The 57,671-nt window shown below is 33.5% G+C and carries 54 protein-coding genes (2 of these 54 cut by a window edge); 20 read left to right on the forward strand and 34 right to left on the reverse strand.

All coding sequences use genetic code 11. The features are described from left to right. Positions 1–1,101: the 5' end (the start) of a TonB-dependent receptor gene (locus tag BM024_RS09790; protein ID WP_090679717.1), read on the reverse strand. The gene continues 1,731 nt to the left of window position 1, outside the view; 1,101 of the gene's 2,832 nt are visible here — the first part of the coding sequence; the start codon lies at positions 1,099–1,101; its stop codon lies beyond the left edge, outside the window. Positions 1,102–1,468: 367 nt separating this feature from the next. Between BM024_RS09790 and BM024_RS09795 the strand changes: the two genes are divergently transcribed. Both BM024_RS09795 and BM024_RS09800 read left to right on the forward strand, forming a co-directional pair. Next, on the forward strand, positions 1,469–3,580 hold the full coding sequence (locus BM024_RS09795) for a M3 family metallopeptidase (RefSeq protein WP_090679719.1): 2,112 nt from the start codon (positions 1,469–1,471) through the stop codon (positions 3,578–3,580). A 251-nt stretch (positions 3,581–3,831) separates the two neighbouring features. Next, positions 3,832–4,374 carry a DUF1697 domain-containing protein gene (locus BM024_RS09800; protein WP_090679720.1) on the forward strand — a complete coding sequence of 181 codons (543 nt, stop codon included), beginning with the start codon at positions 3,832–3,834 and terminating at the stop codon, positions 4,372–4,374. A 78-nt stretch (positions 4,375–4,452) separates the two neighbouring features. Here the strand turns inward: BM024_RS09800 and BM024_RS09805 are convergent, their stop codons facing one another. After that, positions 4,453–4,683: a hypothetical protein gene (locus tag BM024_RS09805; protein ID WP_090679722.1), complete on the reverse strand. Its 231-nt coding sequence runs from the start codon at positions 4,681–4,683 to the stop codon at positions 4,453–4,455. Between the two features lie 284 nt (positions 4,684–4,967). Here BM024_RS09805 and rlmH point away from each other — a divergent pair, with 284 nt between their 5' ends. Beyond that, on the forward strand, positions 4,968–5,441 hold the full coding sequence (rlmH, locus tag BM024_RS09810; RefSeq protein ID WP_090679724.1) for a 23S rRNA (pseudouridine(1915)-N(3))-methyltransferase RlmH: 474 nt from the start codon (positions 4,968–4,970) through the stop codon (positions 5,439–5,441). A 60-nt stretch (positions 5,442–5,501) separates the two neighbouring features. Here the strand turns inward: rlmH and BM024_RS09815 are convergent, their stop codons facing one another. Next, on the reverse strand, positions 5,502–6,197 hold the full coding sequence (locus BM024_RS09815) for a DsbA family oxidoreductase (RefSeq protein ID WP_090679726.1): 696 nt from the start codon (positions 6,195–6,197) through the stop codon (positions 5,502–5,504). A gap of 157 nt (positions 6,198–6,354) precedes the next feature. Here BM024_RS09815 and punC point away from each other — a divergent pair, with 157 nt between their 5' ends. Then, positions 6,355–7,518 (forward strand): purine nucleoside transporter PunC, encoded by a 1,164-nt coding sequence (punC, locus tag BM024_RS09820; protein WP_090679728.1) that lies wholly within the window; start codon positions 6,355–6,357, stop codon positions 7,516–7,518. 48 nt (positions 7,519–7,566) lie between these two features. On the opposite strand, the gene BM024_RS09825 is transcribed toward punC, so the two are convergent. Continuing rightward, the gene (locus tag BM024_RS09825; RefSeq protein WP_090679730.1) at positions 7,567–8,049 is read right to left on the reverse strand and encodes a hypothetical protein; all 483 of its coding nucleotides are present in this window, start codon (positions 8,047–8,049) and stop codon (positions 7,567–7,569) included. Between the two features lie 129 nt (positions 8,050–8,178). Then, positions 8,179–9,396: a CynX/NimT family MFS transporter gene (locus BM024_RS09830; RefSeq protein ID WP_090679733.1), complete on the reverse strand. Its 1,218-nt coding sequence runs from the start codon at positions 9,394–9,396 to the stop codon at positions 8,179–8,181. Positions 9,397–9,479: 83 nt separating this feature from the next. Between BM024_RS09830 and BM024_RS09835 the strand changes: the two genes are divergently transcribed. The 3 genes from BM024_RS09835 to BM024_RS09845 all read left to right on the forward strand — a co-directional run bounded on the left by BM024_RS09835 (position 9,480) and on the right by BM024_RS09845 (position 12,324). Then, complete coding sequence (locus BM024_RS09835) at positions 9,480–10,253, forward strand: AraC family transcriptional regulator (protein WP_090679734.1); 774 nt, start codon at positions 9,480–9,482, stop codon at positions 10,251–10,253. 118 nt (positions 10,254–10,371) lie between these two features. Then, positions 10,372–11,337, forward strand: coding sequence for a Na/Pi cotransporter family protein (locus tag BM024_RS09840; protein WP_090679736.1), 966 nt, complete (start codon positions 10,372–10,374; stop codon positions 11,335–11,337). 48 nt (positions 11,338–11,385) lie between these two features. Continuing rightward, a complete protein-coding gene (locus BM024_RS09845; protein ID WP_090679738.1) occupies positions 11,386–12,324 on the forward strand; it encodes an MBL fold metallo-hydrolase in 939 nt (312 codons plus the stop codon). A 12-nt stretch (positions 12,325–12,336) separates the two neighbouring features. On the opposite strand, the gene brnQ is transcribed toward BM024_RS09845, so the two are convergent. Continuing rightward, entirely contained in the window at positions 12,337–13,683 is a 1,347-nt protein-coding gene (brnQ, locus tag BM024_RS09850; RefSeq protein ID WP_090679739.1) for a branched-chain amino acid transport system II carrier protein, read from the reverse strand. Positions 13,684–14,001: 318 nt separating this feature from the next. After that, positions 14,002–15,237 carry an ABC transporter permease gene (locus BM024_RS09855; protein ID WP_090679741.1) on the reverse strand — a complete coding sequence of 412 codons (1,236 nt, stop codon included), beginning with the start codon at positions 15,235–15,237 and terminating at the stop codon, positions 14,002–14,004. Positions 15,238–15,243: 6 nt separating this feature from the next. On the opposite strand from BM024_RS09855, the gene BM024_RS09860 reads away from it, so the two are divergent. The 7 genes from BM024_RS09860 to BM024_RS09890 all read left to right on the forward strand — a co-directional run bounded on the left by BM024_RS09860 (position 15,244) and on the right by BM024_RS09890 (position 26,549). Further along, positions 15,244–16,461, forward strand: a complete 1,218-nt coding sequence (locus tag BM024_RS09860) for an exo-beta-N-acetylmuramidase NamZ family protein (RefSeq protein ID WP_090679743.1) — start codon at positions 15,244–15,246, stop codon at positions 16,459–16,461. Positions 16,462–16,546: 85 nt separating this feature from the next. Next, positions 16,547–18,040 carry a histidine kinase gene (locus BM024_RS09865; protein ID WP_143077756.1) on the forward strand — a complete coding sequence of 498 codons (1,494 nt, stop codon included), beginning with the start codon at positions 16,547–16,549 and terminating at the stop codon, positions 18,038–18,040. A 102-nt stretch (positions 18,041–18,142) separates the two neighbouring features. Beyond that, a complete protein-coding gene (locus BM024_RS09870; protein ID WP_090679746.1) occupies positions 18,143–20,731 on the forward strand; it encodes a zinc-dependent metalloprotease in 2,589 nt (862 codons plus the stop codon). An 11-nt stretch (positions 20,732–20,742) separates the two neighbouring features. Beyond that, the gene (locus BM024_RS09875; protein WP_090679747.1) at positions 20,743–24,081 is read left to right on the forward strand and encodes a SusC/RagA family TonB-linked outer membrane protein; all 3,339 of its coding nucleotides are present in this window, start codon (positions 20,743–20,745) and stop codon (positions 24,079–24,081) included. Between the two features lie 17 nt (positions 24,082–24,098). Continuing rightward, complete coding sequence (locus tag BM024_RS09880; protein WP_090679750.1) at positions 24,099–25,418, forward strand: RagB/SusD family nutrient uptake outer membrane protein; 1,320 nt, start codon at positions 24,099–24,101, stop codon at positions 25,416–25,418. Positions 25,419–25,480: 62 nt separating this feature from the next. Then, positions 25,481–26,245 carry a LytR/AlgR family response regulator transcription factor gene (locus BM024_RS09885; RefSeq protein ID WP_090679752.1) on the forward strand — a complete coding sequence of 255 codons (765 nt, stop codon included), beginning with the start codon at positions 25,481–25,483 and terminating at the stop codon, positions 26,243–26,245. 97 nt (positions 26,246–26,342) lie between these two features. Then, complete coding sequence (locus tag BM024_RS09890; RefSeq protein ID WP_090679754.1) at positions 26,343–26,549, forward strand: hypothetical protein; 207 nt, start codon at positions 26,343–26,345, stop codon at positions 26,547–26,549. A gap of 5 nt (positions 26,550–26,554) precedes the next feature. Here the strand turns inward: BM024_RS09890 and BM024_RS09895 are convergent, their stop codons facing one another. Next, positions 26,555–27,049: a YkgJ family cysteine cluster protein gene (locus tag BM024_RS09895; protein ID WP_090679756.1), complete on the reverse strand. Its 495-nt coding sequence runs from the start codon at positions 27,047–27,049 to the stop codon at positions 26,555–26,557. 68 nt (positions 27,050–27,117) lie between these two features. Between BM024_RS09895 and BM024_RS09900 the strand changes: the two genes are divergently transcribed. Beyond that, positions 27,118–27,822: a class I SAM-dependent methyltransferase gene (locus BM024_RS09900; RefSeq protein ID WP_090679758.1), complete on the forward strand. Its 705-nt coding sequence runs from the start codon at positions 27,118–27,120 to the stop codon at positions 27,820–27,822. 54 nt (positions 27,823–27,876) lie between these two features. On the opposite strand, the gene BM024_RS09905 is transcribed toward BM024_RS09900, so the two are convergent. From BM024_RS09905 to BM024_RS09945, 8 genes are all read right to left on the reverse strand, one after another. After that, the gene (locus BM024_RS09905) at positions 27,877–28,278 is read right to left on the reverse strand and encodes a DUF2059 domain-containing protein (RefSeq protein ID WP_090679760.1); all 402 of its coding nucleotides are present in this window, start codon (positions 28,276–28,278) and stop codon (positions 27,877–27,879) included. 38 nt (positions 28,279–28,316) lie between these two features. Beyond that, the gene (locus BM024_RS09910) at positions 28,317–28,952 is read right to left on the reverse strand and encodes a 7-carboxy-7-deazaguanine synthase QueE (RefSeq protein WP_090679762.1); all 636 of its coding nucleotides are present in this window, start codon (positions 28,950–28,952) and stop codon (positions 28,317–28,319) included. Between the two features lie 166 nt (positions 28,953–29,118). Continuing rightward, complete coding sequence (locus tag BM024_RS09915) at positions 29,119–30,807, reverse strand: tetratricopeptide repeat protein (protein ID WP_090679764.1); 1,689 nt, start codon at positions 30,805–30,807, stop codon at positions 29,119–29,121. 41 nt (positions 30,808–30,848) lie between these two features. Further along, positions 30,849–31,778, reverse strand: coding sequence for a PstS family phosphate ABC transporter substrate-binding protein (locus BM024_RS09920; RefSeq protein ID WP_090679767.1), 930 nt, complete (start codon positions 31,776–31,778; stop codon positions 30,849–30,851). Positions 31,779–31,996: 218 nt separating this feature from the next. Next, on the reverse strand, positions 31,997–32,857 hold the full coding sequence (locus tag BM024_RS09930; RefSeq protein ID WP_090679772.1) for an energy transducer TonB: 861 nt from the start codon (positions 32,855–32,857) through the stop codon (positions 31,997–31,999). A 29-nt stretch (positions 32,858–32,886) separates the two neighbouring features. Then, positions 32,887–33,429: an ExbD/TolR family protein gene (locus tag BM024_RS09935; protein ID WP_090679773.1), complete on the reverse strand. Its 543-nt coding sequence runs from the start codon at positions 33,427–33,429 to the stop codon at positions 32,887–32,889. 20 nt (positions 33,430–33,449) lie between these two features. Next, complete coding sequence (locus tag BM024_RS09940) at positions 33,450–34,061, reverse strand: ExbD/TolR family protein (RefSeq protein ID WP_090679775.1); 612 nt, start codon at positions 34,059–34,061, stop codon at positions 33,450–33,452. 74 nt (positions 34,062–34,135) lie between these two features. Then, a complete protein-coding gene (locus tag BM024_RS09945) occupies positions 34,136–34,975 on the reverse strand; it encodes a MotA/TolQ/ExbB proton channel family protein (protein ID WP_090679776.1) in 840 nt (279 codons plus the stop codon). A gap of 341 nt (positions 34,976–35,316) precedes the next feature. Between BM024_RS09945 and BM024_RS09950 the strand changes: the two genes are divergently transcribed. Further along, the gene (locus tag BM024_RS09950; RefSeq protein ID WP_090679778.1) at positions 35,317–36,831 is read left to right on the forward strand and encodes a helicase HerA-like domain-containing protein; all 1,515 of its coding nucleotides are present in this window, start codon (positions 35,317–35,319) and stop codon (positions 36,829–36,831) included. Positions 36,832–36,889: 58 nt separating this feature from the next. Here the strand turns inward: BM024_RS09950 and BM024_RS09955 are convergent, their stop codons facing one another. Further along, positions 36,890–38,227, reverse strand: a complete 1,338-nt coding sequence (locus BM024_RS09955; protein ID WP_090679780.1) for an FAD-dependent oxidoreductase — start codon at positions 38,225–38,227, stop codon at positions 36,890–36,892. 110 nt (positions 38,228–38,337) lie between these two features. Between BM024_RS09955 and BM024_RS13645 the strand changes: the two genes are divergently transcribed. Next, positions 38,338–38,496 (forward strand): lmo0937 family membrane protein, encoded by a 159-nt coding sequence (locus BM024_RS13645; protein ID WP_143077757.1) that lies wholly within the window; start codon positions 38,338–38,340, stop codon positions 38,494–38,496. Between the two features lie 27 nt (positions 38,497–38,523). Here BM024_RS13645 and BM024_RS09960 read toward each other — a convergent pair whose 3' ends face one another. From BM024_RS09960 to BM024_RS10005, 9 genes are all read right to left on the reverse strand, one after another. Further along, positions 38,524–39,609, reverse strand: coding sequence for an agmatinase family protein (locus BM024_RS09960; protein ID WP_090679782.1), 1,086 nt, complete (start codon positions 39,607–39,609; stop codon positions 38,524–38,526). An 81-nt stretch (positions 39,610–39,690) separates the two neighbouring features. Next, positions 39,691–40,965 carry a kynureninase gene (gene kynU / locus BM024_RS09965; RefSeq protein ID WP_090679784.1) on the reverse strand — a complete coding sequence of 425 codons (1,275 nt, stop codon included), beginning with the start codon at positions 40,963–40,965 and terminating at the stop codon, positions 39,691–39,693. A gap of 74 nt (positions 40,966–41,039) precedes the next feature. After that, positions 41,040–42,002, reverse strand: coding sequence for an urea transporter (locus BM024_RS09970; RefSeq protein WP_090679786.1), 963 nt, complete (start codon positions 42,000–42,002; stop codon positions 41,040–41,042). Between the two features lie 363 nt (positions 42,003–42,365). Next, entirely contained in the window at positions 42,366–43,415 is a 1,050-nt protein-coding gene (queA, locus tag BM024_RS09975; RefSeq protein WP_090679787.1) for a tRNA preQ1(34) S-adenosylmethionine ribosyltransferase-isomerase QueA, read from the reverse strand. 125 nt (positions 43,416–43,540) lie between these two features. Beyond that, positions 43,541–44,761, reverse strand: a complete 1,221-nt coding sequence (locus tag BM024_RS09980) for a 3-phosphoshikimate 1-carboxyvinyltransferase (RefSeq protein WP_090679789.1) — start codon at positions 44,759–44,761, stop codon at positions 43,541–43,543. Between the two features lie 6 nt (positions 44,762–44,767). Continuing rightward, positions 44,768–45,094, reverse strand: coding sequence for a nucleotide pyrophosphohydrolase (locus tag BM024_RS09985; protein ID WP_090679791.1), 327 nt, complete (start codon positions 45,092–45,094; stop codon positions 44,768–44,770). Between the two features lie 208 nt (positions 45,095–45,302). Continuing rightward, the gene (gene dtd / locus BM024_RS09995; protein WP_090679795.1) at positions 45,303–45,755 is read right to left on the reverse strand and encodes a D-aminoacyl-tRNA deacylase; all 453 of its coding nucleotides are present in this window, start codon (positions 45,753–45,755) and stop codon (positions 45,303–45,305) included. Next, positions 45,755–46,720, reverse strand: coding sequence for a ribosome small subunit-dependent GTPase A (gene rsgA, locus BM024_RS10000; protein WP_090679797.1), 966 nt, complete (start codon positions 46,718–46,720; stop codon positions 45,755–45,757). The genes dtd and rsgA overlap by 1 nt, the downstream gene beginning before the upstream one ends. Before the next feature lie 11 nt (positions 46,721–46,731). Then, positions 46,732–47,817, reverse strand: coding sequence for a chorismate mutase (locus tag BM024_RS10005; RefSeq protein ID WP_090679799.1), 1,086 nt, complete (start codon positions 47,815–47,817; stop codon positions 46,732–46,734). 249 nt (positions 47,818–48,066) lie between these two features. On the opposite strand from BM024_RS10005, the gene gldA reads away from it, so the two are divergent. Next, entirely contained in the window at positions 48,067–48,963 is an 897-nt protein-coding gene (gene gldA, locus BM024_RS10010) for a gliding motility-associated ABC transporter ATP-binding subunit GldA (RefSeq protein WP_090679801.1), read from the forward strand. 40 nt (positions 48,964–49,003) lie between these two features. Here the strand turns inward: gldA and BM024_RS10015 are convergent, their stop codons facing one another. The 8 genes from BM024_RS10015 to BM024_RS10050 all read right to left on the reverse strand — a co-directional run bounded on the left by BM024_RS10015 (position 49,004) and on the right by BM024_RS10050 (position 54,645). Next, positions 49,004–49,618, reverse strand: coding sequence for a deoxynucleoside kinase (locus BM024_RS10015; protein ID WP_090679803.1), 615 nt, complete (start codon positions 49,616–49,618; stop codon positions 49,004–49,006). Next, positions 49,618–50,457, reverse strand: coding sequence for a hypothetical protein (locus tag BM024_RS10020; RefSeq protein ID WP_177190202.1), 840 nt, complete (start codon positions 50,455–50,457; stop codon positions 49,618–49,620). Before BM024_RS10020 ends, BM024_RS10015 begins: the two co-directional genes overlap by 1 nt. Further along, on the reverse strand, positions 50,408–50,893 hold the full coding sequence (locus tag BM024_RS10025) for a dihydrofolate reductase (protein WP_090679807.1): 486 nt from the start codon (positions 50,891–50,893) through the stop codon (positions 50,408–50,410). Before BM024_RS10025 ends, BM024_RS10020 begins: the two co-directional genes overlap by 50 nt. Positions 50,894–50,895: 2 nt before the next feature. Then, the gene (locus BM024_RS10030; RefSeq protein ID WP_090679809.1) at positions 50,896–51,300 is read right to left on the reverse strand and encodes a 2TM domain-containing protein; all 405 of its coding nucleotides are present in this window, start codon (positions 51,298–51,300) and stop codon (positions 50,896–50,898) included. 28 nt (positions 51,301–51,328) lie between these two features. Next, positions 51,329–52,153, reverse strand: coding sequence for a thymidylate synthase (locus tag BM024_RS10035; RefSeq protein ID WP_090679811.1), 825 nt, complete (start codon positions 52,151–52,153; stop codon positions 51,329–51,331). Between the two features lie 14 nt (positions 52,154–52,167). Then, positions 52,168–52,788, reverse strand: coding sequence for a bifunctional nuclease family protein (locus BM024_RS10040; RefSeq protein WP_090679813.1), 621 nt, complete (start codon positions 52,786–52,788; stop codon positions 52,168–52,170). Positions 52,789–52,879: 91 nt separating this feature from the next. Next, positions 52,880–53,848, reverse strand: coding sequence for an electron transfer flavoprotein subunit alpha/FixB family protein (locus BM024_RS10045; protein WP_090679815.1), 969 nt, complete (start codon positions 53,846–53,848; stop codon positions 52,880–52,882). 50 nt (positions 53,849–53,898) lie between these two features. After that, the gene (locus BM024_RS10050; protein WP_090679816.1) at positions 53,899–54,645 is read right to left on the reverse strand and encodes an electron transfer flavoprotein subunit beta/FixA family protein; all 747 of its coding nucleotides are present in this window, start codon (positions 54,643–54,645) and stop codon (positions 53,899–53,901) included. A gap of 407 nt (positions 54,646–55,052) precedes the next feature. Between BM024_RS10050 and BM024_RS10055 the strand changes: the two genes are divergently transcribed. Beyond that, the gene (locus BM024_RS10055; protein WP_090679818.1) at positions 55,053–56,030 is read left to right on the forward strand and encodes a pyruvate dehydrogenase complex E1 component subunit beta; all 978 of its coding nucleotides are present in this window, start codon (positions 55,053–55,055) and stop codon (positions 56,028–56,030) included. A gap of 67 nt (positions 56,031–56,097) precedes the next feature. Continuing rightward, positions 56,098–57,671, forward strand: the 5' portion of a protein-coding gene (locus BM024_RS10060; RefSeq protein ID WP_090679820.1) for a DUF5686 and carboxypeptidase-like regulatory domain-containing protein. Its footprint extends 910 nt past the window's final position; only the first 1,574 of its 2,484 coding nucleotides appear in the window; the start codon lies at positions 56,098–56,100; its stop codon lies beyond the right edge, outside the window.

Raw genomic sequence — 57,671 nt, forward strand, 5'->3', positions numbered from 1 at the left:
TCTATAGGTAACTCTATAACGATTTTCTCTATCGTCTCTCCAATTGTAAATCGCATTGGCATAAATACTGTGATTTTGATTGAACTTATAATCAAATGCTGCTGCAAAGCTTCTGCGTACTCGTTGCACATCATATTTTCTAACTTGATACTGACTCATATAAGCATTTCCTGCATCGTCTTTATCCCATACTGCTTCTACATTATCTGATCCAAGGTTATTATTGTTGTAAGAAGCGCTCAATACCATTCCCAATTTTGATTCGGCAAAACGGTTTCCGTAAACAAAACCTCCTGTGTAATTTCCTTTTTCTCTTATTGGATTGTAACCACCTGCAACGGTAGCCGAGATACGTTCTCCGTTTGGAGAGGCTCTTGTTATAAGGTTTACAGATCCTCCAATTGCATCTGCATCCATATCTGGTGTTAGAGTTTTATTGACTTCTATTGTTGAAATCATATCTGACGGAATTAAATCCATCTGCACATTTCTATTATCCCCTTCTGCTGAAGGAATTCTATCGCCATTTAAGGTTACAGAGTTTAAATTTGGTGCTAGGCCTCGAATGATGATATTTCTCGCTTCTCCTTGGTCATTTTGCATTGTTATTCCCGGTACTCGTTTTAAAGCATCTCCTACATTAGCATCTGGGAAACGCCCTACTTGGTCGGAAGAAATGATATTAGAGATGTTGGTTTTGTTTTTTTGTTGATTCAGTGCTTTTGCTTGCCCTTTTAGTCGCTCTCCTACTATGAGTATTGCTTCTAAGTCTTCTGAATCACTCGACAAATGGAAAGGAATTTCTAAAAATGCTCCCGAGGCTAATGTTATCTCTTTCTCTTGAGTAGCATATCCCATATAACTTACACTTATTTTGTAGGTACCTTCGGGAACATTTAGAAATTCATAATCTCCATTTTGTCCACTTATTGTGTATTTGCTTCCTCCATCCAATAGAACTGCTGCTCCTGGCAAAGAGGTGTTTTCTTCTTTATCAATGATTTTTCCTGATATGACTCCGGTTTTAGTATTGTGTTTTTGTGCTAATGCATTGGTGGAAAGAACCAACGACAACAGTATTAATAGTAAGTTTTGTTTCATAATAGTGTTTCTGATTGTTGGCACAAACTTCGGTTTTATAGGTTACCTCAACATCTTCTAAGTTTTACTATATGTTTATCATTTTTTAATTATTAAATCACAACTTTACAAATCTTAACTTTCTCATAACTTCTCTATTGAAAAAGTATAACTTGTATTTATCTCACTTACAATAATTTCTTTTATTTTTGAGTGGGTTTGCTTTGTTTTTTTGGTTAAAATATATGCTTAATAGTCTTCAAATATGCAATGATAGTTTTGCTAATCCTTAATTAAAGTATAATCGGATAGCCTAAGTCAAGAAGGCTTTTCAAACCATCTTTAAATAAATGTCTATATTTGAATTTCATTAATTAAATATTTTTCTATGTACATTAAAAAAACCTTAATGGGGGTTGTTGCAGGTGCTTCACTTTTTAGCATTTCTTGTAATGACACTTCAAAAGATTCTGGTTGGAATGAATCAAATGCTTTTTATCAAGAGAGCACATTACCTTATAAAACAGCTGACTTTTCAAAAATTCAAAATAAGGATTTCAAACCCGCATTAGAGGAAGGTATGCGTCAACAAATGGAGGCAGTGAATGCAATTGCGGCAAACACAGAAAAACCTACTTTTGAAAACACTTTGGTTGCCTTAGAAAAATCGAGTGCTCTTTTAGATCGTGCTAATCGCGCATTTAATGTTTTAACTGGTGCTCACACTAATAAAGAACTTCAAGCTATTAGCGCTGAACTTGCTCCTAAGTTTGCGGCTCACAGTGATGCTATCTATTTGAATGATGCTTTGTTTCAACGAATCAAAACCATTAATGATAATAGAGCTTCTTTAGGTTTAGATAATGAAGACAAACGACTAGTTGCTGTGTATTTTGAAAAATTCGTTGCCGCTGGTGCGAATTTAAATGAGTCTGATAAGGCTAAACTGAAAGAAATCAATCAAGAATTGGCTTCTTTAAGCAATGCTTTTGGTGAAAAGCTTTTAGCTGCTACTAAATCTGGTGGTGTTACTTTCACTGCTGAGGAATTAGACGGAGTTGGTTCTGACGAGTTAAACAGTATGAAACAGGGAGATAACCAATACTTAGTTCCTTTAAATAATACTACACAGCAACCTATTTTTCCTGAAATGAATAATAGAGATGCTAGGGCTAAACTTTACAAAGAATCTTGGATTCGCGCAGAAAAAAAAGATGATAATGATACGCGCAGTACTTTGTTAGCTCTTGCTCACAAAAGGGCTGAAAAAGCGAAACTTTTAGGTTTTGATAACTATGCTGCTTGGAATCTTCAAAGTAGTATGGCCCAAACTCCTGAAAATGCTGAAAATCTTTTGAGACAGTTGAGTGAATTTGCTGTTGCAAATGCTAAAGAAGAGGAAGCTGCTATTCAACAATTAATCGATGAAAGTGAAAATCCTTTTCAATTAAGTGCTGCTGATTGGGATTATTATGCTGAAAAAATTAGAAGTGAAAAGTATGCTTTAAATCAAAATGAGCTTAAACCTTATTTTGAAATGAACTCTGTTTTAGAAAATGGTGTTTTCTTTATGGCTACTAAAATGTATGGTATTACATTTAAAGAAAGAAAAGATATTCCTGTTTGGCATGAAGATGTAAAGGTGTATGAAATCTTTAATGAAGATGGTTCTCCTGTTGGATTGTTTTATGCTGATTTATATCAAAGAGATTCTAAACGCGGAGGTGCATGGATGAGCAATATTGTTGGACAATCTAAATTGTTAGACCAATTGCCTGTAATCTACAATGTATCTAATTTCAACAAACCAGCTGCTGGTCAACCTACTTTGTTAACTCAAGATAACGTTGTTACAATGTTTCACGAATTTGGTCATGCTATTCACGGATTCTTTGCTGAACAAAAATATCCTACTTTATCGGGTACAAATGTTTCGAGAGATTTTGTTGAATTTCCTTCACAATTCCATGAGCATTTTGCTATGATGCCAGAAGTTTTAAATAACTATGCTAAGCATTATAAAACTGGTGAGGTTATTCCTGGGGCTTTGATTGAAAAATTAAAACTTTCTCAAAACTTCAACAAAGGTTACGCTTTGACAGAATTAATGGGTGCTTCTACTATAGATATGGCATGGCATACTATTAGTGCAGAGGCTAAGATTGATGATGTAGATGCTTTTGAATTAGAGGCACTTTCAAGAAATGGATTGAACTTAGCTACGGTTCCTCCTAGATATCGTTCTTCTTATTTCAGTCACATCTTTTCTGGTGGATATGCTGCGGGCTACTACTCGTATCAATGGGCAGAAATGTTAGACTGGGATGCTTTTGCTTGGTTAGAAGAGAATGGTGGAATGAATAGAGCGAATGGTCAATTTTTAAGAGAGCGTATTCTTTCTAAAGGTAATTCTGTTCCTCTTGATGAATTGTATAGAAATTTCAGGGGTAAAAACCCTTCTATTGATGCTTTCCTTTTTTATAAAGGTTTTGCGAAATAGATTTTTAATAAAAAACAGACTCTTCGGAGTCTGTTTTTTTTTTGCCTTTTTGCTAATGTGTTAATTTGTTAATGCGTTAATTCGCCAATTTGTGGATTTGTGGGTTAGTGAATGATTATAAGAAATTAAACTTTGGGAGATTTCGTATCAAGTCCGCAATGACGAAATGGTGAGGTTTGTTGAATTGTTTTTTCAGTATTTTCGTATCCTATTCTCAAATCAATTATTTCGATTTTATTAAATACTACATTATGAAAACATATATAGCTTTATTGAAAGGAATTAATGTTGGTGGAAAAAACATCTTGAAAATGCAAAGTCTTGTAAAGAGTCTTGAGTCATTGGAGTTTCAAAATATTAGTACTTATATTCAAAGTGGTAATATTGTTTTCCAATCTGATAAAGAATCCATTGAAATAATACAGAGGCTGATTCACGATATCATTAAAACCGAATATAATTTAAATATTCCTGTATTGGTGTTTACTTTTTCTGAATGGGATTATATGGTTCATCAAGAGTTTTTTGAAGACAAGGAAGACCGCTTAAACGCTTCTTATTTGACTTTTTGGTCTACTAAATCTACTCATGTTGATTTGTCTTTGTTAGATGCTAAAAAGCAGACTGAAGAAGTTTACGTTCTTTCAGCTAATTGTTTTTATCTCTTTTCTTCTAATGGTTATAGCAAAACCAAACTGAATCAACAATTTCTCGAAAAAATCCTAGATACTCCTACTAGTACTAGGAATTTAAAGACTTGTTTAAAAATTTACGAGTTGGCAGCTAGATTGTAACTAGTAGCGGATAGGTCACAGTGATTAGGGATTTCGATTACTTATGTTTGAGCAAGATACATCTTTTATTTATTGGCTTTACATTGTTGCCACGATTTGCCATGAATTGCCATGAATTGCCATGAATTGCCATAGATTGCCGGAATATGCCGGAACTAGATATAGAAATTGGTAAAAAAAAAACATTTTGTATATCCATCCTATATCCATCCTATATCCTTTGTATATCCTTTGTATATCCTTTGTATATCCTTTGTATATCCATTCTATATCCATTCTATATCCTAGGTTCGTTCTGGGTATATCCATTGTATATCCAGCGTTCGATAAAAAAATGCTTTTTTGAGGGTAAAGTGCAATTTCTTAAGTCCTAAAAAAATCACTTTTATTTTTCATTTTCTACTCTTAATTTCATAATGTTTGTTTTCAATTGAGGAATTGATTTTTATTGTGAAGAAATGAAGATAGATTTGTGGAGCGGATCTGGTCCGTAATGAGGGAGTGTTATGTGATTCTGGGAGTTGTTTTAAAAATAGAAAAACTACTTTTTTAATTGAAATGCATTATTTTTGCGTTGTTTTAAATTTCTACAAATGAACATCAAACTAATTGCAATAGGTAAAACCGACAATAAACATCTGAATTCACTTATTGAAGAATATACCAAACGCTTGTCTTTCTATATTAAGTTTGATTTAGAAATTATTCCTGATATTAAAAATGCTAAGAATCTTTCTGAAGCTCAACAAAAAGAAAAAGAGGGGGCTTTAATTCTCTCTAAAATTGCTCCTACTGATTTACTAATCTTATTAGACGATAAAGGAAAAAGTTTTAGCAGCATGAAGTTCGCTGAGGAGCTTCAAAAAAGAATGAATGCGGGTGTGAAAACCTTAGTATATGTTATTGGAGGTCCTTATGGTTTTTCGGAGGAGGTTTATAAGGCTTCTCAGGGAAAAGTATCTTTATCTCAAATGACTTTTTCTCATCAAATGATTCGGTTGTTCTTTATCGAACAGCTTTATCGAGGGTTTACTATTTTGCGAAATGAACCTTATCATCACGAATAGTTTAGTTTTATAAACCATAAACCTACAAGGTTTTAAAAACCTTGTAGGTTTATGGTTTTATTAATTACATCCATCGATTCCACAGCTGTTTGCTGTATCGTCTGTTTTCAATTGTTCTATTTTCTCATTGTAGGCCTGAGTTAGAGCTTCAACAAATACTTCTACGGGTTGAGCTCCTGAAACTCCATATTTTTGATCTAATACAAAAAAGGGAACTCCTGATATTCCAAGGTTTTTTGCTACTTCTATATCGGCTTGTATAGCTTCTAATTCTCGGTTTGATGCTAAAAATGTTTCGACCTCTGCTTTTTCAAGTCCTATAGAAGTTGCCAAGCGTGTAAGTACTTCTTTAACTCCTACGTTTTCTGCTGCTGTAAAGTGTGCATAGAACAAGACTTCTTCCATTTCATTACCCTTTCCTCTTTCTTGTGCAAAATGTGTTAACCTGTGAGCTTGCAACGTATTCACAGGTACTAAATCATCATGATTGAAATCAATTCCTATTTCTTTTCCTGTTGCTTCTAAGTGCTTCATCATCCCTTCTACTTGTTCTAATGAATATCCTTTGTCTTCTACTAGATATGCTTTTTTTGTTTTGTTAAGTCCTTCTACTGGAAGGTTTGGATCAAGCATATAACTTCTCCAAATGACTTCTACTTCATTTTTGAAGGGCAATTGTTCTAGTGCTAATTCTAAATGTTTTTTACCTACATAGCAAAACGGACATACAATATCCGACCATATTTCTACTTTCATATTCCTATTGTTAGAGTTGTCAATTTACAAATTATTAGTTTTTATCTAAGTGTATTAAGTATATTTTAGCTTTTTGTTCTTGTTACTTCATGTGATGCTATTGGGCGTTCTAAGTTTTAACGAGTACTTTTGTGGCTTCTTTTAAATTTATTGAAGTATGCAACAAAAATCCAATTTTATCTTTATGACTTATTTAGCGGGATTGAGTATGATTGGCTTTCTGGCTACTGACATGTACCTGCCTGCTTTTGAAGCTATTCGAGTGGATTTAAATACTACTGAGAATAAAGTTAGTGCTAGTCTTAGTTTATTTCTTGGTGGGTACGCATTGGCTCAATTGATTTGGGGTCCTATTTCGGATCATTTTGGAAAACGAACGGCTATTCTTTCTGGCTTATTGCTTTTTGTTTTGTCTTCTATTGCGATTTTTGTTAGTGATTCTGTAATGTTAATCCTAGCTTTTAGACTTACTCAGGCAATGGGGGTTTGTGCAGCTGCTGTGAGTTGGCAGGCTCTTGCTATTGATTATTATCCTATTGAAAAAACTAAGCGAGTTTTTGCTACTATCATGCCATTGGTTGCCTTATCTCCTGCTTTGGCTCCGTTGCTTGGAACTGTTTTACAGGAACATTTTGGATGGAGATCTATTTTCATAGTGCTTGCTCTGATTGCCTTGCTTTTAATGGCTTATACTTTCACTCTTTCAAAAAAGACAAGGTCTAGTGACAGCGAATCTAAGATAGAGTCTAAGAGTTATTTATCATTTTTGAAGTCAAAGGTGTTTACTGGTAATGTAATTATTTATGCTTCTTGTACTGCTTCTTTCTTTGCTTGGCTTACGGGTTCTCCTTTTATTTTACACAATCTAGGTTATAGTGCTTCTGTTATTGGTTGGAGCTATGTTCCACAAACCATCGCTTTTCTAATTGGCGGTTTTGGTTACCGTTATGTTTCCACTAAAATTGAGAATGATGTTATACTTCCTAAACTCCTTATTGTTTACAGTATTTGTATGGTTGCACTTTTTCTTGAGGCTGTTTTGCTGACTCCTAATCTTACTTTGATTCTGATTCCTTTTTGTTTGATGGCTTTCGTGAATGGTGCGTGTTATCCTATTGTGGTTTCAGATGCTTTAACTCCTTTTCACAAGCATTCTGGTAAAGCTTCTGCCTTATTGAATTTCCTTCAGTTAAGTGCTTGTTTTATTAGTAGTACTTTGGTTTCCGTTTTTTCTGATAATCCACTTCTAACTACTACTATCGTTATGTTATTAACTGTGATAACCGTAGTTATTGGATATCGAATTCGAAAGAGTGCCTAAATTAAATTTAGTTAGGAATAGACACTAAATTCATCGTTTGGCTAGACTTTAAAGTTTATAAGTTATTGGGCTGCATTGTGCGAATTTTTCTTTTGCTGTAATTGGTATTTGATAATCTGCTATAAAGAGATTTAACAATCGCTGGTATTCTTTGTCTTTCTCATCTGTCGGAATGTCTTCTTCATTGCCAAGAAAATTATATACAAAGTAATCTATTGTTCCGTCTTCTTTAAAATATACTCTATTGAAACATCTTGTCGTCTTTTCCCAGTCGAAATTATTTTCTGAAAGGAATTTACTTAAGTCTTGGAAAAGCTTAGTATAAGCCTCTATCATTGCTTTTTGCTCTGTTTCTGTTTTAAAGACAGCTAAAGTTGGGTCTTGATGAATTGCTCCTGCATAACGCGTATCAATGTCTTCTTGAGAAATTCCATAACTTTCTAATTCCTCAAATTTTAACGCTTTATTTTGTCCAAAGACTGACATCGAAGTAACTGCCATAAGGAATCCTACTAGATATATTCTTACCATACCCTTTTGTTTTATTTAAATAGCTTTTTTAACTATTACACTAATGTATTTAAAATAAACAAAAAAAGCTATTACTTCTTTTTAAGATTTAAATTCCCCTCTTGAAACTATGTTTTTTACTACATGATTTTAATCGTTTACTACCCCCTCTCCTGAACGCATTCCAAAGTATAATAATGCAAATGATGCTATCATTAAAAAACCAAGTGAATAGACCCAATTTTCAGTGATGTCAAATAAAGCTCCGAAAATTGGGGGACCAGATGCTGCTAATAAATAGCCAAATGATTGTGCCATTCCCGATAGTTCTATAGCCTGTGTGTTAGTGTTTGTTCGCAATACAAATAATAGCATCGCTACACTGAATGCTAAACCACTTGCCGCACCAATACATATTGACCATATAACTATATAGTCTGTTTTAAATATCATAATTCCTCCAAAACCGATAGCGAATAACAATCCTATTCCAATTCCCAACATTTTCTGGTTTGTTAATTTCCCTGCTATTACTGCTCCTAGGAATGAGGCTGGAAGTTGTGCAAATTGGATGTAAGATAGCACCCATCCCGCTTCTTCCATCGACATTCCCCACGAATACATTACATTCGGTAACCATGCCGCTACGCTATAAAAAAGCAAAGATTGAAGCCCCATAAATAGGGTTACACTCCATGCGAGTTTTGATTTATATAAATTGACTTTGGGTTCTTTGTATTGTTCTTCTACATTGACATTTTGTGCTTTTCTTCCTTTTACTTGAGGTAACCATATGAAGAATGCGAACAGTGACAAATACATCCATATTCCTATTGAACCTTGCCATCCCATCTGAGTTACTTGTCCTAGCTTAATACTAAAACCCGCTGCTAAAGCAGCTGTTAGGTTCATACCTACTGAATAGAGTCCCGTCATGGTCCCTACATTATTGGAAAAGCTTTTCTTAATAAATGCTGGCATTAATACGTTACCTACAGTAATGGCAATTCCAACTAATGCTGCTCCTACGAACAAACTTGCAACACTACCCCACTGACGCAACCACAATCCGAAAGTTAACAACGCGAGTGACACCAATAGCAACCTTTCTAATCCTACTCGCTTGGATACTTTTGGCGCAAAACCTGATAATGTAGCAAAGGCTAAAAGCGGAATGGTTGTTAACATCCCAGCTAATACTTTGGACAGATTTAATGACTCACTGATTTCAGAAATAACTGGTCCTACCGATGTTAAGGGTGCTCTTAAATTCGCGGCTACAAATACCATTCCCAGTACCATTAATGCCATTTGTAGCTTGGTGGTTGCTTTTTTTGTTGTATTCGAATTTATTTTTTGTGATTGCATTTGAGTATTATAATTTGAAAGCACAAAGATAGTTGGTGGTTTTTAATTAATTTTGACATAGTTTATACTTAAAACGACATCCAATGGAAGATAGTCACTTATTTGTTGATCAGATTGAGAAATCCGCTTTTGTATGGCACGAGCAAGATTGGGTGCATTCTAATGAATTTCATTCGCATCAAAAGGCGCAATTGGTTTATGTTACAGAAGGTTTTCAATATTTATATACGGAGAATAGTCGGTTTCTACTTCCACAGAACCACGCGGCTTGGATTCCATCTAATGTTTCCCATAAAACTTCTTCTGATGCTTCTACTGTTTTTTTAAGGACTATTTATTACGACACCAAACACCTCCCCCCTTTTTTTGATGAGTTTAAATTGTTTACTGTTTCAGAGGTTCTTAGAGAAATGATTCTTTATACTGAAAAATGGTCAAAACTAGAGACCTATTCTGAGGCTGAATTTCATTTTTTACAAGCTATTCTTCTGGAACTTCCTTCTTTTACTAAGGAGGCTCCGCCTCTTTATATTCCTATTCCAAAAAATCCGAATCTTCTTGGTATTACTAATTATATTAATGAACGTTTTGCTGAGTCTTGGGATATCCAATCTATTGCTACAAAGTTCCACTTTAGCTCTCGTACTTTAGAGCGTTTATTTAAGGTTGAAACTGGAATTACTATTGCTAAGTACGTTCAACTTGTTAGGATGATAAAGGCAGTGGAATTACTCAACCAAAATCAATTTACTATTAGTGAAATTGCCTATAAAGTTGGTTATAAGAACATTCAGTCTTTTAGCAATAGTTTTTATCAACTATTAGGTAATCGTCCCAAAGATTTTATTAATTATTAAAGGGATGAGATCACTTTTCAACCTGTTTTATAAACTAGTTACATTGCTATTAATACTCTAGATAATAGAGTATTTTTGCTAATTAAGAAATCTACAATTTATTGTTATACTCGACAATATGGAAAACTTCAATACTATCATTCTTATTATTTCAGCAATCGCCCTCTTTATTTATGGATTGCAAAGCTTTAGTAAGGAAATAGAAAACTTTGGTACGGAAAAACTACAGAAATGGATTCAAAAAATTACTCGTATTCCTTTGGGTGGTTTTTTGTTAGGCGGTGGAATTACGGCTATCATCCAATCAAGTACTTTGGTTTCTTCTCTTACTGTTAGTTTGATTGATACGGGTATCATCAGTTTTCGAGAGAGTTTATTGATTCTTTTAGGTACCAATGTTGGAACCACCTCTACGGCGTGGATTGTGACTTTTCAATCGCAAATGCTAGGTCCTATTTTCATCGTTTTGGGTACGGTTATAAGTATGATTCCTCGAAAGATTGCTACTGCTGGTAAATCTATTTTTTATTTTGGTTTTATCTTCTTTTCACTTTCAATGATTAGCAATGTGATGGAACCGCTTAAGTCTGACCCCTTACTTATAGAAATACTTTCTAAGGCTTCTAATCCTATTCTTGGTATTTTATATGGAATTGTTATTACTATTATTATTCAATCGAGTTCTGTTGTTGTTGGTTTAGTGATCGTTTTAATTTCTCAGGGTGTTATCTCTTTGGAAGCGGCTATTCCAATAGTTGTGGGTGCTAATATTGGTACTACCTCAACGGCTTTAATAGTTAGTTTAAAGATGTCACCCTTGTCTAGATTAACGGCTTTTGCTTCTTCTAGTTTTAACGTTATAGGCGTAGTGGCTCTGTTACCTTTTTTTCCTCTTCTAGAAAAAACTGTTGAAAAAATCACAAGTACTCCTGAAATGCAGGTAGCCCTTGCTTTTACTATTGCAAATACTTTCACTTCTGTTTTCTTCTTGATATTTTTAAATCCTACTATACGATTGCTTCAAAAACATAGATGGTATAAAGAATATCTTGAAATTAAGGAACATTCAGAAGTCATATCCTAAAAACGATTAGCCTTTTGATTTTTTATACCTTTGTACAAAATCAAAAAAATGAAGAAGATTCTTACTCTTTTAGTTATAGCTTTTAGTTCTATTGCTCAATCTCAGACTTTCGAATTAGTTCCGTTGGGAATTTATGGTGGAGGTGATGAAAGTAATTTGTCTTCGTATTTGGTTGGGGAATACAATTCTAATAGCTATTTGGCTCTGGATGCTGGTACTATACGTGCTGGGATTCAAAAAGCGCGAGAATTACAAACTTTCAACAAACCGAATGAAGTTGTTTTAAAGGACTATATCAAAGGGTATTTCATTTCTCATGGTCATTTAGATCATCTTTCAGGATTGATTATCAATTCGCCTGAAGATAGTTCTAAACCTATTTATGCTTTACCATTTGTTATCGACATTTTTAAGAATAATTATTTCACGAATGCTTCCTGGTCTAATTTTGGAAATGAGGGTGAGTCTCCTATTATTGGAAAATATATTTATCAACGTGTTACTCCTCTAAAAGATTTCGTCATAGAGAACACTAGAATGTCGGCAGAAGTTTTTGAGTTAAGTCATGTGAATCCACAGCAAAGTTCTGCGCTTATCGTAAACTTAGACGGTTCCTCGATTGCTTATTTAGGTGACACTGGTGCAGACCGCGTGGAGAAATCAGATAAGTTAGGTGTTTTATGGACGGCTCTTGCTCCAAAAATAAAAGCTAAATCTCTTAAAGCACTTTTGATAGAGGTTTCTTTTACTGATGAACAACCCGAAGATAAACTGTATGGACATCTAACTCCGAATTTACTAAAAGAAGAGTTGAGAAAACTAGAGAAAATCAATGGTAAGGGAAGCTTAAAAGGATTAAATGTAATGATTACACATCTGAAACCTAGTGGGGATCAGGTTCAAAAAATCAAATCCACTCTTGAAGCAACTAATGAACTTGAGGTAAATTACATTTTTCCTATACAAGGGCAGCGTTACTTATTCTAAGCTCAAATATTTTTATTCTTCTTTTTTAAAGAATAGTACTCCAACAACAAACACTATTATGAAGCTGACTGCTGATGGCAATAGCCATGGAAGATTGTATTCATACAAGGGAATGCTGTTTAAAAAACCTTGAATGTTTTGTTGGGTATTTATCCACACTGTTGGATCTGTTGCCTTTTGTGAGAACACATTGCTTAGATGAGCAATAAGCTCTAATGCTGCAATAACTGCTGAAGCTAAAATAGCTGCTACAAATGGTGCTTTTCGTTTCACTATTCTACCGAACACTACCATATATAAAACCAAGGTTAGGGTTATTGGATAAATAAAGGCTAAGAATGGAAATGCATAGGAAATGATTTCATCTACTCCATTTACTGCCAGATAACCTGACACCAAACAAGTTATAACAACGATTATACGATAACTTAAAAACCCTCTACTCAACTGACTAAAAAAGGTTCCAACTGCACATGTTAAAGCAATTGCGGTTGTTAAACAAGCTAATGCAATACATAAGGCAAGCGCATAGGTTCCCGTTGTACCCAAAAGACCGTTTGATATATGAAGTAACAAATCTGTTCGCTTAATATGAGCTCCCATAGGATAACCAGATGTGGCACCGAGATATACCAAACCTCCATAGATAAATAACAAACAAAACATTGCTACTAAACCTGCGATAATGGTAATTTTTGTTTTCTCTTGTACCGTTGTGTATCCTTTTGCTATGGCTGCTGTTATAATGATACTAGCAAAAATTACCGAAGCTAACACATCCATAGTTTGGTAACCTTCTGCAAATCCATGAAAGAATGCTTCTTGATTGGAATGTGTATCTAATAGAGAGGTGTCTAATGGGTTTAATATTCCTGCTACCACAAGGACTGTTAACAACACTAATAATAAAGGGGTTAGGTATTTACCTATTATATCTACAACTTTAGATGGAGAGATTGACAGTGCTAAAACTATGGCAAAAAAGAGTATGGAAGACCATATTGGATTGAAATCTGGAAATATAGACAATACACCCACTTCAAATGTGGTTGCAGCGGTTCTTGGTATTGCTACTAGCGGACCTATACTCAACATAATGAGTGTTGCTAATACTATCGCTAAGGTTTTATTGATACGGGCTCCTAAGTCCGTAAAAGAGTCTCCTGAGAACAATACTGCTAGAATCCCTAAAAAAGGTGCTAGTATAGCTGTTAACGTGAAACCGCTTATAGAAGACCACCAATCAGCTCCTGCATTTAATCCTAAAAAGGGAGGTAAAATTAAATTACCTGCTCCAAAAAACATGGCAAATAGTGCAAAACCAATGGTTAATCCATCTAATATCTTCTTTGAACTCATCCTATATCTATATTGTTTATAACAAAAAAAATCAGAATAGTAGTTTCTGATTTATGTAGTACGCACAAATATAACATTATAATTTTACTGAGAAAGAAGCAATGGCATTTATTAGGTTCTTACGGATTAACAAACAATGATCGAATTATTTAAATATAGTTAAAAGTTTTCCGCTTTTCACTACACATAATTCATATCGTAGTTTTTTTAGCAACCAAGCTACATATTCATTCCACAAATACCCCTTATTCACTTAAATTAGTAACTTTACCATTATAACAATAAGATTATAACGCCTATTAAACTTCTAGTTTGATTTTAATCAAAGCGCATCGCTTTAATTGGAGTGATTTTGGTAATAATATATGATGGTATCAACAACACTAATATTGAAATAAAAACTACTCCAACATTTAATAATAATATATCCGAGAAACGAATTAATACGGGTGCCTCTTTCACATAATAAGAAGCTGGGTCTAATTGAATGACTCCATAGTATTTCTGAATTAACAGTAGTCCCAATCCTATAACATTTCCATAGATTAATCCTTTTAGGATTAGATAAGTTGCATTGTATAGAAATATTTTACGAATACTCCAATTAGTAGCTCCTAAAGACTTCAAAATCCCTATCATTTGAACACGTTCTAAAATTAGCACTAACAATGCTACTATCATATTAATGGAAGCTACTACAACCATAATGGTAATAATAATGATAATATTTAAATCAAACATCTGCATCCAGGTAAAGATGTTTCCATACTTTTCTACTATCGTTTGACTGTTTAGTGTTGAGGGTAGTGCTAAATATACTTCGCTTCCTTTTTCTTCTATTTTGTCAAAATCATCTAAGACTATTTCAAAACCTCCAACTTGATCTTCCTTCCATCGATTTAACCTTTGTACGTGTTTGAGATCTCCAATCACGAAATTGGCATCAAATTCTTGCATACCTGAATTATAAATTCCCACTATTTCGAACTGACGAACATTGGGTACTTGATTTCCTGTATCTTTTAGAAAATGCATGGTAATCTTATCTCCTACGGTAAAGCCTAAACGATCCGTTACATATTCAGAAGCCAGAACTTCATTACTCATTCCTTCTCCTAAAGCTGGTAACCTTCCTTTTGTTATATAGTCTTGTATTTCTTTTAAGTCGTAGTTTTCATTTACTCCTTTGTAGATTATTCCTTCAAAGGCTTCTTCTGTTCGTATTATTCCGGCTTTTGATGCAAAGGGCTGAATGTGCTTTATCCCTTCTACTTCCTTAAATTCTGGATAAAAATCTTGTTTTATGCTTATAGGTGCAATTGAAAGGTCGGTGACATTTGCATCGTAATTTGTTATTACGATATGTCCGTTGAACGCTGATATTTTATCTCTGATTTTATATTTCAATCCTAAACCAGTAGACACAGAAACTAGCATCATAATAATACCCAATGCAATAGCAGTAATTGCAATTTTCATTATTGGTGCAGATATACTACTTTTATAGTTTTTAGTAGTAATGAGTCTTTTGGCTATAAAATATTCTAATCTCAAGGTCGTATGATGTCTAATTCAATGTTCAAAAATACAGTTTTATTCTTATTCACCCTATTCGTTTGTTCTGTAAATGCACAAACTGGTTTCAAAAGTGATTCTATGCTAGTTTCCAAAGAGAATCCGGCAATTATAGTAGGTGCTGAACAATTTGATTTATTCTCTAAGTTATTGGATGGAAAAAAAGTAGGAATTTTAACGAATCAAACTGGTGTAGTTCACAAACCAGGTTCTGATATCTACGTGTCTACAGTTGACTTTTTACTTGATAAAGGAGTTAACTTGATTTCCATCTATGCTCCTGAGCATGGGTTTAGAGGAACAGCCGATGCTGGGGAACTCATTAAAGACGGTAAAGACACCAAAACGGGCTTACCTATTATTTCTCTTTATGGAAGCAATAAAAAGCCAACTGGAAAACAACTAGAAAATGTTGATGTTATGTTATTTGATTTGCAAGATGTTGGCGCGCGTTTCTATACCTACATTTCTAGTCTACATTATTTGATGGAATCTTGTGCAGAACTCAACATACCTCTTATTGTTTTAGACCGACCGAATCCAAACATAAATATTGTAGATGGCCCAACACTTGAAATGAAAAACAAAAGTTTTGTGGGAATGCACCCTATTCCTGCTATGCATGGAATGACTATTGGTGAATATGCGCAAATGATTAATGGCGAAAAGTGGCTTTTAAATCAGGTTAAAACAAATCTAACTGTTATTCCTGTCAAAAACTATAATCGAACTCTACTCTATTCTTTACCTGTTCCTCCTTCCCCTAATTTGCCTAATGACCAAGCAATTAATTTATATGCTAGTTTGTGCTTTTTTGAAGGAACTAATGTTAGTTCAGGTAGAGGAACCAATCTTCAATTTCAAATTTACGGTTCTCCTTTTTTAAAGAACATGCCTTATCAATTTACTCCAATGCCTAATTTTGGCTCAAAAGACCCAATGAATAAAGGTAAACTTTGTTATGGCGAGAATTTATCTAACGAAAAGAAATTGGATAAATTAGAACTAAAATGGCTATTAAAAGCATATCAAAACACTGACCAAAAGGATAAGTTTTTCACTAACTTTTTCATTAAACTAGCGGGAACTGACTCTTTGAGAAAGCAAATTGAATCTGGTTTATCTGAGAATGAGATACGCAAAAGCTGGGAGGCTGATTTACAAAGTTTTCTTAAAGCGAGAAAAAGCTATTTACTTTACTAATTTAAGCTTTAATTTTGTTGCTTAAAGTATTGTAAAATTGACATTTAACACCTACAAACCTATATCAAGAAAAACCTTTGTTTTTGTGAGTACGATAATACTCATAATTACAATAGGTGCTTTGTTCATTCTAAGCTTATCTATTAATAAGACGAATGAAGAAAACAATCGCTTAACTTCTACTAAGAACTTTCAGCAAAAATATAAAGCTCTTGAGGCTGAATTGTTACGTATAGATCAACATCAGAATTCTTTGAGTCGACTTGTTGAAATAACGGATGCTTCTAAATTATCAAGTACTTTTGAAACTGTTACCCAATTGAACCAATATAGCGGGATATTTCAGAGCCACTGGTTCGTTGTATTGGATTCTACGAACACACTTATTGATAGCTTTGGAATCAAACACTCAAACCCCTTGTTAGACTATCTGATTAAAAATGATTCCTTATCAAACCGCAGTGCTATTTACAAATCTAATGACAGTTTGTATTGGACTCTTGCAGACAGATATAGTTATTCGAACAGTAATACTGTCTATTATGGTTTTACCCTCAACTTGCAGAGAGTTCATGAATACCTAAGTACTATTGATGTGGTTACTCCGAATTATGCCTATATTTTCGACAAACAGGGTTTGTGTATTTTTCACCCAGAAATTGAAATGATCGGTAAGAATGTTTATGAATTTTCAAATATCACACCTAATGACACTGCTCAAGCGGGAAATATAAAAAACCCTCCTATTGTTCTTTCTGAGTATTTAAATATTGACACTTATCGGTTTATTGATCGTTTTAAATCTGATTCTTTTAACGGTTACATCAGTATTAACTTTCCTAAGGTGAATTTAGATGAAAATCTTCAGCCCATTAAAGCTAATACTTATTGGATTTTTATTATTACGGTGTTTTTAATAGGTTGTATTTCTTACTTCTTTAATAGAGCTAACAGAAAAGCTTATGCCGAAAAAGAACTCCTAGCCGTTGAAAATGAAAAATTTAACAAAGAAAAAGCTCTGGTTCAACTACAACAGTTAAAGGACCAAATTAATCCGCATTTCCTATTCAATTCTTTGAATTCGCTTTATATGTTGGTAGATATTAATCCCAAGGAAGCTAAAAAATTCACATTGCATCTGTCTAAAATATATAGATACCTAATTCATCCGCCGAGTGAAAACCTTATTAAACTAGAAGAAGAACTAAACTTTATTAAAGAATATATCAATCTCCAACAAATTAGATTTAGCAAAGAATTATCTTTCGAGGTGGACGATTTCACTTCGGATGACCTTCATAAATATATTCCTTATTTAGGGCTTCAAATTGCTGTGGAAAATGCTTTAAAACACAATATAGCGACCAAAGAGTTTCCTTTAATTATCAAAATAGATAAAGTGGACGACAATATATTTGTTATCAATAATTTACAGAAAAAACAAAATTCGGAGCAGCCTAGTAACTTTGGTCATGAATATCTACGGAAAATCTATACTTTCTACGGAGAAAAGCATTTTGAGATAGAGGAATCTCAGCAGTATTACATATGCAAATTACCTCTAATTGAGCACCTATAAATCCACTCACTCCCGAAATTAATCCACTCACTCCCAGAAAATTTAATAGCTTTTTAATACGTCTTATTTTTAGGGCTGAATTAACCATAACTTAACATTGGAATGAATAAAAGCAACATCAGTCTAGGTATCAAAGCTTTGCTTATCCTTATGTTGTCCTTAAACACCCCTGCGGGATGGGCACAAAAGAAAGATAAAAAGAGTAAAACTGAGAAATCCGTAGAAACAGAAAAAGACGCTGCTACAACCTCTAAAAACTATGATGAGCTCCTTAAAAAAGGGACTTACAAAAAAGGTATGTTCAATACAATACAGGTAAAAACAGACTTGTATTTTGAAATTCCTGACAGTTTATTTCAGCGAGATTTTTTGATAGTGAATAAACTATCACAAGTTCCTATGGAAATAAACGAAGCTGGTGCAAATAAAGGAATGAATTATGAAAACAGACTAATTCGTTTCTATAAAGATAGTACTGCAAAAAAAGTTTGGGTTAAAACAAGAAACCCAAGAACTAGTTCTCCTGCTACAGATGCTATTACCCAATCTGTTCAAAATAACTTTTCCGAGTCTATTTTAGAATTTTTTGATATTGAGTCTCAGAATGCAGATTCTACTTCAGTAGTTATTAAGGTAAATAAAGTGTTTGATGGAAATCAAAAGAGCTTTAATGATGTTTTGGCTGGTTTAGGCCTACCTACGTCTATTAAAAGTAATCTTTCTTTCATTGAGACTGTTAAATCTTTTCCAGAGAATTTAATTGTAAAGTCACAATTGACAACTACTGTTAATGAGGGTGGTAGTGATATGCCAGTTACATTAGGAGTAACTAGTAATATAGTATTATTAAAAGAAACTCCTATGCGTCCGCGATTTGCTGACCAAAGAGTTGGTTATTTCACTGAAAAACATTGGCACTTTAATGATAAACAACACGCAATGAAAGAACGTGAGTTTATCACTAAATGGAATCTAGAGCCTAAAGAAGAAGATATTGAGCGTTATTTGAATGGTGAATTGGTAGAACCTAAAAAACCTATCATTTATTATATAGACCCAGCTACTCCTCCACAATGGCGTCAACCAATTATAGAAGGTGTACACGATTGGCAGGTTGCATTTGAAAAAGCTGGTTTTAAGAATGCTATTATAGCTAAATTACCTACTGCTGAGGATATTGATTTTGATGTTGATGATGTACGTTACTCTGTTATTACTTATGTAGCTTCTCCAAAATCAAATGCTATGGGCCCTGCGGTTATTGACCCTAGAAGTGGTGAAATAATTGAGTCAGATATTATTTGGTGGCACAACGTAATGACTTCTCTTCACAGTTGGATGCGAATCCAAACTGGTCCTATTGACCCAAAGGCTAGAGGAAATAAATTTTCTGATCAACACATGGGAGAGGCTATTCGCTTTGTTTCATCGCATGAAGTAGGTCATACTTTTGGTTTAAAACACAATATGGGAGCTTCATACGCATATGCTGTTGACTCTCTACGTTCTAAAGACTTTACTGCTAAAATGGGAGGTACCGCTCCTTCTATTATGGATTATGCTCGTTACAACTACGTAGCACAACCTGAAGATGGCGTTACTGCAATCACTCCTAAAATTGGAGTTTATGATACTTATGCTATTGAGTGGGGATACCGATGGTACGCTACAGCTAAAGAAGAAGAGAAAGCTTTAAGATCTCTTATTGAAGATCACCAAGATGATCCTAATTATTTTTATGGTGAACAACAGTCTTATTTAAACATTATCGACCCAAGGTCGCAATCGGAAGATTTAGGAGACGATGCTGTTTTAGCTAGTGAATACGGCTTAAAAAACCTGAAACGTGTTGTTGACCAACTTTTGAACTGGACTTATGACGAGGGCGAAAATTACTACGAGACTGGAAAACTATATATTGGTACTATTGGTCAGTGGCAACTTTACAACAAACATGTTCTCTCAAATATTGGTGGGGTTTACTTAAACCACGCTGTCCACGGAAACGGTAAAAGTGCTTACGAACCGGTTCCTTATGAAATGCAATCAAAAGCTATGAATTATCTAACTAAAAATGTGTTAGAAATTCCTAAATGGCTATTCTTCAATGAAGTACTCAACAAAACCTACGCTTTAAAAGACTCTCCTGTAGGTCCTTATGAATACACTCCTTACACTTTAGCTAGAGAGCTTCAATATACTTTAATCTATGAGTTATTGATGGACGAACGCTTATTACGTCTTACTGAATCTGAACTAATTCAATCTGAATTAAACAAAGGTAAGACCTACACTGTGAATGACTTATTCACTCAAACATACAATGCTATTTTCGCCAAAACGTCCAAAGGTCTTTCTCTATCTATTTTGGAGCGTATGACGCAAAAAAACTATGTGGACGCATTGATTATTTCTACTAATAAGTTGTTTGAAAAAACGAATAAAAATGGAATTCAATTAGACTCTAACTTAAATATACCTTCGCTTTGTAATTTACAAAATGAAGACCTTAACCTACGCAACATCAATTACACAGCAATGAAAAGGGTTTCTGAGGTAACTAGCTTTAAGAAAGCAGAACTTCTAAAAATCAAGAAAGCCGCTCAGATTGCAAAAACTACTGGTGATTCAGCTACCAAAGCGCATTATTTGGATTTGATTAACCGAATTGATGAAGCTTTAAATTTATAACCACTTTACACATGAAAAAAACACTCTTATTATTTTCACTTTTATTTTTCTCTTCCCTTTGGGCTCAAGAGAAACGAGTGATTACTGGTTTTGTGCAAGATGCTACTGAAAAATACAGTTTACCTGGTGCTTCTGTTATTGTAGAAAGCCAAACCATTTCAAACACTACAGATCAAAAAGGTATTATTCAAAGTACTAGTTTAGGTACTGTTACTGATTTTGATGGAAACTTTACTCTTGAAGTTCCTGTTCAAGCTAAAACAATTGTTGTTAGCTTCATAGGCTATGAGAACAAAACTATTCACTTAGACAAAAGAAGTCACTATATTGTTGGTCTTTCTACTGACAATGACGTATTGAATGAAGTAATCATCACTGGTTACCAAACTATCGAAAAAAGAAAACTTACGTCGGCTGTTGCTCAGGTGAGTATGGAAGATATCGCACAAGTTGGAGTTGCGAGTGTAGACCAAATGCTTTCTGGTCAAATTGCTGGGGTTGCTGTTACTACTCAAACGGGCGCTCCTGGTGGACCAGCAAAAATTAGAATTAGAGGAACTGCTTCATTAAACGGTCCACAAGATCCTTTATGGGTTATTGATGGTTTGCCTTTAGAAGGAAATGATGTTCCTAATTTTAATGACAAGGACAATATCGACCAATTGCAAAACTTTTCTATTGCTGGTTTAAATCCTGATGATATTTTAGATATTACTATTCTTAAAGATGCTGCTGCAACTGCTATTTACGGTGCAAGAGCTGCAAATGGTGTTATTGCTGTTACAACTAAAAGAGGTAAAAAAGGTGCTATGCGTGTGAACTTCTCAGCCAACACCTTCGTAACTCAAAAACCTGATTTCTCTAAGCTAAATTTAATGAACTCTTCTCAGAAAGTAGACTTAGAGTTAATGTTAGCAGGTAGAACTGATTTAAACTACCGTAGCGATAAGGGTAATATTTCAAGAATCATCAATGCAAATGGTGAAATGCAAAACTTTCAAAATGGTGGTTTTTCAGCATTAAGCCCTATTACTCAAAACACCATCAACAACCTGCGCAATCAACAGACTGATTGGGGAGATTTGATGTATCAAACCGCTATTAACACTCAATATGGCTTAAGTCTATCTGGTGGTAATGACAACTCGGATTATTATTTCTCTTTAGGGTATTACGATGAAGAAGGAGCTACTGTTGGAACTGGTTTTGAACGTTACAACATTACACTTAAAAACAACTTTCAATTAAATGACAAGTTAAAAGTAGGAGTTGCTTTATTTGGTACTCAATCTGATAAATCTAGTTTTGTTTCGGATCGTGACGCAAGTATCAACCCAGCAAACTATTCAAGAAACGTAAACCCGTACCTTAACCCTTTTAAAGAAGACGGTAGTTATAATTACGACCAAGACATCGATGGTTTTGATGATAGATATATTCCATTCAACTTTTTAGAGGAAAGAGAAAACACAAGTTATAATTTGAGAAACCGTTCTTTGAAAGGAGTTTTTGACGTTAACTATTCTATTCTTGATGACTTAACTTTATCTTCTCAATTTGGCTTGCAAATAGACAATTCTGAGATGGAAAAATATCTTGGAAAAGAAACCTACAATGTCCGTAAAGAAAAAGAACGTACTCGATACTACAAAAATGGTGGATATCACTACTTCTTACCAGAGGGTGGAATTATTGAAAATGAAAACAACAATTACTTTCAATACAACTGGAAGACGCAGGCTACCTATAATACTATCTTCAACGACATACATGAGTTAGATATTATGGTGGGGTCTGAAATTAGAAAAACGGATAGCAAAATCATAAAAACAAAAGGTTTTGGTTTTGACCCTAAAACTTTAACTACTAAACCGATCTTATTTCCTGCAGGTAGTGATGCTATAGATGATAAAATCTACGAGACGTTTAAAAAGTCATCTATCGAAAACGCATACGCTTCTTTCTTTGCTACAGCAGCTTATACTTTTGATAGAAAATATACTGTTTTTGGTAGTGTTCGTTATGATGGTTCAAACCTATTCGGTGCAGATCCTAAATACAAGTATTTACCTTTATGGGCTATTTCTGGATCTTGGTTAGTATCAAACGAAAAATTTATGGAAAATGTAGATTTCATATCTAATCTACGTTTAAGAGGTTCTTATGGACTTCAAGGAAATATTGACCGTAACACCTCTCCTTTTGTGGTTGGTGAATACAACAGCTCTACTATACTGCCAGGAATGGACGAAACTACAATCGTTGTTACAAATCCTCCAAACAGTAAGTTAAGATGGGAAAAAACTGCCAATACTAACTTTGGAATTGATTTGGGATTGTTCAAAAATAGAATTGCTATAGAAGCAGATATTTATAACAGAAAGAGTACCGATCTAATTGGTCTTAGAGAATTACCCCTAGAAAATGGTTTTGAATATACAAGTATGAACTGGGCACAGGTTACAAACAAAGGTTTTGAAATCTCTTTGACCACTAGAAACATTGTTCGAGATAACTTCAGTTGGACAACCAACTTTAACTTTGCTCATAACAAAAGTAATATCGACCAAATTGATGTGATGAATAACAGTATTCTTCCTTCTGGTGAAGGTAACGCTGTGAATGCTGTCTACGGACTTAAAACAGCTGGAATCGACCAATATGGAAGTCCATTATTCTGGTTAGATGGCAAGAAAGTAGGTGTTGTTGAATATTTTAAATTAACAGACCCTTATGCCGAATTCCTTCCGGGAGAATTGGTTGCATCTGGATTGACTAATGAGGAAATGAGAAGTCGTTTTGAGTATTTAGGTGATCGTGACCCTAAGTTCACTGGAGGTATTATCAATAACTTTAAAATTCACAACTTTGATCTTTCTATCTCTGCTGCTTTCAATTTAAAACAAACTGTTACTAAAACACCTCCTTATAACGGTGCACAAGTTGACCCAGGAAGAAACTATACTACTGACATCTTAAACGCATGGTCACCTACAAACACAAACAGCAATCTACCAGGAATTATCGGTAAAGACATGAATGCTGGTGATTCTTGGATGGCGTACTCTTGGTTTAATACAGCTGACACATACGACACTTATAAATACTTAGATATTTGGACAAAAGAAATTAGCTATTTACGTATCAGTAGCATTCGTCTAGGCTATTCATTTCCAAGTTCTCTAACTAATAAATTAAAAATACAGAATGCTCGTATCAGTCTAGAAGGAAGAAACTTATTAGTTTTTGGTAGTGACTACAGTGGTTATTTTGACCCTGAAACATATGGAAACATTTATGCACAACCAATTTCTAAGTCTTTCACTTTAGGATTGAACTTCACATTCTAATCTATTAAGCAATTATTATGAAAAAAATAAGCATCTTTATAAGCAGTCTTGTTTTAGCTTTTAGCTTTAATAGCTGCGACAACTTTCTGGATATTGAACCAGAAGGAAAAGTAATCCCTAAAACTCAAGAGGAGTTCAGAGCTCTATTAACTCAAGGTTATGTTGCCTATCCTGGTCACAAATCTCTTAGTGCCTTACGTACGGATGAAACTGTATTACAAAGTGATAATTTTGACTTTATGAGTTTTAGAGACATCTTTGCATGGAAAGACCAAGGTCAAGATAAACAAACTATTGAATTTCCATGGTTAGCATTTTATACTTCTGTATTTTATGCAAACCACACCATCGTAGATGGTGCAGAGGTATTGACTGCTTCTGTTGAAAAAGATCAATTGCTTGCTGAGGCTTATGCTTTACGCGCCTACGCTTTCTTTGACTTAGTGAATTTATATGGAAAACCATATAACCCAGCTACTGCCAACACTGAACTTTCTATTCCATTAGCTTTGGAAATCGACTTAGAGAATGTATTACAGCCAGAGAGTATTGAAACCGTTTACAACCAAATTCATAAGGATTTAGACAAAGCAAAATCCTTAGCACAAGTAAACGTTCAAGAACCAGGGTACAACTACCGCTTTAGCAAAGCTGCTATTTATGCTTTGGAAGCTAGAGTTAATCTTTATGAACACAAATGGCAAGACGCAATTAATAGTTCATCTCAAGCACTGGCTTATAAATCTGAACTAGAAGATTTGAACAACTCTCAATTAGTGCCTTCTCATTTCCAATCTAAAGAATCTATTTTGGCTTTAGAAGCTACATTATCTTCTTCAATGAAGAGTAGCATCACCGTTTCTGATGAATTGATTAATGCTTACGATAAGGACAACGACTTAAGATTTGCTAAGTTTTACGAAAAAAATAGCTCTAACTATAAAGTGATAAAAGTTGGTAACCTTGAAAACAAAACTTCTATTAGAACAGCTGAATTATATTTCATAAAAGCGGAAGCTCATGCTCAACTTAATCAGATGACTGAAGCAGTCGCAATTATTCAACCTGTGATTGACACGAGATATACTCCTGAAGTTGCTGCTACTTTAAAAAACTCTATTTCAAAGTTAAACAAAGAAGATTTTATTACTTTCTTACTCGAAGAACGATTTAAAGAATTTTCTTTTGAAGGACATCGCTGGTTCGATTTAAGAAGAATTAATCAGAAAAAAATAATCCATACTACAAATGGAACAGAGTATATCTTACAACAGAATGACCCAAGATATACACTACCTTACCCCACAAATGCAAGACTAAACAATCCAAATTTGTAAATAGCCACTAGGAACCGTCTAATTTTTTTAGGCGGTTCTTTTTTTTTACTTTTACAAGAAAAATGAAAGTTGCTATTGTTGAAGACGAAACTCTTGCATCTGCTTATCTGAGATCTCTTTTAGAGGAACAATCTATTCTTGAAATTCATCAAATTATTCAACTGTCTTCAATAAAAGAAGCAGTATTTTATTTTGCTGACAATAAAGTTGATTTAATCTTTATGGATATTCATTTAGGTGATGGTAAAAGCTTAGACATTTTTGAACAAGTTTCTATTCAATGCCCTGTTATCTTCGTAACTGCTTATGATAATTATGCGATTAAAGCTTTTAAACAGTTTACTATAGATTACATACTTAAGCCATACGAAGAATCAGAATTACATAAAGCACTTCAGAAATTTAAAACCATATCTCAACAATTTCAAATTGAACCAGTACTAAATCATCTTATTCAAGTTGACAATGCTCTTGATAGCATTCCTAAACAACGATTTCTAGTTAATCATGGTTATAAGCTTAAATCAATTGAAGAGCAGGAAATAGCTTATTTCTCAGCCTCTGGAAAACATCTCTTTCTATACACACTTGACGGAAATCATTATATTTATCAAGACACAATCAAAGATGTTATTAAAAAGTTGAATGCAGATACATTTTTTAGAATAAACAGAAAGTATATTGTTAACTATAAAGCAATACGAGAAATAGTAAAACACAATAGTCAAAAGATTGAAATTCTCTTATCTCCAACTCCATCAGACACTTCTCCAATTTTAGTTAGTAAGAACTTGATACACGAAATAAAAACTTGGTTGAATCGCTAGAGTTTAAAGGCTTTTCGAAAATGTTAGTTTTATCTTAAATTCATTCTTGCTTGTAATAATTTCGCTATATTTGAGTAACTGATAACTATTAAATATTATGAATTACGGAGATAAAATTGTGGCATTCGTCAATAGAATATTAGATTTTTTTGACTTGATTAAAGGATATCTAGACGATGCTCTTTCTTTTTTTGAAAAACTAAAAGATTTAATTCTTGAATTGATAGAATATGTTAAAGTCCAATTTGAATCTCATACTGATAAAGAATTGAGGTTATTAGAAGAAGAGCACTTCTTTATATAACAAAATTATAAAGGAATTTTTTTCTTCATTTGTTCTACTACTTCATAGGCGGCGGGACAAATAGAAACATTATTTAAAGTCAGAGCGGTGATTTGTTGGAATTTTTTACGATCGGTGTGTGGATACTCTCTGCATGCCTTAGGTCGTACATCGTAAATCATACATTTGTTTTCAAAATCCAAAAAATGACACGGCAATTCTTTTAAGACCGTATCTTTATCTTCATCTATCCTTAAGTAATTATCAAAAAATTGCTGTGGTTTTATCTTTAGATATTTAGATATACGTTCCACGTCTTGTTGCGTGAATAAAGGACCAGTCGTTTTACAACAATTGGCACACTCTAAGCAATCTATACGCTTAAATACTTCGTCATGTATATCTTGCATCTGATAATCTAAATTCTTTGGTGTCTTCTTTTTTAGTTTATCAAAATACTTCTTATTCTCGTTATGCTTATCTTTGGCCAACTTTTGGAGTTGCTGTAACCGATTTACCATACTAGTCCGTTTCAAGCTACAAATTTATCAATATCTCATTTAGAAACAGAAAAATATAATATTAAAATATGAAAGATCTTCTTGGCAAAGCTATTCTCGACTTTCAAACCAATAATAGCCCTCAAAATATAATAACAGAAACAGACATTTCTGAAGCAGAAGAAATGGACATCAACTATCTCTTCCGAAATTTTGAAGAGATGCCTAAATTAGAACGTAAAGCACTTGATTTAAGCTATGGAAAGGTATTAGATGTTGGATGTGGCGCCGGAAGTCATAGCTTACACCTAATCAAAAGAGGACTTGATGTATTTCCTATAGACATTTCGCAAAACGCAATAGAAGCTTGTCAATTAAGAGGTCTAAACAATGCACAAACTATAGACCTTTTGGATATAGAAAATCAAAAATTCGACACCATCCTATTATTAATGAATGGTACTGGCATTTTTGGTCAATTAAAAAACATCACTCAATACCTTAATAAACTCAAATCGTTGCTAAATGAGAATGGTCAAATACTAATAGACAGTTCTGATTTAATTTACATGTTCGACGAAGATGAAGATGGTGGTAAATGGATTCCTACCCATAAAGAATACTATGGAGAACTTACTTTTACCATTCATTATAAAGGAGAAACTGAAATTCCTTTTAACTGGTTGTATGTTGACTATAATACATTACAAAACGCAGCTCATGCAAATGGTTTACAATCTCAACTCATTTACGAAGGCGATCACTATGATTATTTAGCAAAGTTATATATTTAAGAAAAACAAAAAGGCTACCAATTCAGGTAGCCTTTTTGTTTTCTTATGAATCAATTAATTCATATATCTTCCCATTAGTTCGATTAAGCCCTGAGACCATTCTCCACTAATTTCTTGTCCTTTATTTAGTAAAAACTCGTTCTTCGATGATAGTTTTTTACCAACCGGTGTTTCATAAAAAGCGTTGATTTGTTTAATCTCTTCATGTGTAAATTCACTCATATACAAATCAGCCAAACTTTCAATCAAATTATTCAAACTCACATCCAACTCTTTTTCGAAAGCAACTTTCTTTTCAGCTGGCACATTAGAACTTAAATCATTTTTCACAATTTCTAATCCTGCAGATTGCCCACTATAGCTAAAGTATTTTTTTACATCTTCTTTAAATGTATCTTGAGCAAAACCAACTTGCACAAATAAAGCAAGCGTCAAGGTAATTAGTACTTTTTTCATTGTTTACATTTTTTTATTGATTGTAAAAATATAACTAATTAAGGAATATCCAAATACTTATGTGTTTGTAAAGAAATTCTCCATTTCGGATTTTCCTTTACATATTCTATAATTAATGGTAATACTTCTTCACTCTTACTCCACTCAGGTTGCAAAAACAATATAGCTTTATCATTAACCTTAGCGGCTTGTTCTTCAGCAAAAATAAAATCATGCTTATTATAAATGATCGCTTTTAACTCGTTTGCTGCATCATAAACACTCTGAGTTGGCAACATCGTTTTCTTAGGCGAAAGACAAATCCAATCAAAAGACCCAGTTAACTCATAAGCTCCTGAAGTCTCCATATTCACAAACATACCACTATCTTTCAAAGCTTTTGTTAATGGTTCTAGATTCCACATCAAAGGTTCTCCCCCAGTAATAACAGCAAGATTCGCTTTCTCAGATGCATTACCAACTATAGTATCAATAGATGTAAGTGGATGCTTTAAAACTTCCCAACTCTCTTTTACATCACACCAATGACAACCAACATCACACCCGCCTAAACGAATAAAATAAGCAGCTGTTCCTGTATGAAATCCTTCTCCTTGGATGGTATAAAACTCCTCCATCAAAGGTAAAATAGTACCATTATATGTCAAATCCTGTTCTATAATCTGTTTCTTCATTTTCTCTCATTCCAATATCAAGCAAAGATAAGCGAACCAAAACAATAATCTTAATATTTAAAAAAATATACTACATTAAACAATGATGAGATAAATAATTAAAATTAGTATAAAAAAAAACTTGTCTATTTCTAGACAAGTTTTAAAATCATTCAAAAACACCATATTATCCTTTTATAGATTTTATAGTATTTTTCGCATATTCATTTGATGCATCAATAGCTAAAACCTTATTAAGGTATTCAACTGCTTTTGCATTATCATTAATAGTAGCATAATGCGCTCCTATAAACGTATAAGCTTCAATCACAGTGTTTTTATGTTTAGCAGAACCCAATTCACCTTTATCTGTCAAAGCCTTAATGAATCCAAGGTAAGCCTCATTCATCAATTCACGAGACTCTACTGAATCAATATATCTATTTACACGAGCTTTCAACAAATAGGCTTCCTCTGTTGTTGGAGAAACGGCTATAGTGTTACTAAAAGCATCACTAGCTAATTTATACGTAGCATCATCTTCTGTTTCTTTTCCTATAAAATAATACGAATAACCTAAATAATAATTATCGTATACATAATTCGGTTGATTCTTAACAGCTGCAGAAATTTTCAAAACATCAACTGCATCGTTATATCCTTCTATTGTTGCTTTTTTGAAAGAAGCTACCCCATAAGCATTAAATTCTCCAGCTATAGCTTCTTCTACCTTAACTGCTTCTCGAAGAGATTGAAGTCCTTCTTGATATAAAGCTTCGTTTCTAGAACCCGATTTATCAGCTAAAGCCATTTTTGAAAGACCCAAATAAAAATAATCACGCCCTATAATATTTACGCTTTTATTCGTCTTTAAATACTTTTTCAAAAATGAATCTAAAGCAGATACACTTTCTTGGTAATTCTCATTCTTAAATGCAGCGTAGCCAAGGTATCTGAAAATTCTAGGATTAATATTTTCATTATCCTTTAATTCATTTGCAATTTTCTCTAGTTCAACATAATTCTCTGTTTGAACTAAGAAGTCTGCATATTGCATTTTTGAATCCGAAGAACCATCAGACATCTCTATATACTTTTTATAGTTTTCTGATGCATTTTTGATGTACTCCTCTTGATTAGAATTACTGTTTTTAGCCCACAAATAATAAGTCTCTGCTAATTCTCTATATGCAGGAGCATAATTCGGATTTAAAGCAAGAACTTCTTTAAAATCATTTACAGCATTAGCATATGCTCTAGCTCTTTTAGTAATTGCAGCCAACTGCAATTTTGCCTCTAACATCGTATTATCATAGTCATAAGCATTTCTAAAAGCACTGAATGCCTCATTCATATTTTTTTCTTGCAAATATGCTTTTCCAAGAACCAAATATGCTTGTGCATTTTTATAATCCTTCTCAAGAACAGATTTAGCAATTTTAATCGCTTCTTTAGTATTTGGATGATCACTATTCACATAAGCATTCGCAATCAACAATTGCTCAGCATAATCTTTTTTCTTAAAATCTTTTTCTGCTTTTGCAAAATTCGTTCTAGCCTCAACCTCACGATTATTATCTAACTCTAATTGACCTAAGCCAATGAAATTTAAACTTCCTTTATTTTTAGCTTCCAAACCTTTATTGAAGTAAAATCTAGAAGAGTCTGACTGATTCTCTCTCAAAAACAAATCTCCTAAATAATAAAAGTTTGAACCATCATCTGGATTTGACTTAACTAATGCGTGTAAAATATCTTTTGCTTTATCAAACTTCTCATCTTGAATAGCTTTTTTAGCTTCTTCTAAGTTCTGTGCTTGAATAGTAGTTGTTGCTAAAACAGCTGCAAGCAAACTATAAACTGAATATTTATTCATAGTCTCTTCTAATTTTGGTTTGTTAGTATTTATTATTAAAATTATTCTATATTCTTTCGGACTATAACTTCTCTAGGATGTACAATAAAAGGAGCCAATCCAGACTTCAAAACAATTCTCTGTCCCTTATAACCTGCAATATACGAAGCAAATCCCATTCCTAAACCACTTTTCCCTTGAAAATCTAAAAGATATAATTTACGACTTAATGGATAATTACCTTCACCTATATTCTTCTGAGAGGGTTTATAGTATTTATTATCTTTAGGATTTTTCACCCCAAGAACTTTTATATTATCTAAATCAACACGAATATTCTCGCTAGGTTGCACTAACCAATTAAGACCAATAACACCAATAGCATTAGGATTTTTATTCACATACTCTATCACTTGTTGCGTATCTGATAAATAGTAAACTTGGCTACTAGAAAGGTCTTTTACATTAGCTAATTCTCTAAAATGCTTACTAATACTAGAATTAACATTATCGAATATCAACAACTTATCCTTGTTGATACTACCCGATTGTAATTCGCTTACTAGTAATTCATAGTCAATAATTGAATCCTTATTATTTTTACTGCTGATAAAAACGATAGCGTCGTTAGCAAAATAAGTCATTTTAGGTACAACCTTACCCTTGAAATCAGAAACTTCTAGACTATCCAGAATCCTTGGCAAAACGGCTAACCTTAGAGAGTCTTTATAAATCAGATCTAAAATTTCATTTTCACTTTTTTTAATAAGCTCTATCGAAACTCGATCATATTCGTATTCAAATAAAGAAACTACATCCTCAACAATAGGGTAAATGGATTCTTCAACCAATATTGAAGTTTTACCTGACACAGGAGTTTCATTAGCTGTAGTAGCCTCTCCTTTCGAAGTATCATTCTTGCACTGTACAAAGGTCGAAACTCCGACAATTACAGTAAAAGCAAAAAGTATCTTCTTAACTTTTAATTTCATTATATCTATTTTAACAACCTATAAAATCTAAATATAGCATATATTATCAACAATATACCAAATAACACACGATTTGTGTATTCAATTTCTAAAGGTATGGATTTCCAAAGAATAAACATTAGACCCAATCCCAAATAAATAAAAAAGAAGAAAAGTCCAAAAACAAACAGAAATCGCTGCATAGGCGATTTCTGTTTAAAATTATTTAAAATCATCACCTATTGCACTTGAATTGTAATTGGTAATGTAAATTGCGATCTCACGTTTCTTCCGTTTTGAACCGCTGGTTTCCATTTCGGCATATTATTAAGAACACGTACAGCCTCTTTACCAGCCCCATAACCTGGGTCACGTAGAACTTTAATATCCGTTAATGAACCATCTTTCTCAACGATGAACATAACAATCACTTGTAATCTCTTTACACTAGAATCTATATCCGGTGTTCTAAATCTACTAATGAATTGTTTTTGAAATGCCTGCATCCCCCCTGGTGGTTCAGCCTTTACTTGTACTGCAACGAAAACCTGATCCGGATCACCATCACCTGTACCGTCTTTTGCCCCTTTTCCTTTGTCGGCATCACCTGTTGCTTCTCCAGTTTTAATAGCTCCTTTATCCTTATCACCTTCTCTATCCTTTTTTCCTGGGTCTGCATCTTTGAAATCATCTTGTTTAGCGATTTCTTCAGTTACCTTTTCATCCTCCACTACTTTGATTTCAGTAAACTTTTTCTCATCACGAACAGATTTCTCTGCTGCTGGTGGTGGTGGTGGTGGTGGCACATCCAATTCTGGAGGTGGTGGTGGAATATCAACTGGTGGTGGTGGTACATCAATATTGATTACCTCTATCACCTTGTCCATATTCTTCTTGTTTTTTATACCAAACTGACCCTTTGCCATATCTATCAACATAGGTGAAGCAATTGCTAGTCCGAACAACGCAATACCTGAAAATAGCGCAAAAGTAGTCACTTTTGGATTTTCGGAACGCAATTGATATGCTCCGTAAGCCTTATTACGACCCTCGAAGATAATATCAATCCATTCTTTTTTAAAGATATTCAATTTTGACATAATTGTTGTATTTTTTATAACTAGCTAAACTAGTTTTCACCTAACATTGCAAGTTCTTCTGGAACAATATCTGATATAGCATATGCTTTCACATCGTTAATTGCCATCTCATCCAATATATCTACCAAATTTCTATAGTTAGATTTTTCGCTTGGTTTGATAATTACGATTACCCCTTTTTCAGGATCTCCTGTTGTTAAAGGAACAGATTTTACTTTTGATTGAATATCTACTCGTATACCACCCTTACCATAAACTTGGTCTTTTGGTCCCTCGAATGGAGATTCCACTTTTCCCATATACCAAACAATCTTATCGTTTTCACCTAAAAGAATTGTCATAGTTCTACTCTCCGCAACATTAGTTTCCGTCTCAGGATCCTCAGTATCTTCTTTCTCTGGCATTGCCAAATTCATAGACTGCGGTTTGTTCATAGATGTCGTCAACATAAAGAAGGTAATCAATAAAAATGCCAAATCCACCATCGCTGTTAAGTCAACTCCAGAATTTTGCTTCTTACTTCTTACTTTTTTCTCCTTACCGCCGCCGCCACCTGTATTTAATTCTGCCATTTACAGTAGTAATTTAATGATTAAAAATCCTCGTTTCTTAAGCCCGTTACTAAAAAGAATTTATTAACTCTTTGCTCCTGTAAAATATCCATCACTCTTTTGATTTTTGGATATTCTTCTTCTGCATCACCTTTAATAGCAACATCTAAGATTTTGTTATTTCTATCCCTTGTTACAACTCGTGCTGCCTGAACCCACTCTTTCAATTGATTATCAATAGAATCAGTTGGGATACCTGGCTGAACTGCTTTAGTAATAACATCAGGTGAAAGATTCAAAAACTGTTTTAATCCAGCTACAGGAGTACCGATTCCCTCTAAAAAAGAGAATTGTCTTTTCTCTGCATCTGTAAATTCAATATTATACTTCTCTCCTATATGCTCAAGCGTTTCAATACGCTCATTTTTTCCTAAAATCCCAAAGAATACTTTACCCTCACCTACAGTAACAGTTGCAAGATTTGATTCTGGCAATTTTGTTTGTACTGTTGAAGCAGGAGTATCCACTGGTAATGGCTCAGGAAGTTTAGCAGTCGAAGTCAATACGAAGAAAGTAAGTAGTAAGAAAGATACGTCGCACATCGCGGTCATATCAACACTCATACTTTTCTTTTTCATTTTACCTTTTGCCATTGTGAAATTGTTTTATAAACCCGTATTAAATCTCTCGGAATACTACGGGTTTATTATGATTATTACTCTTTTAATTACTTAATGAATCCAGCTTTGAATCTTCTGTATGATTGCGTGATAGCAAATCCAGCCTCATCAATAGAGTAAGTCAATTTATCAATTTTCGTAGTAAATGAGTTATACATTATAATTGCTAATGTAGATGTACCAATACCAGTTGCTGTACATACAAGTGCCTCAGAAATACCTGTTGCAAGTGCAGCAGAGTCAGGTGTACCAGCAGTTGCTAAAGCAGAGAACGCTTTAATCATCCCTGTTACTGTACCCAAAAGTCCAACTAATGTACCGATTGAAACTAAAGTTGCCAAAACAATCATGTTTTTCTCTAACATTGGCATTTCCAATGTAGTAGCTTCTTCGATTTCTTTTTGAATAGTTTCTGTAGCTTCTTCACTAGAAAAACCTTCTTTTTTAACTTCTTGATATTTAATCAATCCAGCTCTTACAACATTTGCAACTGAACCTTTTTGCTCATCACATTCTTGTAATGCATCTTCGATTCTACCTTCATTGATTGTAACTTGGATGTTTTGAACGAAGTTTCCTACATTTCCTTTACCAGTTGCTTTTCTGATAACAAAGAATCTTTCGATTGAAAACACAATCACCATTGTAAACAATCCAACCAAAGCAGCTACTACTGGTCCTCCTTTAAAGAAAATACCCATGAAGTTACCTGGTAGTGGGTGACCATTACGATCTCCATTTTCGAAGTTTCCTGGAGCTCCCATTACGAAGTCCCACATAACATATCCGAAAACTAAACATAAAACCACTGCTAATGCTGCAAAAATGTTGCTTACTCCTGAACTAGAACCTACTTTTTCAACTGATTCGTTTGATACGTTTGTCATTTTTTTAAAATTTAATTCTTTTTTTCAATTATTACTCAATGTTTTTCTCTCCTTTTTATCTTAATGAGAGTCGCAAATTTATACGTTTCGGTCAAATAAAAAAATTAAAAGTGATATTTTTCATTTTATTCTTCTTCAATTTAATGCAAAAGAAACATACAGACTCTTCAAGAAAATAAATCGTTAAGCAAAGGTAAAGATAACAACTCTATTTTAATTAAATCCACTTATTGTTACCATTCCTTAAAATTTAACATTCACAAACCCTATGCATTCTCGTCTCAAAACCCTTATATTTGTATATATAACCCTCTATCCAACCCTCTATCCAACCATCTATTATGAATAACAACGTGACTTTCTCAAAGACCATACAAGAAGGATATTCATTCAAAGGCGACTACATCACAATTGGTGGCGCTCAACTTCAAAACGAAATTATTCCCAATCACTTTATAAATATTCCCTTAAAAACTTTAAATAGACACGGTCTTATTGCAGGAGCAACTGGAACAGGAAAAACTAAAACAATTCAAGTCCTGTCTGAACAATTATCCTTAAAAGGAATTCCTGTTCTAATGATGGATATAAAAGGTGATTTCAGCGGAATTGCACAAGAAGGCTCTATTAATGAATTCATTACTAATAGGCATCAATCAATGAATTTACCTTATTCCTCTAAAGCATTCCCTGTTGAATTATTATCAATTTCAGAAGAAAACGGAGTTCGATTACGATCAACTATAAGTGAATTTGGCCCCGTATTGTTTTCAAGAATATTAGACCTAAACGATACTCAAAGTGGAGTTGTATCTATTTTATTTAAATATTGTGATGACAACAACCTTCCATTACTCGACTTAAAAGACTTTAAAAAAACATTACAATTCATAACTAACGAAGGTAAAACAGAAGTAGAAAACCTCTATGGTAGAATTTCAACAGCCTCGACAGGTTCAATTTTAAGAAAGATAATTGAGCTTGAACAACAAGGCGCAGAACTATTCTTTGGAGAAACATCTTTCGACATAAAAGACTTAATGAGAGTTAACGAAGAAGGACTAGGATATATTAACATTTTAAGATTAACTGACATACAAGATCGTCCTAAATTATTTTCTACATTTATGTTAAGTCTTTTGGCTGAAGTATACTCTGAAATGCCTGAGCAAGGAGATGCAGAACAACCAGAGCTCATTATCTTCATAGACGAGGCTCATTTAATATTCGACCAAGCAAGCAAAGCGTTATTGAATCAAATTGAAACCATTATTAAACTCATTCGCTCTAAAGGAATAGGTATTTACTTTATTACGCAAAACCCAACAGATGTACCAAACAGTGTATTAGCTCAATTAGGATTAAAAATACAACATGCACTGAGAGCCTTTACAGAAAAGGATAGAAAAGCAATTAAATCCTCATCTGAAAACTTCCCTAATACGGAATTCTACAAAACCAATGAGATAATCACACAAATGGGAACTGGTGAAGCTTTAGTAACAGTCTTAAACGAAAAAGGAATACCTACTCCACTGGTGGTATGCACATTAAGATCTCCAATGAGTAGAATGAACATTCTAAACCCCCAAGAAATAGATAACATAGTATCAAACTCCAAGCTTACTAGAAAATACAACACACCAATTGATAGGGATAGTGCCTATGAAATGTTGACAAGAAAAATTGACCAAGCCAATCAACAAGAAGTGGCATTTCCAGAAACAAAATCTCAGAATAAAACTTCGCAAAAAACAAATACTATAAACCCAATATTAAAAGTTATAACCAGCGCTACATTTATCAGAGGAGCATTCGGTATACTCAACAAAGTGCTAAATAAAAAATCTAGATAACATTGAAATTTATTATTCAAACTAAAAAGTGAGCTCCATCTAGTGCTCACTTTTTTTATTAAAAATGGCGAAGCATCATGTTTTCTACTTCCTTAGAATCCCATTTTTCAGAAATATTATCAAGAGACATAATCTCCTCCATAATTGAACTTTGAAAATCCCCCAATTTTAATGCCTCCGCATATGAACCGGAACTAAACGTCACCCTATCATAAAGAGGTAGCCAATAATTTGGATACAAATCCGTAAAACGTTTTTCGATTTTCTTCTGAAGTAAAAAGTTAGGATCTGCGGTTAAAGTACTCATCTCAATAAAATTCCTATCAGACAATTCTGCAATAGCGTCCGCATTTGGTTTTCTACTAATTTGATACTTTTCTAAACAAGTCGCCCAGTCTTTTGGATATTTTGAAAGCAAATCCAACAACTCAGAAACGTCCTCTAATCCTGCATTTAAACCTTGACCATAAAAAGGTACAACCGCATGTGCAGCATCACCAATCAACGCCACCTTGTCATTTGCTACCCAAGGATAACAAGTTGTAGTAACAAGTGAATTTGTAGGGTTAGTAAAAAAATCTTTCTTAAGACTCATTATTAATGGGGCTGCATCCTTAAAATATGTTTCAAAGAAAACACCCAAATCCACTTCTGTCCGAATCGCTTCGAAAGAAATATCTCCCTCAAAAGGCATGAATATAGTACAAGTAAAACTACCATCTAAGTTTGGCAAGGCAATCAACATAAAGTTACCTCTTGGCCAAATATGGAAAGAATTAGAATCTAATTTATGTTTCGAAAATTCATCCGCATCAATTGTCAATTCCTTATACCCAATATTCAAATAATGCTGACTATACTCAAATCTACTTTGCCTTTGCATCCTTGCTCTAATCTTCGAATAAGCACCATCAGCTCCAAAGACTATATCATAAGGCATAGCATCCCAAGAACTCATCTCATTTTCACCCGTATACAGAACAGCCTCCTTTAAATCAATATCAAAAATAGGGCAATCAAAAATAAAATTAACACCTACTTCTTCAGCCAATGCAACAAGCTTTTGATTAAGCCCTCCTCTTGACACAGAGCAAATACTTTCTCCATGAACTCCATACTGTTGTTCCACAGTAGATGAATCTATTTTATGTATCGCTCTTTTATTCATTGGAATTGAAATTTCGCGAACCTCATCACCAATTCCCACCTTATCTAGGGCATTCCACCCACGTGTAGATAATGCCAAGTTAATTGAACGTCCCGAGAAATCAATCATTCGTATATCCGAACTCCGATCTATTACATCAACTTCATAACCCATCTTTTTCAACCCTATCGCAAGAACGGTTCCTACCAATCCAGAACCTACAATCCCTACTTTTTGCACCTCATTCATAACAAAACTTTTTAAAACCAACCTATCCTCAACCTTAGCTTAACACAAAACCCATTGATTTTCAACTAAAAAGATGTAAATTTACTTTATTAATCACAAAAAAAACTACAATGAAAAATTTAATTTGGGTTATTGCGATTATCCTTTTAATAGGCTGGGCAGTTGGATTTTTTGGATTTGGACAAGCTGTTGGTAGCTTCATCCATATCTTATTAGTATTAGCTATTATAGCTATAATTTACAGATTAATAACGAGTAGTAAAAAATGAAAAATCCCCCGAATTGGGGGATTTTTTCTATTTCACAAACTCTATTCTTTCCCCAACATTCATTTTTTGCGATTTCGCAAATACTCCACACATATGGAATAGTAACCTAGCTCCTACATTTCCATCCCAATCATCATCACCAGGTGCTACTTCTACCAAATCCATTCCAATAATCTCTTTATCAGAAGCCGCTAACTTATCCAATAGATAAGTCGCTTGTTCATAAGAGAGACCCCCAGGAACTGGCGTTCCAGTATTTGGACAATACCAAGGCAACAGTGCATCTATATCAAAGCTAATAGCAACTTTTTTAGGTAATGAATAAATAATTTCATCACAAATTTGCATCCATGATTTACCTTCAAAAAGCGATGCTTTCAAATCAGCATCAGTATGCACTAAAACTCGTCCTTTCTCATTCTGAACCACTTTTAGCTCTTGATCACAAAAGTCACGGATACCAACTTGTACAATCTTTGAAACAGCATCTAACTTTAAAGTATTATACATAATTGACGCATGTGAATAAGTAAATCCTTCATACGCCTGTCTTAAATCCATATGAGCATCAAAATGTAAAATCCCAAATGAATCATGTACTTTTGCTAAAGACTCATAATACCCCAAAGGAGTACTATGATCTCCTCCTAGAAGTATCACTTTTTTCCCTAGATCCATCCAATATGATACTCGATTAGAGACCTCCTTTTTCAAAACATCACAAGCTCTATTTATCTTATCTAAATCAGATTGCAATAAAGGAAAAGTATCAATCTCTTCACCATTTTCTAATGCTTCTATAATTGGCTGCGCCAAACCTTTCAATATCTCGCTTTGTTCAGCCCAATGTTCCGGAGCATCATCATAAAAGATACCAAGTTTCCATAACTCGGGATATTTCTGATGCAGCAAATCAACCTGATAAGAAGCCTCTAAGATTGCGTTTGGCCCTTCAGAAGCCCCAGCACCATAACTAACCGTTACCTCCCATGGAACCGGCAAAATAATAATTTCACTTTCTTCAGCCGTAAAAGGCAATCCGTAAATAGAAGCATCAGCTAAACCAGGTTGTGATGGGTCAAAACTGTCTATCTTCTGTTGTTTAATCGACATTATTATAGTTTTAAATATTGTGCAAATGTAGGATTATAATTTAAAATCATGCTTTCATTATTCTATTAATAAAAGTTTCATTTAACTCTTAACTCCATTTTTTAAAATCTGACCGAAATGATACATATCTTCATAAGAAGTATACAGTGGTACTGGTGCTAAACGAATTACATTTGGTTCGCGCCAATCTACAATTACCCCCTCTTCCATTAAATAATCAAACAATCTACGCCCTTCTCCATGCAATAAAACTGATAATTGACTTCCTCTTTCCTTTGGATCTGAAGGAGTAATAATTTCAAAATTAGCATTGGTTTCTCTAGCAACCTCTTTTAATATGAATTCCAGATAAGAAGTTATAACATCTCTTTTTTCTACTAACTTATCCATCCCTATTTCATCAAACATTTCAACAGATGCCAAATAAGGAGCTAATGATAAAATTGGTAGATTACTAATTTGCCATCCATGAGCACTTTGAATTGGATCATATTTTGGTTCCATTAAAAAACGACGCTCTTTATTATGTCCCCACCATCCACCTAAACGAGGTAAATCCATATTATTATGATGCTTTTCATGAATAAAACACCCTGAAGCATTCCCTGGTCCTGAATTCATATATTTATAACTACACCAAGCAGCAAAATCAGCTCCCCACTCATGTAATTCTAATTTAATATTACCCGCCGCGTGTGCTAAATCCCACCCCACATATGCATCATACTCATGTGCTTTAGCAGTTATCGTTTTCATATCTAATACTTGTCCTGTATAGTAGTTCAGTCCTCCTATTAATACCAAACTCAATTCATCACCAACTTCATCAATTTTGGCTAAAATATCTTCTATCCTAAAATTATGTTCTCCATCTCTTCTTTTAATCTCCACAATAGTATCCTTAGGATCTAAACCATGAAACTGAACCTGACTTTGAATCATATACTGGTCACTTGGAAAAGCCTTTTCTTCACATAATATTTTAAATTTCTTTTGTGTAGGTCGGTAAAAGGACGCCATTAATAGATGTAAATTAACTGTTAGCGTATTCATCACAGTAACTTCTGATGGCTTCGCACCAACAAGTTTACTTAATGGACTACTAAATCTTTCATGATAATCCCACCAAGGTTTATCTGCAAAAAAATGTCCTTCAACAGCAAGATTAGCCCAATCATCCATCACTTCTTTCACATAGTCTACTGACCTATTTGACTGTAATCCTAATGAATTACCTGTAAAATAAATCACTTCCTTTCCATTCACTTTTGGAAAATTAAATTCAGTTCTATATTTAGCTAACGTATCTTTTTTATCAAGTTCTCTCGCAAACTCAAGCGTATTTTTAAATTCCATTAAAATTTTTTTTTGGTTTGGGTAAAATTAATAGAGTTCAAACAATTTGCAAACTATTTTCACTCATAAAATTATTAATCCACATCAGTGGTAAACATATTTGATAACCTACGAATTCTCTTCTCCGCAAATAATAGTATCCACATAGTCATAACAAATGGAAATGTATAAGCAGGTATCTCAAATTTATTCATCAAAGAGTCTATTAACACAGTAAGTATTGTACTAAATATAACTAATAACCCATCTCTATGCCTAGTTCCTGAAAATGCTATTGCACAAAGAACAGCATTAAAACTTACCATACCTGTTCCAATAACCACATCTGGCCCTTCAATCATTCGAGAAATCGTTATTGCTAATATAGAGGCAAACATTCCATAAAGCGCCGCTACAGGCTTATTAACATAAACACCAATTAAAAACATCAAACTAGCCAAAAAGCTAGCCTGAAACATAACTTGACCAAAACCGTGAGTAGCAAAAATCAACACATCATCTAATCTCTCATCTTGATAACTCATACCAATGAAAACTAAAAACCTTTCAAACATTTCCGTTATAGGTTGCTGTAGTAGATTTTCATCAACTGTCGGATGTGAAACCAAAGGCAGTAGAGATTTTGAATTAATTAGATAAATCACAATCCAGCTCAGGAACACAAATGGAAACGTAAAAATCCTTATTTCTTTCAACAAAGCAACATGCATCATTAAAGTAGCCACCGCAGCTGACCCAATCACCCAACCTAAAGAAGTCCAACTTAAACCGTATTGAAAAACAATAATGATACCCATTAAGGCTGCATTAAAACCATACATACCTTTTTTTAAACCTTTAGTATCATTCTTAGAATCTAAAAGATACCCCAATGCCGTTCCTGTAATAGTTCCAACCAACAACCCTATAGCCATATGCCATGAACAATATACTATACCAATGAAAAATATCAAGCCAGTTGTAGCATTTTTTTGAAACATTATCTGAGCAATACCTCGAAAATTCCATTTAACAAACTCCTCTATCTTTTTAATCATACTTTAATCTTTATTAAAAAACAATATCAACTAAACCAACATTCTAATTCTAAAAATCGCAATTCTGTCCCTAACAATATCTTAATATTCTAAGATTTTGAAGATACAATATAGCTATTTCATCTACACAAAAATTAAAGGAATCAAAAAATAAAAATAGAAACAAAATGATAAATTCATTCCATTGAATCATCTTGAAAAGACTTCACATTTGCAATCCAAAACACAATATAACTTATGCTATTCTAAAAATAACTAAAAAATTATTCTCAAGTTATAAACTTCCCCCTCCAATCTTCATCTACAAAAAAAGGGGTTACTTCACCTGAAGTAACCCCTTTTTTTAAATATTTAAAAAACCACTTAAAGAATCAACATAGCATCCCCATAAGTATAAAACCTATAGTTTTCTTTTATTGCTTCCGCATAAGCTTTTTTCATCAAATCATGTCCACAAAATGCCGATACCATCATAAGTAAAGTGGATTTCTGCATATGAAAATTGGTTATCATACAGTTAGCAATACTGAAATCGTAAGGAGGAAATATAAATTTATTTGTCCATCCTTCATAAGGGTTCAAAGTATGACTAGAAGACACAGTACTTTCTAGTGCACGCATAGAAGTTGTTCCAACTGCACATACTCTTTTCTTATTTTCCTTTGCCTTATTAACAATATCACAAGCTTCTTGTGTAATTTGCATTTCTTCAGAATCCATTTTATGCTTAGAAAGATCCTCAACCTCCACAGGATTGAAAGTACCTAACCCTATATGTAAGGTAACCTCAGCAAAATCCACACCCTTAATTTCCAATCTCTTTAAAAGATGTTTAGAAAAATGTAGTCCTGCAGTTGGTGCCGCAACAGCTCCTTCTTCGGTAGCATAAATTGTTTGGTAACGTTCCGCATCTTCTGGAACTACTTCTCTATTCAAATATTTAGGTAATGGCGTTTCCCCTAATTCTGTCAATTTCTCACGAAACTCTTCATAAGAACCATCATATAAAAATCTCAAAGTCCTACCTCTTGAAGTCGTATTATCAATAACCTCAGCAACTAAAGATTCATCATCTCCAAAATACAACTTATTACCTATACGAATCTTACGAGCTGGATCAACCAAAACATCCCATAAACGTTGTTCTGCACTTAATTCCCTTAATAAAAAAACTTCAATTCTAGCACCTGTTTTCTCCTTATTACCATATAATCGTGCTGGAAATACCTTAGTATTATTCAACACCATCACATCACCTTCATCAAAATAATCAATTAAATCCTTAAATAATTTGTGCTCAATAGTTTGAGTCTTTCGATCTACTACCATCAAACGTGCTTCATCTCTATTCTCTGATGGAAATTCAGCTAATAACTTTTCAGGTATATCTAAATTAAAATGGGATAACTTCATTTTTCTTGAAATTTAATTAAACAACAAAGGCATTTACCTTTATTTACAGTTTGCAAATATACGACCTAGAACTAGGCGTTGTCAAGTAATTCAAAGAGTATTTTTTATAAATAGCTTATTTACCGCTATTTCAATACAAAACCTAGTTTTTCTATATCTTTCCAGAAGTTCTTATATGATTTTGTTACAACCTCTGAATCCTTAATTATCAAAGGTACTAATAAAGCCAAAGGAGCAAAAGACATTGCCATTCTGTGATCCTGATAAGTTTCTATCGTTACATTAGAGGTCATCCCTTTCGAAGAAGACAAATACAGGGAGTTCTGAGTAATTGAAATCTCAGCACCTAATTTTTTCAATTCATTATTCAAGGCAACCAACCTATCTGTTTCTTTAATTTTCAATGTTTGTAATCCAGTTAACACACATTCAATTCCTAACCCAAAACAACAAACTGATAAAGTTTGAGCCAAATCAGGTGTATCATTTAAATTAGCAATAAAACTTGATTGAGATTCTCTTTCCTTTATTATCTCAATTAATCCACCTTTTATCTCTATGGTTTTAACACCAAGTCGCTGAAATAAAGAAACCAATTGTGAATCGCCTTGTAAACTCGATAGCTTATAACTTCCTAACCTCAAATTAGTCCCTATAGGAGAAAGCGCAACCATAGCGTAATAATAGGAAGCTGAAGACCAATCTGATTCTATTTCAAACGTCCGAGGGGTTATATCTCTACAAGACTCTACTTTAATTGTACTTTTTTCAAACAATATGGATATACCAAATTCCTTTAATACTGATAAAGTCATTTCAATATAAGGCATTGAGATAATCTCATTAGAAAGCTCCAACTCTATACCAGTCTCTAAAAAAGGTGCAATTAACAACAGTGCCGAAATATATTGACTACTCACTCCAGCTGAAAGTCTGACACGCCCGCCTTTTAACCTATCACCTATTATTCTTAAGGGTGGATATCCCTCTTTATCTAAATAATCTATTTGAGCCCCTAAATTTCTTAATGCATCTACCAAAACCCCAATAGGTCGCTCACACATTCTCTTACTTCCCGTCAAAATTGTTTCTCTGCTAGGTTGCATTGAATAATAAGCAGTAAGAAAGCGCATAGCTGTACCTGCATGATGAATATCAACAAGTTTTTCATTAGAATTTAAAGCCTTATATAAAACTTCGGAATCATCAGAATCGGAGCTATTATATAATTGAATGTTTCCAAATAGTTTCTGCAAAATTAACAGCCTATTAGTTTCTGATTTACTACCTGAAATCTTCAGAGTCATTCCAGACTTTAAATTGCTTTTTTCTATAAAAACATCCATTCTAAACTATTTCAACTTTTCATTATTATGGTGACGATCGTGATCTCTGTCGGTTTTTATATCCATTTTCTTATCAAAAGCATCCTGTAAATTAACCCCTGTTTGATTCGCTAAACATAGAACAACAAAAACAACATCTGCCAACTCTTCTCCTAAATCTTTATTTTTATCGCTTTCCTTCTCAGATTGCTCTCCATAACGTCTTGCAATAATACGCGCTACTTCACCAACCTCTTCAGTTAGCTGAGCCATATTTGTTAATTCATTGAAATAGCGAACTCCGTGTTCTTTTATCCAGTTATCTACTGCTTTTTGAGCGTCTTGTATATTCATTATTATTTTTTATTTTTTTTTCCAAATAACCCTCCTTTTATCCATCTATCATACACTATCATCAATACTATAAAAACAAAATACTTTCCTAAGAAATTGGTCAAACAAATCGTATCGACATCTAAAAGACAATTCAAATCATTTGAAAAAGCCCAAGTCAACAAGATATAAATGAAAGTAAATAACCCGTATTTTTTTAAAATATTCATTATTCTTTATTTTTTGAATCAATTAATATCGTAACAGGTCCGTTATTACATAGACTAACTTTCATATCTGCACCAAAAGTTCCAGTAACTATTTTTTTTCCTAACTCTTTTTCTAATTGACCAATCATACTCTCGTATAAAGGTATCGAAATAGAAGGTTTGGCTGCCTTTATGTAAGAAGGTCTATTTCCTTTTTTTGTAGAAGCTTGTAGGGTAAATTGACTTACAAGCAAAATTTCTCCATCAATTTGCTTTAATGAAAGATTCATTATTCCTTCTTCATCATCAAATATTCTTAAGTTGACTATTTTACCAGATAGCCACTCTATATCTTCGTTCGAATCCGCTTCTTCTATTCCTAATAAAACAACCAGCCCTTCATCAATACTTCTTTTCTCATCGTTATTTATCAGAACATTTGCTTCTGTCACTCTTTGAACCACTATTCTCATTATTCTTCTTGATTTCTTCCGTCTTTGTAAATATCATTTCTATAATGCTCTTCATCCCCTTCTAATATCTGTATATAACTATTATAACGAGACCAAGCTACCTCATCCTTATCCAATGCGTCTTTTACGGCACATTGCGGCTCTTCTTTGTGCATACAATTATGAAATCTACAACGCTCCTTTAACTCAAAGAATTCTGGAAAATAGTTACCTAATTCACTTGGCTCAATATCCACAACACCAAAACCTCTAATCCCCGGTGTATCGATAATTTGCGCATTAAAACTCAAATCAAACATTTCTGCAAAAGTCGTTGTATGCTGTCCTTGTTGATGCTGCTCAGATATTTGAGCTGTTTTCAAATTCAAAACTGGTTCAATTGCATTCACTAAAGTAGACTTACCAACTCCTGAGTGACCAGAAAACATAGAAACTTTCCCTATCATCTTTTCTTTAATCGCCTCAATACCCTTTCCTTCCGAAGCAGAAACCCTTAAACACTCATATCCAATATTTGAATAAATATATTGCAAATACAATTGTTCGTCTAATGTCTCTTCATCAAAAGTGTCTATCTTATTAAATACAAGAATAGTCTTAATCCCATATGCTTCTGCCGAAACCAAGAATCTATCTATAAAACTTGTTGTAGTTACTGGATTATTAATAGTGACGATTAAAAAAACTTGATCAATATTTGAAGCGATAATATGTACCTGTTTAGATAAATTCACCGATTTCCTAATAATATAATTTTTTCTCTCTTCTATCTCATGAATAACACCTGTAACCTTATCATTATTCGTTTCTAACTCAAAAGCAACATGATCACCAACCGCAATTGGATTGGTACTTTTTATCCCTTTTAATCGAAATCTACCTTTAATTCTACACTCATAAAAAAGCCCATCCTCGGCTTTCACAATATACCAACTACCTGTTGACTTGTAAACTATTCCTTTCATATATTAGGCCATTACTCCTTTTTATTAATGATTTCATTTTGTCTGTAAATACTTTCTTGATGAATCGCTGTATACAAGGCAGTGATAAACTCAGGAGTCAACCCCTTAAAAATCCCCTCTTGCATCATTTTATCAAACATATTCTTCCACCTTTCTTGCTGCAATACCATTACATTTTTCTCCCTCTTTAAATAACCTATCTCATCCACAATCTCCATTCTCCTACTCATTAACTCCAATAATTTTTGGTCGATATCATCCAAATGTGTTCTGAAAGCATTTATTTTTGAAAGATAATATTCTGTATCATCAGAACAATTCCGAATAGCTAAATTATCTAAAATATTTTTTAAGCCTATTGGGGTCACTTGTTGAGCAGCATCGCTCCAAGCTTTATCTGGATTATTATGAGTTTCTATCATCAAACCATCATAATTCAAATCCAATGCTTGTTGAGAAACCTCCATAACTCGCTCTCTATTGCCCGTAATATGTGAAGGGTCACAAAAAATAGGTAGATTCGGAAATTGAGTTTTCAAATCTATAGGTATTTGCCATTCTGGAATATTTCTATACTTAGTCTTTTCATAAGTTGAGAACCCACGATGAATAACACCTAAATTATTGATCCCTGCTTGAACCAATCGTTCTAAACCTCCAATCCACAATCCTAAATCGGGATTAACAGGGTTCTTTAATAATACTATCTTATCGGTACCTTTCAAAGCATCTGCTAATTCTTGAACAGCAAAAGGATTAACTGTAGTCCTAGCTCCAATCCATAGAACATCTATATCTGCATTTAAAGCTAAATCAACATGTTCTGCAGTAGCAACTTCTGTCGCTAGTTTTAAACTTGTCTCACTTCTAACATCCTTCATCCATTCCAATCCTATTGCACCAACCCCCTCAAAACCTCCTGGACGAGTTCTAGGTTTCCAAATTCCAGCCCTAAAAACCTTAACTTGTTCTGGTAGAGATTTTGCAATACTCATAAGCTGCTCTGGTGTTTCAGCACTACAGGGTCCAGCTATTATAGCTGGAACTTGCCCTTCAAAAATAGACAACCACTTTTTATTTGCAATCTCTTTATTCATAGCTACAAATTTACCATTCTATTTAGCAATACATCCCTATCACAATGTTTAATTATTGTAAAAATAAACATTAAACTCACTCTAATCGCTTTTGAAAACAAAACAAATTTTACTACTTAAATTCAATTGAACGTCATACATCCATACCTACAGTTAGAAATAAACAAACCAAAGCCACATTATCACCTAAGTGTTCTCAACATTTCACATTAAAATAATTACATTTGTTTATCTAACAATTATTACCTTATGTCTATTACTGTTTCTAATATTAGCAAATCCTACGGGGAACAAAAAGCTCTAAATGCAATCTCGTTCACTATCAAAAAAGGTGAGATTGTCGGTTTTCTAGGTCCAAATGGTGCAGGGAAGTCCACTCTAATGAAAATCCTAACAACCTATTTAGCACAAGATTCAGGAGAAGCATTTGTTAATGAATACAATGTACAAACAGCTGCCACCAAAGCTCAAAAAAGCATTGGCTATTTACCAGAACACAATCCTCTATACTTAGACCTATATATAAGAGAATACCTGGAGTTTAATGCTGCAATATATAAAGTATCAAAAAAAAGAATTGAAGAAGTAATTGAACTAACAGGACTTACACCTGAAGCTCATAAGAAAATAGGACAACTTTCTAAAGGATACAGACAACGTGTAGGTCTTGCTACCGCATTACTACATGATCCAGAGGTTTTAATATTAGATGAACCCACAACAGGTCTAGACCCCAATCAATTACTTGAAATTCGGACTCTAATAAAAAATATATCTAAAAACAAAACAATTTTTCTTTCTACTCACATAATGCAAGAAGTAGAAGCTCTTTGTGAGCGGGTAATAATAATCAAAAAAGGAGAGATTATAGCCGACCAAAAATTAAACAATCTTTTAGACACGAATGAACATCAGATAATTTCCGTAGAATTTGATTTTAAAATAGAGAAACAATTTATCGATAAAATCCCTAACCTTATAAAAGCCAATAACGTTCATGACACGCAATGGGAGTTTACATTTCCAGCAGGAAAAGATATGCGAGGCTTGGTCTTTGATTTTGCAAATGAAAACGGACTCAAAACCTTATCAATTCAAATTAAAAACCAGAACTTAGAAAATATATTTCGAGAGATTACTCAATAAAAAAAGGATTCCAATCTAGGAATCCTTTTTTTATACAAGGTTAAAACAGCCCATTTATTTCAGCATCAATTCTTTGAATTATACTTCCTAAATCTTCAGGATTACCAACAAAATCCATATGATCAACATCAATTATTAGTAATTTCCCTTTATCATAAGTCTGAATCCAAGCCTCATACCTTTCATTCAATCGATTTAAATAATCTATTGAAATAGAATTCTCATACTCTCTTCCTCTCTTATGAATTTGATCGACTAAATTAGGTATTGAACTCCTCAAATATATAAGTAAATCAGGTGCACCAACGAGCTCTTCCATCATTTCAAACAAAGAACTATAATTTTTATAATCCCTATTAGACATCAAGCCCATAGCATATAAATTTGGCGCAAATATATGAGCATCTTCATATATTGTACGATCTTGTATAGTTGCTTTACCGTTTTTTCTTATTTGAAGAATCTGTCTAAAACGACTGTTTAAAAAATATATCTGAAGGTTAAATGACCACCGATCCATTTTATGATAAAAATCATCCAAATATGGATTGTCAACTACATCTTCAAAATGCGGTTCCCATTTAAAGTGCTTTGCTAAAAGCTTCGTAAGCGTTGTTTTTCCTGCCCCAATATTTCCTGCAATAGCTATATGCATTACGATAATTTTAATTGATAATTATTCAAAACTCTATTGCCAAAAATACTCAATTTTTGAGTGTTAAAAAAAAATCCTGAAATGCTTTTAGCATTTAGATTGATTTTTGAAGAGCTATTCTTTTCGAAGTCTACATAAAAAAGTTCATTATTATAACTATACAAAATGCTTTTCGAATTCAATATTTGTAGTAAATCATGTTTAGGTATATAAACGTCTAGTATTTTATTACCATAAATATCTACACCTTTTAATTGATTATCTTCTGTAACCCAGAATAGATGATTCACATCTGAGTAATACTTTTTCACATCCTCTCCAATCATCGTATATAATTTATTCACTCCACCTCTCCTAGGATCATATCTATTTACTGACTTCCCTAATTCATCAACAATCCAAAATGTATTTCTAACACTATTCGCTACAAATGAAATCTCATAAGTTGATAAAAGTTTTGAAAAATCAAACTGATTTACTAAAACAAGATTTTCATCTAAAATCATCCAAGTATTATATTCCTTATAATAAAGTCCAAGCTGAACAGGATTTGCAAAATCAATGCAATATATCTGTCCTAAAGAAAATTCCTGAAAACTAAATACCTTTCCTCCTTGAGATTTCGTCACTATATTTCCTGTTAACCAATAAGAGTTATCTAAAATATCCTTACCCAAAAACACCAACCCCCTAACTTTTTCTGAAGCTAAAGAATCAACCTTTAATAACGATTGACCTTTTATAGTGAATGTAAATAAAAAAAAGACAATCAACACATTACAAAGAGTCCTAACGCTTAATAAATGTTTGAAAGGTAAAAGGATACTCATGCTTCTCATCTATATTGTGTTTTAATTCAGACAAAAGTTTCCATTCTTCCTCTTTTAACTTAGGAAAAAAAGCATCTGCATCAAAAGTATGATGCACTCGAGTCAATTCAACTTTATCTGCAAAAGGTAATGCTAAATCATATATTTCCCCTCCCCCAATTACAAAAACCTCTTCTTGTCCACTTGTCAATTTCAGAGCTTGCTCTAAACTGTTTACAACAATACAATCTTCCGGAGCATCATAATCTGTTTTTCTGGTTATAATAATATGCTTCCTATTAGGTAAAGGAGACTTAAAAGATTCAAAAGTCTTACGTCCCATAATAATATAATGATGAGAGGTAAGACTTTTAAAATGCTTAAAATCATCAGGTAAATGCCATAACATCTTATTATCCTTACCTAAGGCATCATTTTCAGCCGCCGCTGCTATAAGTATCAGCATAATTAAAAATTTTGATTAATGGAATTCGAATCATCATTAGACATATTCGATTCTACTTTTGAAGTTGTAGCTTCTGTAATAAAATCTTGCTCTACTTTTTTCTGTAACTCCTCTATCTTTAATTTTTGTTTTTCAATCAATTTATCAATTTGAGTTCTCTCCCATTTTTTATTCATGAAAGAATCAACAATCAATACATTTACTGCATGTAATGCTAATAAAAATGCCCAGACTGTGACTACCCAAGGATACCACTTAAAAGCAGTAGGGTCTTGCATTAAAAACTCATTGGAAACATACATTAACAAGCTGCCTAAGACAAAAACTACAAAATGAAAAAACAGTAGTTTTTTTTGCTTCACTCGTTTTCTTGCATCTTCGTATAATTCATGCGGTATTTGTTCCATAATAGCAATCTTTTAAATTTGAATTAGTTTAAATAGACACAACTCCTTTTATCGCAGGATGAGGCTCATAATTTTCCAAAACAAAGTCTTCAAATTGGAAATCAAAAATATCTTTCACTTTAGGATTTAACTTCATTATTGGAAGATCTTTCGGTTTTCTTGTCAGTTGCAATGCAACTTGCTCAAAATGGTTATTATATATATGCACATCTCCAAAAGTGTGAACAAAATCTCCTACTTCTAAATCACAAACCTGAGCAACCATCATAGTCAGCAAAGCATAAGACGCAATATTAAACGGCACACCTAAGAACACATCAGCACTTCGTTGATACAATTGACATGACAATTTCCCATCTGCCACATAAAACTGAAAAAAAGAATGACAAGGAGGTAAAGCTGCTTTTCCATTTGCTACATTTTCGGCAAAAGAAAGATTTGTATTTGGCATTACACTAGGATTCCAAGCACTCACCATAATCCTTCTGCTATCTGGATTGTTTTTCAAGGTATCGATAACCTCCTGAATTTGATCAATCCCCTCTCCATTCCAATTTCTCCATTGATACCCATACACAGGTCCTAAATCTCCATTTTCATCAGCCCACTCATCCCAAATCTTAACCCCATTTTCCTTCAAATAAGCAATATTTGTATCCCCTTTCAAAAACCAAAGAAGTTCAAAAATAATTGATTTTAAGTGAACTTTTTTAGTAGTCACTATTGGAAACCCTTTTGACAAATCAAAACGCATTTGGTGCCCAAAAAGACTTTTAGTCCCTGTTCCTGTTCTATCTCCTTTTTGAGTACCTCTCTCAACAATTTCATTTAATAAATCAAGATATTGCTTCATAACGGATTTTATTTTTATAATTCTTTTTTAGATATTTCGTCTCTAAGTTTTGCTGCCTTTTCATAATTCTCAGACAACACTGCTTGCTCTAACAATCTATTTAATTCTGTTAAACTAAACCTTGAATAATCATCTACAGCATCCTCTCTAACCTTATCAGGATCCTGACTCGTTCTCTCAACTTTATTCACAGAAACTTCTTTATCTGTTTCAATGGATGAATTATTTAAAATAATCCCCGCCTTATCAAGAATGCTTTTATAAGTAAATATCGGTGCAAAAAAACGAATTGCCAACGCAATAGCATCAGAAGTTCTTGCATCAATTATCTCTTCAATTCCATCCCTCTCACAAATTATACTAGAAAAGAAAACTCCATCAACTAGCTTATGAATAATCACTTGTTTTAATACAATATCAAATCTGTCAGAAAAATTCTTAAACAAATCGTGCGTCAGAGGTCTAGGAGGCTTTATTTCATCCTCAATTGCTATAGCTATTGATTGGGCTTCAAACGCACCTATTACAATTGGCAATTTACGCTCTCCACCTACCTCATCTAAAATCAAAGCATAAGCTCCATTTTGTGTATGGCTATATGATATCCCCTTAATAGATAACTTAACTAAACTCATAAATCTGTATTTAAAATAAAAAAGCAACTAAAGCAAAGATAATCATTTCTTCGCTTTAATTGCTTTAATATATAATGTAGACTGCGTTGAATTATGAATTCTTCGCTTTAAATTCCTTTAATTTTTCAGTTAGTTTTGGCACAACTTGAAATGCATCACCTACAATTCCGTAATCAGCAACTTTGAAAAATGGAGCTTCAGGATCTGTATTAATAACCACTTTTACTTTTGAAGAATTAATTCCAGCGATATGCTGAATAGCTCCAGAAATACCAACTGCAATATACAAGTTAGCAGCTACAGGCTTTCCTGTTTGCCCAACATGCTCCTCATGAGATCTCCAATCTAAGTCAGACACTGGTTTTGAACAAGCCAATGCAGCACCTAAAACATCTGCCAACTCCTCCAACATACCCCAATTCTCAGGCCCTTTTAACCCTCGTCCTCCTGACACAACTATATCAGCATCTGCGATAGTAACTTTTCCTGACATTTTCTCAACACCTTCTACTTTCATAGAAAAATCCGCATCATTCAATACTGGAGAAAAATCTTCTTTTGTCAAAGATGAAATTGACTCAACTACTCCATAAGAGTTTTTAGCTAAACCAATAACTTTTACATCTGTAAGTATCTCAGAATGATTAAATGCTTTATTAGAAAAAGCAGTACGCTTAACCACAAATGGAGATGTACTTTCTGGTAAAGCAACCACATTAGAAGCATACCCCGCATCCAATCCTACAGCCACTAAAGGTGCTAAATACAAACTATCTGTTGAAGACGACAAAACAACTAATTTAGCCGCTTCTTTCTGAGCCGCTTGCTTCAACACATCCGCATAAGCTTTTGCATTAAAAGTTTTTAGTGAATCATTTGAAACCACTAAAACTCTATCAACTCCATAATTACCTAATTCACTTACATCAGTAGCATTTATAGTCACTGCCGTTACAGTAGTCCCCATAGAGGTTGCAACATTTTTTGCATAAGAGGCTAGCTCTAATGCTACTTTCTTAAACTTACCTTCTGCTGATTCAGCATATATTAAAATAGACATAATCTAAACTTTATTCGATTTAACTTTTACTATAACTTCTAGAACTAAAATTAGATCACTTTAGCCTCATTGTGTAACAAATTAATTAATTCATCTAAATTCTCAGGATCAATTAATTTAACCGCAGATTTCGCTGCCGGTTTTTCAAACTTAACTGCTTTTGTAGCAGCCTCAACACCAATCGGCTCCAAAACAGTTAATGCTTTAGTACGAGCAGTCATAATTCCTCGCATATTAGGAATACGTAAATCTTTTTCTTCAACAATTCCCTTTTGTGTTCCAATTACTAATGGTAAAGTAGCAGCAATAGTTTCCTTTCCACCATCTATTTGACGAATAACTTTCGCCGAAGTACCATCTACTTCAATACCTTCACATGAATTAATAAAATCATAACCAACAAGAGCTGATAACATTCCTGGAACCATTCCTCCGTTATAATCCAAAGATTCTTTACCTGCAAAAACCAAATCATAAGATCCATTCTTTACTACTTCAGCTAATTGTTTGGCAACAAATGTTCCATCTAATGGATTTGCATTAATACGTATTGCTTCATCTGCTCCAATAGCCAACGCTTTTCTCAAAGTTGGTTCTGTATCTACACCACCTACATTAATAACAGTTACTTGAGCTCCTTGCTTTTCTTTAAACCAGATTGCACGAGTTAATCCAAATTCATCATTGGGATTGATTACAAACTGCACTCCATTTGTATCAAATTCAGAATCACCATTCGTAAAATTAATCTTCGAAGTAGTATCAGGCACATGGCTGATGCAAACTAATATTTTCATCTATCTACGTTTTTTGTTTTTTAATTTACTTAGAGTACGAAAATAATAATTAATTTCCAAAACACTACTATGCACGCATACTAATTAACATCAAAAACAAATCTCTCTCCACGAACTAACAACAGAATTAAAAACTAAATATCCTACTTCTAAACAAGTTTAATATTCTTTTTTACTGGGTGCATCTATAGTGTATCTATAATGCATCTATACTCTATCTATAGATAGAAGTGTTTTTATAGATACTATATAGATGGAGTATAGATACTATATAGGAAGAATCAACAAACAACAAGTTACAGTGTTAAACATTCTAGAAACATCTGATAAGGAGCAATACTATAGGATTACTTAATAAATTTTTCTAATTTTGTCAGCCTTATATAGTACTGAAAAAAGAAAAAATTATGAGAACGATTCAATTTAGAGAAGCGATTTGCGAAGCTATGAGCGAAGAAATGCGTCGCGACGAATCTATATATTTAATGGGTGAAGAAGTTGCTGAATACAATGGAGCTTACAAAGCCTCTAAAGGAATGTTAGATGAATTTGGTCCAAAACGCGTTATTGACACCCCTATTGCTGAGTTAGGTTTTAGTGGAATTGCAGTTGGTTCCGCTATGAACGGAAATCGTCCTATCGTAGAGTTCATGACTTTCAACTTCTCTTTAGTTGGTATTGACCAAATAATTAACAATGCCGCGAAATTAAGACAAATGTCTGGTGGACAGTTCTCAATGCCAATTGTATTTAGAGGACCTACCGCTTCTGCTGGCCAATTAGGTGCAACACACTCTCAAGCATTTGAGAACTGGTTTGCAAATACACCTGGTCTAAAAGTAGTTGTTCCTTCTAACCCATATGACGCTAAAGGTTTATTAAAAGCTGCGATTAGAGATAACGATCCAGTTATTTTTATGGAATCTGAGCAAATGTATGGTGACAAGGGTGAAGTTCCTGACGGAGAATACATCATCCCATTAGGAGTAGCTGATATAAAACGAGAAGGCTCTGATGTAACTATTGTTTCTTTTGGTAAAATAATAAAAGAAGCTTATATCGCTGCTGATGAATTAGCAAAAGAAGGTATTTCATGTGAAATTATAGACCTAAGAACGGTTCGCCCAATGGATCATGAAACTATTTTAAACTCAGTTAAAAAAACAAATCGCTTAGTAGTTTTAGAAGAAGCATGGCCATTTGCTAGCGTTTCATCTGAAATAGCATATATCGTACAAGAGCAAGCATTTGACCATCTAGACGCTCCTATTCAAAGGATCACTACAGCAGATGTCCCTGCACCTTACTCTCCAGTCCTATTAAAAGAGTGGTTACCTAATTCCGAGGATGTAATAAAAGCAGTAAAGAAAGTGCTTTACAAATAAAAAATAGTATATTCGAAAGCTCCATTTTTTAATTAGAAATGGAGCTTTTTTTATTATAAATTGCTATATGAGAGAAAATCTACACTTCTTTTTTTTATTGTTTTTTATTAGTTTTATTGCACACTCTCAAACCAAAGTTAGTGGACAAATAAAAGACCCAAACAACGAAACTATACCTTATTGTAGTGTTTATTTCAAGAACTCTACACAAGGAGTTATTGCTAATGAATATGGTAAATTTTACTTAGAGTCAGAAAACACTTACGACACATTGGTCATTTCATTTGTAGGCTATGAAACACTAGAAATATCTCTTACAAAAAAAGTGAATTTAGATTTAAATGTAGTTTTACAAGAAGACAACCTGCTTGCTGAAGTAAAAATATTCGCAGGAAAAACATCCAAAAAAAACAATCCTGCAATAGATATCTTACGAAAAATTTGGGCACGCAAAAGACAGAACGGACTACATATGTTCAATCAGTACCAACTTGATAAATACGAAAAAATAGAATTTGACCTTAACACTGTGGATAGTGCCTTTCAGAAAAAACGAATTTTCAAAGGTATGGAATTCATATTTAATCATATAGACACATCTAAAGTCACAGGAAAAACATACTTACCAATCTTTATCAATGAAAATATAAGTGAAGTATATGGCGACAACACTATCAACAAAAAAATTGAAAAGACATTAGGAAATAAAAACTCAGGTTTCGACACTAATCAACACATTATTGCTTTTGTAAAAGACCTGTACGCAGAATATAATATATATGATAACTATTTAAAATTCTTCGATAAAGATTTCGTGAGCCCACTTTCTCGAACAGGTATAAATGTTTATAACTATGTACTTGCAGACAGTGCTTTTATTGATGACAAATGGTGCTATAACATCGTTTATTACCCTAGAAGAAAGGGAGAATTAACTTTCAAAGGTGACTTCTGGGTTAATGATAGCACATTCGCTATAAAGAAAATAAATTTAGAGGCGAGTAAAGATGCTAATATAAATTGGGTTAAAGACATTTACATAGAACAAGAATTCGATGTTATCAATGACTCTGTCTTCTTGCTAACCAAAGACTATATGATGTCTGATTTTAGTATCTCAAAAAAAGAGTCCTCTAAAGGGATTTATGGAAAAAGAACTACTATTTTCAAGAATCATTTATTCAACAACACCAAGCCAGTTGATTTCTACAAAGAAGATGTAAACATATATGATGAAAATGTATACACCCGTTCTGACGATTTCTGGAAAAGCTATCGTTTTGAGCCTTTAAACAAGGATGAACTCGGCATTTACAAAATGCTCGACACCCTTAAAACTGTACCTAGATTCAATAGACTATTTAACATAGGTACTATTTTAGCAAGTAATTATATACAAGTAGGTAATTTTGATTATGGCCCAATATTTTCTTCATTTGGATATAACGATGTGGAAGGAGTTAGATTAAGAGCCGGAGGAAGAACTTATTTTGGACAAAATGACAAATGGAGACTAGAGGGTTATACAGCCTACGGATTTAATGACAACAAATTCAAATATGGAATATCAGGAAAAATCCTATTAAGCAACAAAAACAGACTTATGTTGTTTGGAGGAAACAGACGAGATGTGGAACAAAT

It is taken from the genome of Myroides guanonis, assembly GCF_900114085.1.
Taxonomy (GTDB): domain Bacteria; phylum Bacteroidota; class Bacteroidia; order Flavobacteriales; family Flavobacteriaceae; genus Flavobacterium; species Flavobacterium guanonis.

Coding starts and splice junctions, on each gene's coding strand:
- kynU (WP_090679784.1), bottom strand. CDS start 40,965: ATGGAATTTAAAAATACGCTTGAGTTTGCGAGAGAACTTGATAAAAAA.
- BM024_RS09805 (WP_090679722.1), bottom strand. CDS start 4,683: ATGGATATACCCAGAACGAACCTAGGATATAGAATGGATATAGAATGG.
- rsgA (WP_090679797.1), bottom strand. CDS start 46,720: ATGAAAGGAATAGTTTACAAGTCAACAGGTAGTTGGTATATTGTGAAA.
- punC (WP_090679728.1), top strand. CDS start 6,355: ATGCAACAAAAATCCAATTTTATCTTTATGACTTATTTAGCGGGATTG.
- BM024_RS09885 (WP_090679752.1), top strand. CDS start 25,481: ATGAAAGTTGCTATTGTTGAAGACGAAACTCTTGCATCTGCTTATCTG.
- BM024_RS09900 (WP_090679758.1), top strand. CDS start 27,118: ATGAAAGATCTTCTTGGCAAAGCTATTCTCGACTTTCAAACCAATAAT.
- dtd (WP_090679795.1), bottom strand. CDS start 45,755: ATGAGAATAGTGGTTCAAAGAGTGACAGAAGCAAATGTTCTGATAAAT.
- BM024_RS09920 (WP_090679767.1), bottom strand. CDS start 31,778: ATGAAATTAAAAGTTAAGAAGATACTTTTTGCTTTTACTGTAATTGTC.
- gldA (WP_090679801.1), top strand. CDS start 48,067: ATGTCTATTACTGTTTCTAATATTAGCAAATCCTACGGGGAACAAAAA.
- BM024_RS09825 (WP_090679730.1), bottom strand. CDS start 8,049: ATGGTAAGAATATATCTAGTAGGATTCCTTATGGCAGTTACTTCGATG.
- BM024_RS10005 (WP_090679799.1), bottom strand. CDS start 47,817: ATGAATAAAGAGATTGCAAATAAAAAGTGGTTGTCTATTTTTGAAGGG.
- BM024_RS09950 (WP_090679778.1), top strand. CDS start 35,317: ATGAATAACAACGTGACTTTCTCAAAGACCATACAAGAAGGATATTCA.
- BM024_RS13645 (WP_143077757.1), top strand. CDS start 38,338: ATGAAAAATTTAATTTGGGTTATTGCGATTATCCTTTTAATAGGCTGG.
- BM024_RS09970 (WP_090679786.1), bottom strand. CDS start 42,002: ATGATTAAAAAGATAGAGGAGTTTGTTAAATGGAATTTTCGAGGTATT.
- BM024_RS09860 (WP_090679743.1), top strand. CDS start 15,244: ATGATGTCTAATTCAATGTTCAAAAATACAGTTTTATTCTTATTCACC.
- brnQ (WP_090679739.1), bottom strand. CDS start 13,683: ATGAGTTCAAAGAAGATATTAGATGGATTAACCATTGGTTTTGCACTA.
- BM024_RS09930 (WP_090679772.1), bottom strand. CDS start 32,857: ATGTCAAAATTGAATATCTTTAAAAAAGAATGGATTGATATTATCTTC.
- BM024_RS10035 (WP_090679811.1), bottom strand. CDS start 52,153: ATGAAGCAATATCTTGATTTATTAAATGAAATTGTTGAGAGAGGTACT.
- BM024_RS09910 (WP_090679762.1), bottom strand. CDS start 28,952: ATGAAGAAACAGATTATAGAACAGGATTTGACATATAATGGTACTATT.
- BM024_RS09870 (WP_090679746.1), top strand. CDS start 18,143: ATGAATAAAAGCAACATCAGTCTAGGTATCAAAGCTTTGCTTATCCTT.
- BM024_RS09800 (WP_090679720.1), top strand. CDS start 3,832: ATGAAAACATATATAGCTTTATTGAAAGGAATTAATGTTGGTGGAAAA.
- BM024_RS09830 (WP_090679733.1), bottom strand. CDS start 9,396: ATGCAATCACAAAAAATAAATTCGAATACAACAAAAAAAGCAACCACC.
- BM024_RS10040 (WP_090679813.1), bottom strand. CDS start 52,788: ATGAGTTTAGTTAAGTTATCTATTAAGGGGATATCATATAGCCATACA.
- BM024_RS10050 (WP_090679816.1), bottom strand. CDS start 54,645: ATGAAAATATTAGTTTGCATCAGCCATGTGCCTGATACTACTTCGAAG.
- BM024_RS09945 (WP_090679776.1), bottom strand. CDS start 34,975: ATGACAAACGTATCAAACGAATCAGTTGAAAAAGTAGGTTCTAGTTCA.
- BM024_RS09875 (WP_090679747.1), top strand. CDS start 20,743: ATGAAAAAAACACTCTTATTATTTTCACTTTTATTTTTCTCTTCCCTT.
- BM024_RS10055 (WP_090679818.1), top strand. CDS start 55,053: ATGAGAACGATTCAATTTAGAGAAGCGATTTGCGAAGCTATGAGCGAA.
- BM024_RS10030 (WP_090679809.1), bottom strand. CDS start 51,300: ATGGAACAAATACCGCATGAATTATACGAAGATGCAAGAAAACGAGTG.
- BM024_RS09835 (WP_090679734.1), top strand. CDS start 9,480: ATGGAAGATAGTCACTTATTTGTTGATCAGATTGAGAAATCCGCTTTT.
- BM024_RS09935 (WP_090679773.1), bottom strand. CDS start 33,429: ATGGCAGAATTAAATACAGGTGGCGGCGGCGGTAAGGAGAAAAAAGTA.
- BM024_RS09905 (WP_090679760.1), bottom strand. CDS start 28,278: ATGAAAAAAGTACTAATTACCTTGACGCTTGCTTTATTTGTGCAAGTT.
- BM024_RS09895 (WP_090679756.1), bottom strand. CDS start 27,049: ATGGTAAATCGGTTACAGCAACTCCAAAAGTTGGCCAAAGATAAGCAT.
- rlmH (WP_090679724.1), top strand. CDS start 4,968: ATGAACATCAAACTAATTGCAATAGGTAAAACCGACAATAAACATCTG.
- BM024_RS10045 (WP_090679815.1), bottom strand. CDS start 53,848: ATGTCTATTTTAATATATGCTGAATCAGCAGAAGGTAAGTTTAAGAAA.
- BM024_RS09880 (WP_090679750.1), top strand. CDS start 24,099: ATGAAAAAAATAAGCATCTTTATAAGCAGTCTTGTTTTAGCTTTTAGC.
- BM024_RS09840 (WP_090679736.1), top strand. CDS start 10,372: ATGGAAAACTTCAATACTATCATTCTTATTATTTCAGCAATCGCCCTC.
- BM024_RS10025 (WP_090679807.1), bottom strand. CDS start 50,893: ATGCTGATACTTATAGCAGCGGCGGCTGAAAATGATGCCTTAGGTAAG.
- BM024_RS10015 (WP_090679803.1), bottom strand. CDS start 49,618: ATGCATATAGCTATTGCAGGAAATATTGGGGCAGGAAAAACAACGCTT.
- BM024_RS09960 (WP_090679782.1), bottom strand. CDS start 39,609: ATGTCGATTAAACAACAGAAGATAGACAGTTTTGACCCATCACAACCT.
- BM024_RS09955 (WP_090679780.1), bottom strand. CDS start 38,227: ATGAATGAGGTGCAAAAAGTAGGGATTGTAGGTTCTGGATTGGTAGGA.
- BM024_RS09940 (WP_090679775.1), bottom strand. CDS start 34,061: ATGGCAAAAGGTAAAATGAAAAAGAAAAGTATGAGTGTTGATATGACC.
- BM024_RS10020 (WP_177190202.1), bottom strand. CDS start 50,457: ATGAGAAGCATGAGTATCCTTTTACCTTTCAAACATTTATTAAGCGTT.
- BM024_RS09795 (WP_090679719.1), top strand. CDS start 1,469: ATGTACATTAAAAAAACCTTAATGGGGGTTGTTGCAGGTGCTTCACTT.
- BM024_RS09915 (WP_090679764.1), bottom strand. CDS start 30,807: ATGAATAAATATTCAGTTTATAGTTTGCTTGCAGCTGTTTTAGCAACA.
- BM024_RS09890 (WP_090679754.1), top strand. CDS start 26,343: ATGAATTACGGAGATAAAATTGTGGCATTCGTCAATAGAATATTAGAT.
- BM024_RS09845 (WP_090679738.1), top strand. CDS start 11,386: ATGAAGAAGATTCTTACTCTTTTAGTTATAGCTTTTAGTTCTATTGCT.
- BM024_RS09815 (WP_090679726.1), bottom strand. CDS start 6,197: ATGAAAGTAGAAATATGGTCGGATATTGTATGTCCGTTTTGCTATGTA.
- BM024_RS09985 (WP_090679791.1), bottom strand. CDS start 45,094: ATGAATATACAAGACGCTCAAAAAGCAGTAGATAACTGGATAAAAGAA.
- BM024_RS09980 (WP_090679789.1), bottom strand. CDS start 44,761: ATGGATGTTTTTATAGAAAAAAGCAATTTAAAGTCTGGAATGACTCTG.
- queA (WP_090679787.1), bottom strand. CDS start 43,415: ATGAAGTTATCCCATTTTAATTTAGATATACCTGAAAAGTTATTAGCT.